General features: G+C 71.1%; 45 protein-coding genes (1 of these 45 cut by a window edge). 24 read left to right on the plus strand and 21 right to left on the minus strand.

The features are described 5' to 3' along the window. Positions 1–34: 34 nt before the first annotated feature. Positions 35–463, plus strand: a complete 429-nt coding sequence (locus tag ACZ5WE_RS31525; RefSeq protein ID WP_467688033.1) for an NUDIX hydrolase — start codon at positions 35–37, stop codon at positions 461–463. A 16-nt stretch (positions 464–479) separates the two neighbouring features. On the opposite strand, the gene ACZ5WE_RS31530 is transcribed toward ACZ5WE_RS31525, so the two are convergent. From ACZ5WE_RS31530 to ACZ5WE_RS31540, 3 genes are all read right to left on the minus strand, one after another. After that, positions 480–1,253 (minus strand): hypothetical protein, encoded by a 774-nt coding sequence (locus tag ACZ5WE_RS31530; protein WP_467688031.1) that lies wholly within the window; start codon positions 1,251–1,253, stop codon positions 480–482. Positions 1,254–1,295: 42 nt separating this feature from the next. Continuing rightward, entirely contained in the window at positions 1,296–2,675 is a 1,380-nt protein-coding gene (locus ACZ5WE_RS31535; RefSeq protein ID WP_467688029.1) for a hypothetical protein, read from the minus strand. A 79-nt stretch (positions 2,676–2,754) separates the two neighbouring features. Next, the gene (locus ACZ5WE_RS31540) at positions 2,755–5,697 is read right to left on the minus strand and encodes a glycoside hydrolase family 2 TIM barrel-domain containing protein (RefSeq protein ID WP_467688027.1); all 2,943 of its coding nucleotides are present in this window, start codon (positions 5,695–5,697) and stop codon (positions 2,755–2,757) included. Positions 5,698–5,940: 243 nt separating this feature from the next. Here ACZ5WE_RS31540 and ACZ5WE_RS31545 point away from each other — a divergent pair, with 243 nt between their 5' ends. Then, complete coding sequence (locus ACZ5WE_RS31545) at positions 5,941–6,612, plus strand: pyridoxamine 5'-phosphate oxidase family protein (RefSeq protein ID WP_467688559.1); 672 nt, start codon at positions 5,941–5,943, stop codon at positions 6,610–6,612. A 193-nt stretch (positions 6,613–6,805) separates the two neighbouring features. Here ACZ5WE_RS31545 and ACZ5WE_RS31550 read toward each other — a convergent pair whose 3' ends face one another. The 3 genes from ACZ5WE_RS31550 to ACZ5WE_RS31560 are packed head-to-tail and all read right to left on the minus strand — an operon-like array spanning position 6,806 to position 10,269. Next, positions 6,806–7,672: a GAF and ANTAR domain-containing protein gene (locus tag ACZ5WE_RS31550; RefSeq protein ID WP_467688026.1), complete on the minus strand. Its 867-nt coding sequence runs from the start codon at positions 7,670–7,672 to the stop codon at positions 6,806–6,808. A gap of 24 nt (positions 7,673–7,696) precedes the next feature. Then, positions 7,697–9,670 (minus strand): CheR family methyltransferase, encoded by a 1,974-nt coding sequence (locus ACZ5WE_RS31555; RefSeq protein WP_467688024.1) that lies wholly within the window; start codon positions 9,668–9,670, stop codon positions 7,697–7,699. Next, complete coding sequence (locus ACZ5WE_RS31560) at positions 9,670–10,269, minus strand: chemotaxis protein CheB (RefSeq protein ID WP_467688022.1); 600 nt, start codon at positions 10,267–10,269, stop codon at positions 9,670–9,672. Before ACZ5WE_RS31560 ends, ACZ5WE_RS31555 begins: the two co-directional genes overlap by 1 nt. A gap of 157 nt (positions 10,270–10,426) precedes the next feature. Between ACZ5WE_RS31560 and ACZ5WE_RS31565 the strand changes: the two genes are divergently transcribed. Together ACZ5WE_RS31565 and ACZ5WE_RS31570 are read left to right on the plus strand one after the other, a co-directional pair. After that, the gene (locus ACZ5WE_RS31565; protein ID WP_467688020.1) at positions 10,427–12,970 is read left to right on the plus strand and encodes a polysaccharide lyase family 8 super-sandwich domain-containing protein; all 2,544 of its coding nucleotides are present in this window, start codon (positions 10,427–10,429) and stop codon (positions 12,968–12,970) included. A gap of 61 nt (positions 12,971–13,031) precedes the next feature. After that, positions 13,032–13,616 carry an RDD family protein gene (locus tag ACZ5WE_RS31570; RefSeq protein WP_467688018.1) on the plus strand — a complete coding sequence of 195 codons (585 nt, stop codon included), beginning with the start codon at positions 13,032–13,034 and terminating at the stop codon, positions 13,614–13,616. Between the two features lie 60 nt (positions 13,617–13,676). Here ACZ5WE_RS31570 and ACZ5WE_RS31575 read toward each other — a convergent pair whose 3' ends face one another. The 3 genes from ACZ5WE_RS31575 to ACZ5WE_RS31585 form a co-directional block, all read right to left on the minus strand. Next, entirely contained in the window at positions 13,677–13,877 is a 201-nt protein-coding gene (locus ACZ5WE_RS31575; protein ID WP_467688016.1) for a ferredoxin, read from the minus strand. A 39-nt stretch (positions 13,878–13,916) separates the two neighbouring features. Further along, positions 13,917–15,134: a cytochrome P450 gene (locus ACZ5WE_RS31580; RefSeq protein ID WP_467688015.1), complete on the minus strand. Its 1,218-nt coding sequence runs from the start codon at positions 15,132–15,134 to the stop codon at positions 13,917–13,919. A gap of 122 nt (positions 15,135–15,256) precedes the next feature. Then, complete coding sequence (locus ACZ5WE_RS31585) at positions 15,257–16,279, minus strand: AraC family transcriptional regulator (protein ID WP_467688013.1); 1,023 nt, start codon at positions 16,277–16,279, stop codon at positions 15,257–15,259. Between the two features lie 69 nt (positions 16,280–16,348). On the opposite strand from ACZ5WE_RS31585, the gene ACZ5WE_RS31590 reads away from it, so the two are divergent. The 3 genes from ACZ5WE_RS31590 to ACZ5WE_RS31600 all read left to right on the plus strand — a co-directional run bounded on the left by ACZ5WE_RS31590 (position 16,349) and on the right by ACZ5WE_RS31600 (position 21,047). Beyond that, on the plus strand, positions 16,349–17,977 hold the full coding sequence (locus ACZ5WE_RS31590) for a flavin-containing monooxygenase (protein WP_467688011.1): 1,629 nt from the start codon (positions 16,349–16,351) through the stop codon (positions 17,975–17,977). Between the two features lie 252 nt (positions 17,978–18,229). Continuing rightward, a complete protein-coding gene (gene rsgA / locus ACZ5WE_RS31595) occupies positions 18,230–19,348 on the plus strand; it encodes a ribosome small subunit-dependent GTPase A (RefSeq protein WP_467688557.1) in 1,119 nt (372 codons plus the stop codon). Between the two features lie 346 nt (positions 19,349–19,694). After that, positions 19,695–21,047 (plus strand): AlkA N-terminal domain-containing protein, encoded by a 1,353-nt coding sequence (locus ACZ5WE_RS31600; protein WP_467688555.1) that lies wholly within the window; start codon positions 19,695–19,697, stop codon positions 21,045–21,047. 150 nt (positions 21,048–21,197) lie between these two features. On the opposite strand, the gene ACZ5WE_RS31605 is transcribed toward ACZ5WE_RS31600, so the two are convergent. From ACZ5WE_RS31605 to ACZ5WE_RS31620, 4 genes are all read right to left on the minus strand, one after another. After that, positions 21,198–21,566, minus strand: coding sequence for a PPOX class F420-dependent oxidoreductase (locus ACZ5WE_RS31605; protein WP_467688009.1), 369 nt, complete (start codon positions 21,564–21,566; stop codon positions 21,198–21,200). 9 nt (positions 21,567–21,575) lie between these two features. Then, entirely contained in the window at positions 21,576–21,701 is a 126-nt protein-coding gene (locus ACZ5WE_RS31610) for a hypothetical protein (protein ID WP_467688007.1), read from the minus strand. Between the two features lie 89 nt (positions 21,702–21,790). Continuing rightward, positions 21,791–22,273 carry a DUF456 domain-containing protein gene (locus tag ACZ5WE_RS31615; RefSeq protein ID WP_467688006.1) on the minus strand — a complete coding sequence of 161 codons (483 nt, stop codon included), beginning with the start codon at positions 22,271–22,273 and terminating at the stop codon, positions 21,791–21,793. An 80-nt stretch (positions 22,274–22,353) separates the two neighbouring features. Next, positions 22,354–23,337: a helix-turn-helix transcriptional regulator gene (locus ACZ5WE_RS31620; protein ID WP_467688004.1), complete on the minus strand. Its 984-nt coding sequence runs from the start codon at positions 23,335–23,337 to the stop codon at positions 22,354–22,356. A 234-nt stretch (positions 23,338–23,571) separates the two neighbouring features. On the opposite strand from ACZ5WE_RS31620, the gene ACZ5WE_RS31625 reads away from it, so the two are divergent. The 3 genes from ACZ5WE_RS31625 to ACZ5WE_RS31635 all read left to right on the plus strand — a co-directional run bounded on the left by ACZ5WE_RS31625 (position 23,572) and on the right by ACZ5WE_RS31635 (position 30,719). Next, positions 23,572–27,324, plus strand: coding sequence for a S8 family peptidase (locus tag ACZ5WE_RS31625; protein ID WP_467688002.1), 3,753 nt, complete (start codon positions 23,572–23,574; stop codon positions 27,322–27,324). A 132-nt stretch (positions 27,325–27,456) separates the two neighbouring features. Further along, positions 27,457–28,890, plus strand: coding sequence for a protein phosphatase 2C domain-containing protein (locus ACZ5WE_RS31630; RefSeq protein WP_467688001.1), 1,434 nt, complete (start codon positions 27,457–27,459; stop codon positions 28,888–28,890). Between the two features lie 86 nt (positions 28,891–28,976). Then, the gene (locus tag ACZ5WE_RS31635) at positions 28,977–30,719 is read left to right on the plus strand and encodes a pyruvate dehydrogenase (protein WP_467687999.1); all 1,743 of its coding nucleotides are present in this window, start codon (positions 28,977–28,979) and stop codon (positions 30,717–30,719) included. A 7-nt stretch (positions 30,720–30,726) separates the two neighbouring features. Here ACZ5WE_RS31635 and ACZ5WE_RS31640 read toward each other — a convergent pair whose 3' ends face one another. Next, positions 30,727–33,783 carry an alpha-mannosidase gene (locus tag ACZ5WE_RS31640; RefSeq protein ID WP_467687997.1) on the minus strand — a complete coding sequence of 1,019 codons (3,057 nt, stop codon included), beginning with the start codon at positions 33,781–33,783 and terminating at the stop codon, positions 30,727–30,729. Positions 33,784–34,000: 217 nt separating this feature from the next. On the opposite strand from ACZ5WE_RS31640, the gene ACZ5WE_RS31645 reads away from it, so the two are divergent. Then, positions 34,001–34,483 carry an ATP-binding protein gene (locus ACZ5WE_RS31645; RefSeq protein ID WP_467687995.1) on the plus strand — a complete coding sequence of 161 codons (483 nt, stop codon included), beginning with the start codon at positions 34,001–34,003 and terminating at the stop codon, positions 34,481–34,483. Positions 34,484–34,522: 39 nt separating this feature from the next. Here the strand turns inward: ACZ5WE_RS31645 and ACZ5WE_RS31650 are convergent, their stop codons facing one another. Both ACZ5WE_RS31650 and ACZ5WE_RS31655 read right to left on the minus strand, forming a co-directional pair. After that, complete coding sequence (locus ACZ5WE_RS31650) at positions 34,523–35,599, minus strand: DUF2637 domain-containing protein (RefSeq protein ID WP_467687993.1); 1,077 nt, start codon at positions 35,597–35,599, stop codon at positions 34,523–34,525. Between the two features lie 232 nt (positions 35,600–35,831). After that, positions 35,832–36,683 (minus strand): (2Fe-2S)-binding protein, encoded by an 852-nt coding sequence (locus tag ACZ5WE_RS31655; protein ID WP_467687991.1) that lies wholly within the window; start codon positions 36,681–36,683, stop codon positions 35,832–35,834. Positions 36,684–36,818: 135 nt separating this feature from the next. Between ACZ5WE_RS31655 and ACZ5WE_RS31660 the strand changes: the two genes are divergently transcribed. Continuing rightward, complete coding sequence (locus ACZ5WE_RS31660) at positions 36,819–37,595, plus strand: GntR family transcriptional regulator (protein ID WP_467687989.1); 777 nt, start codon at positions 36,819–36,821, stop codon at positions 37,593–37,595. A 194-nt stretch (positions 37,596–37,789) separates the two neighbouring features. Here the strand turns inward: ACZ5WE_RS31660 and ACZ5WE_RS31665 are convergent, their stop codons facing one another. Further along, positions 37,790–38,551 (minus strand): hypothetical protein, encoded by a 762-nt coding sequence (locus tag ACZ5WE_RS31665; RefSeq protein ID WP_467687988.1) that lies wholly within the window; start codon positions 38,549–38,551, stop codon positions 37,790–37,792. A 154-nt stretch (positions 38,552–38,705) separates the two neighbouring features. Continuing rightward, the gene (locus ACZ5WE_RS31670) at positions 38,706–40,424 is read right to left on the minus strand and encodes a PucR family transcriptional regulator (protein ID WP_467687986.1); all 1,719 of its coding nucleotides are present in this window, start codon (positions 40,422–40,424) and stop codon (positions 38,706–38,708) included. Between the two features lie 350 nt (positions 40,425–40,774). On the opposite strand from ACZ5WE_RS31670, the gene ACZ5WE_RS31675 reads away from it, so the two are divergent. The 7 genes from ACZ5WE_RS31675 (at position 40,775) to ACZ5WE_RS31705 (ending at position 50,287) form a co-directional block, all read left to right on the plus strand. After that, the gene (locus ACZ5WE_RS31675; protein ID WP_467687985.1) at positions 40,775–41,665 is read left to right on the plus strand and encodes an FAD binding domain-containing protein; all 891 of its coding nucleotides are present in this window, start codon (positions 40,775–40,777) and stop codon (positions 41,663–41,665) included. After that, positions 41,665–42,258, plus strand: a complete 594-nt coding sequence (locus ACZ5WE_RS31680; protein ID WP_367045984.1) for a (2Fe-2S)-binding protein — start codon at positions 41,665–41,667, stop codon at positions 42,256–42,258. The genes ACZ5WE_RS31675 and ACZ5WE_RS31680 overlap by 1 nt, the downstream gene beginning before the upstream one ends. Positions 42,259–42,260: 2 nt before the next feature. Continuing rightward, positions 42,261–44,651: a xanthine dehydrogenase family protein molybdopterin-binding subunit gene (locus tag ACZ5WE_RS31685; RefSeq protein WP_467687982.1), complete on the plus strand. Its 2,391-nt coding sequence runs from the start codon at positions 42,261–42,263 to the stop codon at positions 44,649–44,651. Between the two features lie 345 nt (positions 44,652–44,996). Further along, positions 44,997–46,475, plus strand: a complete 1,479-nt coding sequence (locus tag ACZ5WE_RS31690) for an NCS2 family permease (protein WP_467687981.1) — start codon at positions 44,997–44,999, stop codon at positions 46,473–46,475. 36 nt (positions 46,476–46,511) lie between these two features. Continuing rightward, positions 46,512–47,669, plus strand: a complete 1,158-nt coding sequence (locus tag ACZ5WE_RS31695) for an XdhC family protein (protein ID WP_467687979.1) — start codon at positions 46,512–46,514, stop codon at positions 47,667–47,669. Between the two features lie 91 nt (positions 47,670–47,760). Beyond that, positions 47,761–48,975, plus strand: a complete 1,215-nt coding sequence (locus tag ACZ5WE_RS31700) for an FAD-dependent monooxygenase (RefSeq protein WP_467687977.1) — start codon at positions 47,761–47,763, stop codon at positions 48,973–48,975. An 82-nt stretch (positions 48,976–49,057) separates the two neighbouring features. Then, on the plus strand, positions 49,058–50,287 hold the full coding sequence (locus ACZ5WE_RS31705; RefSeq protein WP_467687975.1) for a cytochrome P450 family protein: 1,230 nt from the start codon (positions 49,058–49,060) through the stop codon (positions 50,285–50,287). Between the two features lie 67 nt (positions 50,288–50,354). Here the strand turns inward: ACZ5WE_RS31705 and ACZ5WE_RS31710 are convergent, their stop codons facing one another. The 3 genes from ACZ5WE_RS31710 to ACZ5WE_RS31720 form a co-directional block, all read right to left on the minus strand. Continuing rightward, complete coding sequence (locus tag ACZ5WE_RS31710; protein WP_467687973.1) at positions 50,355–50,813, minus strand: SRPBCC family protein; 459 nt, start codon at positions 50,811–50,813, stop codon at positions 50,355–50,357. A 52-nt stretch (positions 50,814–50,865) separates the two neighbouring features. Next, positions 50,866–51,609, minus strand: coding sequence for a polysaccharide deacetylase family protein (locus ACZ5WE_RS31715; protein ID WP_467688553.1), 744 nt, complete (start codon positions 51,607–51,609; stop codon positions 50,866–50,868). 148 nt (positions 51,610–51,757) lie between these two features. Next, positions 51,758–53,230, minus strand: a complete 1,473-nt coding sequence (locus ACZ5WE_RS31720; protein ID WP_467687971.1) for an aminopeptidase P family protein — start codon at positions 53,228–53,230, stop codon at positions 51,758–51,760. 82 nt (positions 53,231–53,312) lie between these two features. Here ACZ5WE_RS31720 and ACZ5WE_RS31725 point away from each other — a divergent pair, with 82 nt between their 5' ends. The 5 genes from ACZ5WE_RS31725 to ACZ5WE_RS31745 form a co-directional block, all read left to right on the plus strand. Then, positions 53,313–54,494, plus strand: a complete 1,182-nt coding sequence (locus ACZ5WE_RS31725; protein WP_467687970.1) for an NAD(P)/FAD-dependent oxidoreductase — start codon at positions 53,313–53,315, stop codon at positions 54,492–54,494. Continuing rightward, positions 54,491–54,793 carry a (2Fe-2S)-binding protein gene (locus ACZ5WE_RS31730; protein ID WP_467687968.1) on the plus strand — a complete coding sequence of 101 codons (303 nt, stop codon included), beginning with the start codon at positions 54,491–54,493 and terminating at the stop codon, positions 54,791–54,793. Before ACZ5WE_RS31725 ends, ACZ5WE_RS31730 begins: the two co-directional genes overlap by 4 nt. A gap of 237 nt (positions 54,794–55,030) precedes the next feature. Further along, entirely contained in the window at positions 55,031–56,458 is a 1,428-nt protein-coding gene (locus ACZ5WE_RS31735; protein ID WP_467687966.1) for an FAD-dependent oxidoreductase, read from the plus strand. A 97-nt stretch (positions 56,459–56,555) separates the two neighbouring features. After that, on the plus strand, positions 56,556–57,461 hold the full coding sequence (locus ACZ5WE_RS31740) for a dihydrodipicolinate synthase family protein (protein WP_467687964.1): 906 nt from the start codon (positions 56,556–56,558) through the stop codon (positions 57,459–57,461). Positions 57,462–57,523: 62 nt separating this feature from the next. Beyond that, positions 57,524–57,671, plus strand: partial view of a proline racemase family protein gene (locus tag ACZ5WE_RS31745; protein ID WP_467687963.1) — the 5' end (the start) only. The gene runs 854 nt beyond the window's last position; 148 of the gene's 1,002 nt are visible here — the first part of the coding sequence; the start codon lies at positions 57,524–57,526; its stop codon lies beyond the right edge, outside the window.

Genomic DNA, 57,671 nt, shown 5'->3' on the forward strand with positions numbered 1-57,671 from the left:
TCCCGTGCCGCGAATCCTCGCTACGGTGGATGCCATGGACTTGCCGAGCGACAACCGACTGGCGGCTGCCGTCGTGGCGTATCGCGGGCGTGTGCTGCTCGTGCGGCGCAGTGAGACCGAGCGGTTCCTGCCGCGGGTGTGGGGCGTCCCCTGCGGGAAGCTGGAGCCCGGCGAGAGTCCGCTGGACGGTGTGCTGCGGGAACTGAAGGAGGAGACCGGCCTGCTCGGGGAGGTGCTCGGGAAGGTCGGCGAGTCGTCCTTCGTCAGCCAGTACCACGGGCACGAGGTCAAGAACTGGCAGGACAACTTCCTGGTGCGGCCGCTGAGCTTCGAGGTGTCGCTGCCCCAACCCGACCAGGACCACCGGTGGCTCGCCCCGGCCGACCTCGGCACGGTCGAGATCGACGCCTACAACCGGGAGATCGTGCGGCAGGCGTCCACGTCGTCCGTGTTCGGCAGGTAGCCCTCCCGGCGCCCGGTCACGGGGCGATCAGTTTCGCCAGTGTCTCCAGCTCGGCCAGATACTCCTCCACCTCCATCGGCCGCTTGACGACCGCCTCCGCGCGGCCACCCGCGTGCGCGTCGGGCGAGCCGGTCGCGTCGGCGAACACGTCCGTGTACCGCCGTCGCCCCGCCCCCGTCTCCAGGAACAGGGTCACCGCCGTCCCCGACGAAGCGCACCACGCGCGGTGCAGGGCGTACGACGGCAGGCCGTATCCGCTGCCCGCGGCGTACTCCGCGGTCTGCGTGAGCCGCAGCCGCGCCGGGCCCGCGGGCTCCAGGAGCCAGTGGCCCTCCACCTCCGACAGGGACTCCCGGTACCAGGACGCCGCGATGCCGCTGTCGCCGGAGTCCGCGGTGGTGCGCAGGGGCTCGTACAGCTCCATGCCGAGCGTGCCCCGCACCACGTAAGAGGCAAGCGGCGAGCGGTGGTTGTGGATGTCCTCGCGGCCGGCCGGGCGCGTGCCGGGGTGCCAGACGTGGGCGCGCAGCATGTGCCGGGGCCCGCCGTCGATCAGGAGCAGCTTGTCGAAGCCGAGGACGTGGCGGTACGAGAGGCGTGCGCATCCCGAAGTGGCACCGGCGCCCGTGGCCAGCTCGCGCACCAGGTCAAAGAGGCGTTCGGGGGAGCCGAGTTCGGCGACGACGGCACGCGCGGCCCGCACGAGACGCTCCTCCGGCAGCGCGGCGTCCAGGGTCTCCTCGAGGAGACGCCGGGCTCTGTGCGCGTGCCGACCGTGCCGACCACCCATGCGGTCACTTCCCCCTCGGTCGCGAGCGCGCCGCGGGGATCATCACCCGCCCGGCTGATACATCCATACGGCATGGGCCCGCAGCGCCGAAAGCCCTTGATAGGTCATCCACATCGGGCGGCCGAGATCGTACCCGTCCCAGTTCCAGATCCCGTCGTCCTGCTGGCGCCACACCGCGCCGACCGCGCCGTTGACCAGCGCGTGCCACGCGTCCTCGCGCCCCTCTTCCGTCGCGATCTCCCAGGCGCTCGGCGTGAGCAGCGCCCGCATCATCCAGGCGGCGGTGAAGTGCCGTACGGACAGCACCTCTTGGCGCCACGAGTCGACGGGGTGCGGGCGGCGCACCTCCTCCTGGGTGTTGCGCAGGTCGGCGCAGTCCTCGTGCTCGGGAGCGGGGCAGGCGAGCAGCCAGCGGATGCCGTCCTCGCGGGCGGCACGGGTGTTGCTGTCCTCGCCGAGCACCGGGGCCGCACGGCCGAGCGCCACCACCGCCTGTGCGGTGTGCACCGCGGATGGGCGCGTGACCGGGGCGCGCAGGGCAGGGCCCCAGCAGCGGCGGTGCTCGCGCAGCGGATCGGTGACCGTCCGGTCGACGAGCTCGGCCCGCAGCCGTGCCAGGTCGGGGGAGTCCGGCGCCGCGCGCAGCAGACCGCGCAGCATCGTGGTCACGACGTGGGTCCTGCCGAGCCCGGACGGTTCGATCTCCTCGGTGAAGCACGCCGCGCACTGCGCCGCTTCCTCCGCGAGCCGCACGGGATCAGCGCCCGCCCGCGCGAGCGCCCCGAGCACCAGGGCGGTCACCTCCGGGCGAGCGGTCGACCCCTGCGAGCGTGCGGCCCAGCCGCCGCTCGCGAGGCGCAGCCGCCACAGCGTCTCCACCAGTTCGGAGGCCCTCAACCTGCCGTCGGGCACGCCGAGTTCGAGCACGATGTGCAGTCCGTACGCGGTGCCGGTCGGCGTGGGGCGCACCGGTCGCGTCTGCTCGTCCAGTGCGTGCGCCCAGCCCGTGAGGCGGCCGCTCTCCGGGGCGTCGACGGTGGCGAGCTCCGCGGCGAGCGTGGCGTACGTGGCGGAGGCGAGCCGCGGGAAAGGGCCGGGGGCGGGAGCGGCCCGCGGCGCCGCCGGGGCGGGCTGCCGTGTGGTGTCGTCCGCGTCCGCCCTGGCCCGGATCAGCGCGGCGGCCAGCCAGGCGGCGGCCCCCGTGCCGATGCCGCTGACCGCCGCGATTCCGTAGCGGGCGGTGTCGGCCGGGATCGTGTCCGGCAACACGCCCACCAGGGACTGGAACACCGCGTACCCCGCCGCGGCGCAGCCGAAGCCGCCGAGCCAGCCCACGAACCGCCCGGGGCGTGAGTCGCCGGGCGGGGGAGGAGGGCTGGACGGTGGCCTCAACGGGCTGCGGCCGAGCCGCGGTTGTGACAAGGGGTGCTCCCTCCCCCCAAGGCGGCGCGTGGGTCGACGATGACTTCCAGTCTAGTGCTGAGTCACCGGAAAACCCCGGTCAGAGCGAGGTTCGCCGGAGGAGAGGGGGTGGTAGCGGCGGTTCCTCCTCGGGAGTTGCCTCCCGGTGCGAGAAGGTGAACGCGAACTCGGCGGGCGCGGCGTGGAGTTCGTAGCGGGGCAGAACCCCGGGACCGCACGACTGCGAGCCGATGCCGTGCTGCCCGTGGTCGAGGTGGACCCACACCGTGTCGCCGGGGGTGAGATCGGTGCGGTGTGCGGCCGCGTCGAGCTGCTCGGTGGTCCAGCGCCGGGCCGTGAACCAGAAGGCGGGCTCGCCGACCACCCGTACCCCCTCGCCGGTGAAGCCCGCCCGCAACTCGGCCCAACGGACGTCCGCACGGGCGCCGTTCTCCTGGGGGTGGACGTACGGGGTCTGCATCCGGTCCACCGGCGAGAAGTGCCGGCTGGTGACGGATGCCGCTGCCGTGTCCGGATAGGCCTCATCGATACCGCCGAACCAGTGCGCGTACCCGTACGCGGCAGGCAGCCCGAGCCGGATACCGAGCCGGGGCAGCGGCGCCGTCCACTCGCCTTCGGGCGTGACGCGGACCGTGAGCCTCAACCGGGTGCCGTCGGATGTCCAGCGGTATACGGTGCGCAGCCCGATGTCACGCGCGGCAGGCGCCACACGGGTGCGGACCGTGAGTGCGCCTTCCGTCGACTCGACCGCGTCGAGCCGGTGTTGCATGCGGTGCAGTCCCAGCTCGCGCCAGACGAGGCCGTTGCGCTGACCTCCCTGCCAGGAGGCGCCGTTGTCGTTGTCGGTGGGGGCACGCCAGATGTCCAGGCGCGGGGCGTTGGACAAGGTGATGTCGTTCAGGGTGAGCAGCTGGCCGGTGCGGGCGTCGAAGGTGCCGGGTCCGAGTGTGACGAAGTCACCGCCACGCGAGGGCCGTTCACCGGTGGCGGGGGAGACGGTCGGCCGTGGCGTGATGGGGAACTCGGCCCGCGCGACGACGTGGTCGAGCTTCGCCCAGTTCGTCTTGACGCCCACCATCGCCGTGAGATGCAGGAGGGTCTCGGCGCCCCGGCTCGCGGGCGGCGCGTCCGGCAGCTTCAGGTCGACGGATTCACCGGGGCCGAGGTCCGGCGGCACGGCCAGCTCTCCGGCTGTGGAGGCCGCGTCGTCATCGCTGATGTAGGACCACTCGAAGGACAGATGGGACAGGTCCGCGAAGTCGTGCAGATTGGTGATCCGAGCTGTCCCCGCGTCCTCGGCACAGGCGAAACGCACCGGCTGGATGACCCGCTTGTACACGTCGAGGCCCGGCGACGGCAGTCGGTCGGGGAAGACCAGGCCGTCGCAGACGAAGTTCCCGTCGTGCAGCTCCTCGCCGAAGTCGCCGCCGTAGGCATAGCCGAACTCCGGGTGCCTGAGGCCGTGGTCGATCCACTCCCAGACGAAGCCGCCCTGATTGCGCTCATGGGCGTCGAACAGCTCCTGGTACTCGCTCAGGCCGCCGGGGCCGTTGCCCATCGCGTGCCCGTACTCGCAGAGGACGAAGGGGAGTTGGCGCCGGGACTCCGGCCCGTCGGTGTCCGCCCGGTGGCCGATGCGCTCGACCTCCGCGTGGTCGGCGTACATGCGCGAGTACATGTCGGTGTCCTCGCAGGACCGGTCGCCCTCGTAGTGGATGAGGCGTCCCGAGTCCCGCGCACGGATCCAGCGGGCCATGGCGGTCAGGCCGCGGCCCGTCCCGCATTCGTTGCCGAGGGACCAGATGATCACCGAGGCGTGGTTCTTGTCGCGCTCGACCATGCGGGCCGCTCGGTCGAGGAGGGCGGGCGTCCAGCGGTCGTCGTCGACGGGGTTGTCGCGCCAGCCCTGCTCGGTGAAGCCGTGGGTCTCCAGGTCGCACTCGTCGATGACCCACAGGCCAAGGTCGTCGCACAGGTCGAGGAACGCGGGGTGCGGCGGATAGTGGCTGGTGCGGACCGCGTTGATGTTGTGCTGCTTCATCAGCACGACATCGGTGCGCATGGTGTCGAGATCGAGCGCACGGCCCGTCTCCGGGTGGAACTCGTGCCGGTTCACGCCGCGGAACAGGATCCGGCGGCCGTTGACCTTGATGACCCCGTCCTCGACGACGACCGTGCGGAAGCCGATCCGCAGCGGGACGCGCTCACCCGCCGTGGCGAGGACGCCGTCGTAGAGGCGTGGCGTCTCGGCGGTCCAGGGCTCGACGGCCACCGCCACCGATTCGCCCGTGGCGACATCGATGCCCAGCTCGGGCACGGTGACCCGGCCGTCCACGTCCGAGTCGACCCGCAGCGTCCCCGTCCCCGCGCGATGGTCGTACGAGGCGTGCGTGAAGAAGTCGAGCACGCAGCCTTCGGGGCGGTGCAGCAGGGTTACGTCCCGGAAGATGCCCGGCAGCCACCACTGGTCCTGGTCCTCCAGATAGGAACCGGACGACCACTGGTGGACGCGGGCCGCGAGGACGTTGCCCGACGGCTTCAGAAGGTGGCCGACCGTGAACTCGTGCGGCAGCCGGGAGCCCTTGAACTCGCCGAGCTCGGTGCCGTTCAGCCAGACGCGGGCGCAGGACTCGACGCCGTCGAAGCGGAGTGTGCAGCCGCCGGTTGCCGGCCAGTCGTCCGGCAGGTCGAAGGTGCGCAGGTGGTCGCCGGTGGGATTCTCCGTGGGCACGCGGGGCGGGTCGACCGGGAAGGGGTAGAGCACGTTGGTGTAGATGGGTGTGCCGTGGCCCTGCAGCACCCAGTGGCCGGGCACAGCCACGGTGTCCCAGGCGCCGGCGTCGTGACCGTCCGATGCGACGTCCGATGCGAAGGAGTCGTCGGCGGCGTCCGCGGTCGGGGAGAGGCGGAAAAGCCAACTGCCGTTCAGGGAGAGGGAAACGGCATCCGACCGCGCGTACCACGCGCGGGGCGGGAGGCTGCCGGTGCCGGGGGACACGTCCTCAAGGTAGGGGAGCTCCATGACCTCCATCAGACAGCGGGGAGGCGGGACGTCACAACACTCCCGCGGCGGGGGTTGTTGGATTCTCGGCGGCGTAGTTGGACGAATGGCGCATGGGGTGCGGATTTCGTCGCAGGTCGCCGGTCGTGCGGATGTAAATCGTTGAGGTATGGCATTCGGGGCGCGATATCGGTAGCTTGCGGAGGCGTGACCACCAGCCAGCAGCAGAGCGACCAGCGCACGCCCTCGTCCCCGTCCCTCTCCGTGCCCCTGCCCGGCACGCTCCCGCAGACCGACCGCACCCGCCACAACCGGCTGCGTGAACAGGGCAGCCAGGACCGCGCCGACCTCGAAGCGATCCTCGACGCGGGGTTCATCTGCCATCTGGGCGTCGTCGTGGACGGGCACCCCATGGTGGTGCCGACCGTCTACGGCCGCGACGAGAGCAGGCTGTATCTGCACGGCTCGGTCGCGAGCCGCAGTCTGGCCGCCGACCCCGACGCCGCGGTCTGCGTCACCGTCACCCACGTGGACGGCCTGATCCTGGCCCGCTCGGTCTTCGAGCACGGCGTCAACTACCGCAGCGCGATGATCTACGGAGTCCCGCGCAAGGTCACCGACCCGGACGAGAAGCTGACGGGCCTGCGCCTGCTCACCGAGCACGCGACCCCCGGCCAGTGGGACTACGCCCGGCGCCCCAGCCGCAAGGAACTCGCCGCGACGACACTGCTCGCCCTTTCCCTGGAGGAGGCCTCGGTCAAGACGAGCGTGGGACCTCCGGACGACGGCGAAGGGCCGGACGCGGAGCTCGGGATATGGGCCGGAAACCTTCCTCTGACGTCCAGTTGGGGCACCCCGGTCGCCGACCCGCTGCTCCCACCGGGCATCGCGGTCCCGCAGCACATCGCCGAACGGGGCGGGACGCGGCACGGCTGAACCGGCGTCAGGACCGGACCGGCCTGGACCGGACCGGGTCAGGGCTTCACGCAGGTGGGCGTCCCGCAGCCGTGCGCCATCGCCAGGCCTTGGTGGGCAGCGTGGCCCTCACCGCCCGGCTCTGCTGCCGCGGCGTGAGCAGGGTTGCGCAGTGCGTGGCTGTCAACCGTGACCCGGCCCCCCGAGGCGAGGACTACCGGAGCTGGAGTTCCCCGGAGAGGACGCTCCGGGCCACCGACTCGAGGGGCACGCCCATGGCGAAGGCCCGCGCCTTGATGAGTGCCAGGGCGTCACCGACCGTACGGCCCGTCTGCTGGGACAGCGTGCCCGCGGCCTGGTGGACCACGGCACGCAGATCCGCGCCGCCGTAGAGATCGGGGTCCGAGTCCGGGCCGAGCAGTACGCCGTCCGCGAGGGCGTCGGCGACGTTGCGGAGCATCCCCGCCCTCGCGAGCGCCGCCGGGGGATCGAAGACGGAGAGCGCTCCTATGCAGTCGGACGACACCTTCAGCGGCAGGGCGGCGACCGAACTCAGGCCGAGGGCGGCGAGGCCCGAGCCGTAACCGGGCCAGCGGCTCTCCAGCGCCGCGCCCGACGCGTACACCGCGCGGCGGTCGCGGACCGCGTCGCGGCCGGGGCCCGCGGTCAGCACGTACTCCAGATCCTGGGCGCCGCGCGAGGGCCGGTCCGATGCGGCGACAGCGAGTTGGTTGAGGTCCGCCCCGACGAGCGTGATCGCGGCACTGCGCGTCCCGCAGGCCTCCGCGACCCCGGCCATGAAAAGAGTTTGGCTTCCGCTCCCGGCCTCCGCCTCCGCTTCGGTCAACCGGCGGCCGAACGCCTGGTGGAGGCGGGCCGTGGTGCGATGGCGCTCGGCGAGCGCGTGGTGCCGCGTCGCCATCGCCGCGTGGAGTTCACGGCCGTTCTCCGCGAAGAGCCGCTCGTGCCGTTCGGCGACCGCCACTTCACGCGCGGCGCGTTCCATGGCCTGCGCCGCTCTCTGCCGGGCGAGCGCCGCCTGTCCGCCCGGCAGCTCGGAACTGCCTTGCATGGAGCTCATGTCCACAGAATACGACGCGCCGATTCAGTTGCCGCCGTCATTGGCGAGCTCCTCCATCAGCAGGACGACACCGCCGTTGTGGCCGTCGAACGGAGAGCAGATGACCGAACAGCCGATGTGACGCCCGAGGCGGTTCACGGCCGGGATGACCACAGGACCGCACCGCTTGCCCGACGCGACGCACTGCTGGATGACGTCGCGCAGACGGTCGGTCGGCAGCCCGAAGTCCAGGGTGAAGAAGTGCTTGCCCAGCACCTCGTCCGCGCGCAGCCCCCACATGTCGACCGCGCCGCGGTTCCAGCTCCTGGCCTGCAGGTCGGCGGAGAGGACCACCACACCCGCCGCGATGCTGCTCACCACGCCTTCCAGGAACGCCCTGGCCTCGTCCAGGTCCGTGGTGCGCAGGCGCATCTCGTCGTTCATCGTCTCGAGCTCTTCATTACCGGACTGGAGCTCTTCGTTGGTGGTCTCCAGTTCCTCGTTCGTGGACTGGAGCTCCTCGTTGGTCGTCTCCAGCTCCTCGATGCTCGACTGGAGCTCTTCGTTGGTGGTCTCCAGTTCCTCGTTCGTCGACTGGAGCTCCTCGTATGCCGTCTCCAGGTCCTCGCGGACGCGCTTGATCTCGGCCCGGAGCTTGGTGGCCTGAGTGACGTCCGTGAAGGTGACGTTGATGGCGACCGGCAGCCCCGGACCGCCCATGATCGGCTGGATCTCGATGTCGAAGTACTGCAGCTCGTTGCCGAGGCGCCGCTCGCTGCCGTGCACCCGCAGCGTCCGGCGCTCGTGCTTCGCCTGCTCGATCAGGGAGCGGAGCTCGGTGGGCCGGTAGGAGAGCTCCAGGTCCTGGAACGGGCGGCCCATGTCGTTGGAGGTCAGACCGAACTGGGCACGGGCCCCGTTGTTGATCATCAGGACGACGCCGTTGCCGTCGAGGGCGACGCTCGCGCCCGGCGAGGCGTCGAGGATTAGATCGAGCAACTTCCGTGTGCGCGTCGCCTGTTGCTCCTCCTCCGCACTGATGGCCCGGACCGTCGCGGGATGCGCGAGGTAGGGCGGCGTGCTGGTCCCCGGGCGGCGCCGGAAGACGCGCTGACGGATGCTGACCGCCTCGAACCGCTCCCCGTCGTTCAGGAGCATCTCGGCCTTGCCGAGGAAGAGATGGCCGCCCTCCCGCAGGGCGAAGTGGAAGCGGTCCAGGATGCGGGTCTGTGCCTCGACGTTGAAGTACATCAGCGTGTTGCGGCAGACGAGCAGGTCGAGGCGGGAGATCGGGGCGTCACAGGTGATGTCGTGCCGCCCGAAGATGACGCGGCGCCGCAGATCGGCCCGGAAGACGCACTGCGTGCCACGACGCTCGAAGTACTTGTCGCGCATCTCCCTGGAGAGAGCCGCGAGGGCCTTCGCCGGGTACTGGCCCTGACGGGCCTCGCGCAGCGCCTCCTCGTCGACGTCCGTGGCGTAGATCTTCACGCGGCGCACGCTCTCGTCGATGCCGAGCTCCTCCGCGAAGAGCATGGAGAGCGAGTAGGCCTCCTCGCCGCTGGAACAGCCCGCGCTCCACACCCGGATCTCCTCGTCGGGCCCGGCGCCCCTGATCAGCGAGGGCAGTACGTCGTGCTTGAGGAGCCCCCAGGCGGCCGGGTCACGGAACACCGCCGTGACGTTGATCAGGATCGTGTTGAAAAGGACGCGGAACTCCTCCGCGTCGGTTTCCAGGAGATCGCGGTAGTCGCCGTATCCCGACAGACCCACGTCCCCCATCCGCTTGCGGATGCGGCGGCCGAGCGTGGACCGCTTGTATCCGGTGAAGTCGAACCCGCGCGCGTCACGGATGAACCGGAGGAGTTCCTCCAGCCCGTGATCGACGACGTGGTCAGGCCCGGCCTCCTGAACCGGCTCCGTCTCCTGCCCCTTCGCCGGCTCACCGGCCCGGTCCGGACGTGGCCCCGCTCCCGGGTCGGCGTCCTGCTCTTCCCCGGCGCCGGGCGACTCGTTCATCACTGCCTCTTGTCCTCGACCAGTCCGCGGATAGCCGCTGCGATTTCCTCGATACGGAGCACGAAGTCCACGGCTCCGGTGTCGACCGCCGCCTTGGGCATCCCCGCGAACTGCGCGGTCCCGGGGTCCTCGGCGAGCACCGTACCGCCGCGCGACGTGACCGCTTCCACGCCCATCGCCCCGTCCACGCCGGTGCCCGTGATCACACAGGCGATGGCCCGCGGGCCGTACGCGCCGGCGACCGACTCGAAGAGCAGGTCGGCCGACGGACGTACGAAGTGCACGAGCTCGCTGTCCGACAGGGTGACCACACCCTGCGGCCCCACAAGGAGGTGCCGGTCGGGAGGCGCCAGATACACCGTCCCGGGCTCGACGCTCTCCCGGTCCTCCGCCAGTTTCACGTGCAGTTCCGTGCGCCGGGCGAGGACCTCCGCGAGGAGTGTCCGATGCCGCGGATCGAGGTGCTGGACCACCAGCACCGGCACGGGCAGCGTGGGGCCGAGTTCGCCCAGGAGGGTGCAGAGGCCCTGAACGCCTCCGGCGGACGATGCGACAGCCACGATGGCGTACGGCCCGGATGTGCGCTGTTGCGACGTCACACAGTCGAGCCTAGCCGCTGCCGGTCGGAACGGAGCTGCGGCGGCCGGGCGGTGGAACACTCACCCTTGTCGTCGCCCGGGGCATCTGCTTGACTCCGCCCGCCAGAACGCGAGTACGCCAGAACGCCAGTACGCCATCTCACCGGCGGAGGTCGCCATGGACATCACCCGCAGACGTCTGCTGTCCGCCCTGTCGGCCGCCGGCCTCCTGGCGGTGGTCCCCGCGCTGCCCGTGAGCGCCGCCGAGTCCGCGGCCGGCGCCGAACGCCTCCTGGCCAACACCGTCGGGATCTTCGCGGGGACCGCCGAGTCCAACGCACGCCCCGAGACGGCCGCCAAGCTCACCGCGATCGACAGGGCCGCCAGGACGAACCTGAAGGCGATGGACGACGCGGGCGAGGGCGAGCTCTTCGCCGGTCTGGCGCTCGGCACCGACGACGCCAACCTCAACACGGCCTTCAAGCGCCTGTACGAGATCGCCCTCGCCACCCGCACGCCGGGCTCCCTCTCCGACCTCCATGGGAACACCGCCGTGCAGCGCCGCGTGATCGACGGCCTCGGATGGCTGTACGAGCGCTACTACGGCGACCAGTCCAAGGGCTACTACGGCAACTGGTTCAACTGGGAGATCGGCATCTCCCAGTCCGTCAGCAAGACACTCGTACTCCTCGTCGACGAAGTGCGCGCCTACAAGCCCGACCTCATCACCACGTACGTCGCCTCGATGGACGCCTACCTGCGCAACGGCGCCGACGGTGACGTGAACCTGGACTCGCGCTTCCACACCGGCGCCAACCTCGCCGACATCACCACCAACCGGATCCTTCAGGGCGCGCTCCTCGGCGCGGGCGGCGAGGCCCGCATCCGCAAGGCCCTCACCGACCAGCTGACGGTCTTCGTCACGATCGACCCCTACCGCCTCAACCACGGGGTGACGGACGGCCATTACGCCGACGGCTCCTTCATCCAGCACGCCTCCGTCGCGTACACGGGCTCGTACGGCAAAGGTCTGCTCACCCGGGTCGTGCAGACCCTCAAGATCCTCGATGGCACGGGCTTCGCGCACGGCGAGGAGCTGGTGCCGACCATTCAGGGATGGGTGCGCGACGGCTTCGCGCCGCTCATCTTCGAGGGCTGGATGATGGAGATCGTCAAGGGGCGCGCGGTGTCGCGGCCGGACGGCGGCTACACGGACGTCGCGGTGGTCGTGGAGGCGGTCGTGGACCTGTCCTCGCTCTCCACCGGCGCCGACGCCACCGCCCTGAAGAGCTATGTGAAGCACATCCGGTCCACCTCGCGCGCCGCGCTCAACCCGACCGGCTTCGTATCGCCGGTCAGCATCGTGCGCCACGCCGACATCATCGGCGACGCGTCGGTGCCGCCCGCCGACCTGAACCCCGCCTCGCGCAGCGTCGCCTTCAACGCCATGGACAAGACCGTCCACCGCAGACCGGGCTACGCCTTTGCCCTCGCGCGCAGCTCCGACCGGATCAGCAAGTACGAGTACATGAGCGGCGAGAACCTCATGCCGTGGTTCCAGGGTGACGGCGCGTACTACCTCTACCTCTCGGGGCAGGACCAGACGCAGGCGTACGGAGTCGACTACTTCACCACGGTCTCGCCGTACGGCCTGGCGGGAGTCACCGCGCCCGTCGAGCAGCGCCGGACGGTCCCGGACCTCTACGGAAAGCCGTACTACGACAACCCCGGCCACCCGCTGAACTTCACTTCGTCGTCCGAGTCGCAGAACCGTTACGTCTACTTCCCGCGCGGCACCAACCAGTACTCGGGGGGCGCCGTCCTCGGGACGTACGGCGCGGCCGGGGCGGTGCAGTCCAATGACGCCGCCTTCCACGACCGGGAGTTGCTGCCGGACGACTTCGTCGTCTACCGGAACGCCACGGCGACGAAGTCGTGGTTCCTGCTGGACGAGGAGATCGTCGTGCTCGCTGCGGGGGTGGGCGACGGCGCGGGGCGGGCCGTGACGACGACGGTCGACGCGCGGACCGCGGCCCCGGACGACCAGGTATCCGTCACGGGGGCGCAGCGTGACGGCCGCCCATGGACCGGCGCGGGCACGGGTGACCTCCGGTGGCTGCGCTACGCCAACGCCACGCAGGGCACCTCCGTCGGCTACGTCTTCCTGGACACCCCGAAGGTGCGGGTGGCCCTGGACAGGGTGACCCGAAGCCGCCGGGTCGTCCGCACCGCGAACCCGGACACCGCGGTGACGCGCACGGTCCTCGGCGTGACGGTGGACCGGGCTGCCGGGGCCCGGCCCGTCTCCCTGGCCTACGCGCTGGTGCCGAACGCGGCCGAGGCGGGGCTGAGGTCCTACCGGGGCGGACAGCCGCTGAGGGTCCTCGCGAACACGGTGCGGCTGCAGGCCGTCAGCCACGCGGGCCTCGGCCTGACCGCCGCGAACAGCTTCACGGCGGGCCGCCATGAGGCCGCGGGGCTACGTATCGAGGGGCCCGCCTCGGTGCTGGTGCGGCGCGAGCGGCGCGGCACGACCACCGTGGCGGTGTCCGACCCGACGATGGACCGCGCCGGGATCAGCGTGCTGCTCCGCGGCCGTCCCCTGCGGAAGGTGACGGCCGACGAGGGGGTGCGCGTGAGCCGGGCCCACGGCGGAACCCGGATAGACGTGAACACCCACCACGCGTACGGCCGGAGCTTCACGGTGACGCTGCGGGGGTGACAACTGCGGTGCGGGGGGAGGGGCTTGGTCCGTTGTCGCTGGTGTGCGGCATGATGCCGGGATGACAGATCAACGGGGGCAGTACCAGCGGGCGCCGTACCAGCAACATCCCCAGCCGACGGGGCCGTACCACCAACATGCCCAGCCACAGGCGCCGTACGGCGTGCAGATACCACCCACGCGAGACCCCGGCCGGCTGCCGCGACTGGCCGGGGACGCGCGCCGCTTTCTCGCGGTGATCGTCGACCTGGTCGTCGCCCTGTACGGCGCGGTGGGCATCGCCGACCTGGCCCCGGAGGCCGCCCCGTGGTGGACTCTGTACGCCCTCGTACCGGTGGTGTCCTTCACCAACCAGTGCGTCCTGACGCTGCTGTTCCGCGGCAGCTTCGGGAAGCTGCTGTTCGGCGTCCGGGTGATGCGTGCCGCCGACGCGGGCCGGCCGGGACCGGTCCGCGTCGTGCACCGCTGGCTCGCCGGTCTGTGCTGGCTGCCGCTGCAGCCCTGGTACTGGCTGCGGGAGAACTTCGGCGGCAGCACGGAGAACTCGGTGCGCAAGAGTTGGACGGGCGAGCTCTACGACACGGACATCGCCGGACTCCGCTCCGTACGCCGCAAGGACCTCGCCGCCTGGCAGCAGGGTCACTGAGCCCATCTGGCGGCTGAGCCCGCCCGGCCGCTGAGCCCGCCCGGCCGCTGAGCCCGCCGGTCAGGGGCTGTCGACAGTGACGGCCCGCACCGGGCAGGCCCGCACCGCCTCGCGCACCAGCGGATCGCCGCCGCCGTCCTCGCGGCCGGGAAGCACCTCGCTGAAGCCGTCGTCGTCCTGGGTGAAAACGCTCGGGGCGGTGAGCGCGCACATTCCCGCACCCACGCACCGCTCCTTGTCCACATGGACCCGCACGCTCATCTCTGCCCTCTCTTCCTTCCCTCTCCCCTCCTCCATCTCCTACCAAGTGACGGGGAGTTCGAGCAGTCCCTGGATCGTGTCACCCGGCTTGAACGGAATCTCCCGTGCCGGCACCGCGAGGCGAAGCTCCGGCATCCGATCGAAGAGCGTCCGCAGGGAGATCTCGATCTCGGCGCGGGCGAGGTTCTGGCCGAGGCACTGGTGAACGCCGAACCCGAAGGCGAGGTGGTGGCGGTCGGCACGGTGGAAGTCCAGTTCCTCCGGCATCTCGTAGGCCGTGCCGTCACGGTTGATGAGGGAGGTGGAGAAGACGACGCCGTCGTCCGCGCGGATGGTGCTGCCCGCGATGTCGATGTCCTCCTTCGCCACCCGCAGCATGCCTTCCGCGATGGAGAGGAAGCGCAGCAACTCCTCGACCACGGCGGGCATCAGCGTCCGTTCGGTGCGCAGTTCGGCGAGCTGCGCGGGGTGCTGAAGGAGAGTGAACGTCCCCAGGGAGATCATGTTCGCCGTGGTCTCGTGCCCGGCGACCAGCAGGACCGTCGCCAGGCTGACCAGTTCATCGCGGTCGAGCGCGCCCTCCGAGAGCTGCCGGTGGATCAGCTCGTCGAGCAGGCCGTCTCCCGGCTCCCGCCGCTTGCGGTCGATCAACGCGTGGAAATACGCGTCCATTTCGCCCCGCGCCCGCTCCGTGTCCTCGGCGCGGGGGCCGCGCAGGAGCCCGCGCGACTGCTCCTCGAAGAACTCGTGGTCGGCGTAGGGCACGCCGAGGAGGGCGCAGATCACCATGGACGGAACCGGCAGCGCGAACGCCTCGACCAGCTCGGCCGATGACCCCTGCGCCTCCATGGCGTCGAGGAGCCGGTCGACCGTCTCCTGGATCCGGGGGCGCAGCGCGGCGATCCGCTTGACCGAGAAGCTGGGGATCAGCATGCGCCGCTGGGTGTTGTGCACGGGGTCGTCGGCGCCGAGCAGGGCGATCCGGCGGTCGCGTACCTGCGCGAAGCGTTCGGTCGGCGCCGGGAAGGCCTCGTTCTCGCGGTCGGCGGAAAGGCGCGGGTCGACGAGCAGGTCACGGGCGGTTCCCTGTCCGGTGACCACCCAGACGGAACGCCCGTCGAACAAGCGAACACGGGAGAGCGGCCGGGCCTCACGGAGCGGCTCGTACGACTCCGGTGGGTGGTAGGGGCAGGTGCGGTCCTGCGGGAAGGTGACTGGTTCGGAAGCGACTGGTTCGAACGCGACTGATTCGGTCATGGACTTACCTCACAAGCGGAGGGGTTCCCCTTACCTGTTCCATTGGATGCCTGGGGCATCTACTTGGTCCACGGCAAGACAAGCCAGATCGGGCCCGTTCCGGCGCGCGAGCCTGGCCGGAATCACCCCCTCCGCTCAACCCCCCTGCGTCCGCGGGCCCGTACCGCTCGGGGTGTCGTGTTCCACCAGCGGCGGCAGCAGCGGTTCAGGGCCGACTGTTCGGAGAGGCCGAGGAGCAGTGCTACCTGGCCCAGGGGGAGGTCGGTGTCCGTGAGGTAGCGGCGTGCCGCGGTGCGTCGTTCCTCGTCGACGACCTCGGCGAACGTCGTGCCCGCGGCGCGCAGCCGGCGCTGCAGGGTCCGTGGGTGGACGTTCAGCAGGCGGGCGACAGTCGCGATCTCCGGCGGCGAGGTGCCTAGCGAACGGCCCACCACGGCGCGGACACCGCTGACGATGTCCGTCCGCTCCGCGGGCAGTTGTTCGTCCAGGTACGCGAGCGCGAGGCGGCGCAGATGCGCGTTGCCGCCACCGAGCGGCCGGTCGGCCAGGCTGAGCGGGACACGCAGTAGCGCCGCGGGGCGGTCCGCCTTCACGGGTACGCCGAAGAAGTCCTCGTACTCCGAGAGGGGGGCAAGGAGCGGATGCGGCAGTTCGACGGAGCCGAGGCCGTACGGACCGACCAGGTAGACGATGGCCCGATGCATGAATCCCAGGGACAGGTCGATGCCCTGCGGTGGCGCCGCCACCCCCTCGCGCACGCCGTAGCGCAGGGCGGCCACCCCCGGAGTGCCGTACGGGTCAGGCTCCAGGCTCAGGCTGAGTGAGCGCGCGTGGACGAACAGATAGCGCGTGGTGCACTCCAGGGCGTCCCCGAGCGTGGCGGAGTTCTGGATGGCGAGGGCCAGGGCGCCGAGCATGCCCAGGTCCTGCCGGGCCGCGATGCGCAGGCCCAGATCAGGACAGCCGAGATCCCCAGCGGCCAGCTCCAGTACCGTGGCCATGGCCTCCTCGGGCACCAGCAGGTCGTCCCCGTCGAGAGCGGCCGTGGGAACACCCGCCTGCCGGGCGTACGCCTCGGCGTCGCCGCCGAGCTCCGCCACCGTGGCGCGGAAACCACGCAGCCCCGCCGATCTGATCACGGACATGTCGTCCAGGGTCAAAGAACTGTCGTCCCGGGTCAATTCCTGCCGGGTGTGCTTCCGGACACTGGAGGAATGACGTACTCCGCAGACGCAAGGGCCGCGAACTGTGACACCGGCACCCCCGCCGAGCACACCGACGCCGAGCACACCCCCGCCGAGCACACCGACGCCGAGCACATCGACGTCGTGATCGTGGGTGCCGGGCTCTCCGGTGTCGGTGCCGCCTACCGGCTGCAGACCGAGTGCCCCGAGCGTACGTACGCGATCATCGAGGCGCGGCAGTCCATGGGCGGGACGTGGGACCTGTTCCGCTACCCGGGCGTCCGCTCGGACTCCGACATGTTCACCCTCGGCTACGCCTTCAAGCCCTGGCGCGACGCGAAGGTCCTCGCCGACGGCCGTTCTATCCTGAGCTACATCAAGGAGACGGCAGCGGAGTTCGGCATCGACCGCCGGATCCGCTACGGCACCAAGGTCGTCGGCGCCGACTGGGCCACCGCGACGGCACGCTGGGCCCTGACGCTGGAGCGCACCGAGGAGGACGGCAGCCGCACTCTGTCCACCGTCACCTGCGACTTCCTGTATTCCTGCGCGGGTTACTACAACTACGACCAGGGCCACGCCCCCGAGTTCCCGGGAGCCGACTCCTTCACCGGCACGGTCGTGCACCCGCAGTTCTGGCCCGAGGAGCTGGACCACGCGGGAAAGCGGGTGGTCGTCATCGGCAGCGGCGCCACCGCCGTCACGCTGGTGCCCGCGATGGCGCAGAGCGCCGCGCACGTCACCATGCTGCAGCGCAGCCCCACCTGGATCGGCTCGCTGCCCTCGCGGGACAGGCTCGCCGACGGCATCCGCGCGGTACTGCCCGCGGGCGCCGCGCACCGGGTCGTGCGGACGAAGAACATCCTCTTCACCATCGGCCTCTACCAGTTCTGCCGCCGCAGCCCGAAGGCCGCGCGGAAGCTGCTCACCGGTCTGAACAAGCGCATCGTCAAGGACGACCAGCTGGTCGCCGACCACCTGACGCCCTCCTACGGCCCGTGGGACCAGCGGCTGTGCGCGGTGCCCGACGCCGACCTGTTCGAGGCACTGAAGACGGGCGATGCCGAGATCGTCACCGACCACATCGACCGCTTCGTCCCCGAGGGGATCCGGCTGAAGTCCGGCCGCGTCCTGGAGGCCGACGTGGTCGTGACCGCCACCGGACTCCAACTCCTCGCCTTCGGCGGCATCGCGCCGCGCGTCGACGGCCAACAGGTCGAGCTGAACCGGCAGTTCGTGTGGCGCGGCGCCATGATGACGGGCGTACCCAACTTCGCCGTGTGCATCGGCTACACCAACGCCTCCTGGACGCTGCGCGCCGACCTCACGTCCCGGCTCGTCTGCAAGGTGCTCAACCACATGCGCGCCAACGACTACGCGGCGGTGGAACCGAAGCCGGCCGGCACGCTCGACGAACGCCCGCTGCTCGACCTCGCCTCCGGATACGTCCAGCGCTCCATCGACGCCTTCCCCCGGCAGGGCGACCGCGGCCCCTGGAAGGTCCGGCAGAACTACGTGCTCGACGCCGCGTCGACGATGCGCACCAACCTGCGCAGGACGCTCGCGCCCACCCCGGTGTCCGCCGTGCGCCGGGCCCGGGCGGCGGCGGCCGCAGCCCCCGTCACGGCCGGGCGCGAAAAAGGTTGGCGCTCCGCCTGAGGCCGGGGCTAGGGTTGGTTCCGTTCGTCCGGCGGCCTGTTGGCCGCCGGCATCGGCTGAGTGTGTGATCCAGGAGGTGTGACCGATGGCTGTCGTTGAGATGGGCGCTGCCCGCATCGAGAAGTCCGTTCATTCCACCTCCGTGGCTACCGGCTGACCTTCCTCTTTCCGCGCGCCGCTGTGCGCGTGTGCCGGGGCCACCCTGTGAAGGGTCACCCCTTGTCTTCCTCTTCTCCATCTCAGGCTCCATTCCTGGCTCCGTCTCAGGCTTCATCCCAGGCTTCTTCCTCGTCCTCGCACCCCCTCGCGCCCTACGGCTGGGACGAGAACTGGGAAGCCGAGTTCACCCCGTACGCGGCGCAGGGTCTGCTGCCCGGCCGTGTCCTGCGCGTCGACCGAGGCCAGTGCGACGTCGTCACGCCGGACGGCACGGTCCGTGCCGACACCGAGTTCGTCGTGCCCCGCGACCCGATGAAGGCCGTGTGCACGGGGGACTGGGTCGCAGTCGACCCTCAGGGCGGTGATCCGCGGTACGTCCGTACGCTGCTGCCGCGCCGCACCGCCTTCGTGCGCTCGACCTCCTCCAAGCGGTCCGAGGGGCAGATCCTCGCGGCCAACGTCGACCACGTGATCATCGCGGTCTCGCTCGCCGTCGAGCTCGACCTCGGCAGGATCGAACGGTTCCTCGCCCTGGCCTGGGAGTCCGGGGCCCAGCCGCTCGTCGTCCTCACCAAGGCCGACCTGGTCCCGGACGCCACGGGCCTGTCCTACCTGGTCGAGGACGTCGAGACCACGGCCCCCGGCGTCCAGGTGCTCCCGGTCAGCGCGACGACCGGGGAAGGCGTCGACATCCTGTGCGCCGTCGTCGCCGGCGGTACGTCCGTCCTGCTCGGCCAGTCAGGTGCGGGCAAGTCGACGCTGGCCAACGCGCTGGTGGGCGAGGACGTCATGGACGTCAACGCCGCCCGTGACGTGGATGGCAAGGGCCGCCACACCACGACCACCCGCAACCTCCTCGTGCTCCCCGCGGGCGGCGTACTCATCGATACGCCGGGACTGCGCGGCGTCGGCCTGTTCGACGCCGGGGCGGGCGTCGGCCAGGTCTTCGCCGAGATCGAGGAGCTGGCGGCCGACTGCCGCTTCCACGACTGCGCCCACGCCGCCGAGCCCGGCTGCGCGGTGCTCGCCGCCGTGGAGGACGGCACGCTCCCCGACCGCCGCCTCGACAGCTACCGCAAGCTGATCCGCGAGAACCAGCGCATCGTCGCCAAGACGGACGCGAAGCTCCGTGCGGACATGCGACGCCTGTGGAAGCTGCGGGGCGCGGAGGGCAAGGCGGCCATCGAGGCCAAGCGGGGTCGCGTCCGCTAGGGGAGCGCGGCTGAGGGAGGGATGCGCGGCGCGGGAAGCTTCGGCCACCCCGCACTGCGCGCCCCGCCCCGCCCCACCCGCCCCGCCCCACGCGCCCCGCCCCACGCGTCCCGCCCCGAGCGAGGTCCGAGGTCCTCAGAGGACGGCGGGGGGGGGCGGGACGCGGGGGCTCCGCACGGCAGCACCGCGGGCCCCTGGGCCCTCCCGCACTCGGGCCGGTGCGCGGCCCACCGCGGCGTTGACGCGAGCTTCATGCCCGTACTCCGGGCGATGCACTGCCCCCCCCAACGCGGTGTCCGAATTCCGCCAGCCACAGTGCGCTCGACGGCGCACACTGGAAGACGTGATCGATGAAGAGACCAGGTACGAGGCGGTGCGCAGCCGCGACGCACGCTTCGACGGGGAGTTCTTCTTCGCCGTCGAGACCACCGGTATCTACTGCCGGCCCAGCTGCCCCGCCGTCACCCCGAAGCGGCAGAACGTCCGCTACTACACCACCGCGGCCGCCGCACAGGGCTCCGGATTCCGCGCCTGCCGACGCTGCCGCCCGGACGCCGTGCCGGGGTCCGCGGAGTGGAACGTACGCGCGGACGTCGTAGGACGGGCCATGCGCATGATCGGTGACGGAGTCGTCGACCGTGAGGGGGTCCCCGGTCTCGCCGTGCGGCTCGGGTACAGCTCCCGGCAGGTGCAGCGGCAGCTCACCGCCGAGCTGGGCGCCGGGCCCGTCGCCCTCGCGCGGGCCCAACGGGCGCACACCGCCCGGGTGTTGCTGCAGACCACGGGCCTGCCGATCACGGAGATCGCGTTCGCCGCGGGGTTCGCCAGCGTGCGCCAGTTCAACGACACGATCCGGGTGGTGTACGCCCTGACACCCACCGCGCTGCGGGCCGCCGCGCCGCGTGGCGGAGGTGCGGGGCGGGCGACACCGGCCGCGGGGGTGCCGCTGCGGCTCGCCTACCGCGGGGCCTACCGGGCAGGCGCCGTCTTCGACCTGCTCGCCGAGGAGGCCGTGTGCGGGATCGAGGAGGTCAGCGGGGAGCCGGGCGGGCGGACCTACCGCCGTACGCTGCGGCTGCCGTACGGCACCGGGATCGTGGCCGTCGAGGAGAGCGATCACGGAGTCGGCGGGTGGCTGGACGCCCGGCTCCACCTGACCGATCTGCGGGATCTCACGACCGCCGTGCAGCGGTTGCGGCGGCTCTTCGACCTCGACGCGGATCCGTACGCCGTGGACGAGCGGCTCGGCGCGGACGCGCGGCTGGCTCCGCTGGTCGCGGCGCGGCCCGGCCTCCGGTCGCCCGGGGCCGCGGCCCCGGAGGAGTTCGCGGTGCGGGCCCTCGTGGGGCGCGAGGCGGCTTCGCTCCTGGTGGAGCGGTACGGGAAGGCGCTGGACGCGCCGTGCGGAACCCTCACCCATGTCTTTCCCGAGCCGGGGGCGCTTGCCGGGGAGCCGGGGCCGCTGGGGGAGCTGGCTGCTGCGCTGGCCGATGGGCGGATTCGGCTCGATGCGGGGGCGGATCGGGAGGATGCGGAGGCCGGCCTCGCGGCCTTGGCGGGGGTGAGTGCGGGGGTGGTGGCGGCTGTTCGGATGCGGGCGCTGGGGGATCCGGATGTGGGGTTGCCGGAGGAGGCGGTGCCGGATGCGTGGCGGCCGTGGCGGTCTTATGGGGTGCGGCATTTGCTGGCGGCGGGGTAGGGATTTTTCCCCAACCCCGCCCCTTCCCGAAAACCCGCCGGAAACAGCCCGGCCGGCGTTTGAGGCCATCTTGTCGGGGTCTGGGGCGGAGCCCCGGATAGGCCCCCCGCGCCGAGCGGGTTTTCGGGAAGGGGCGGGGTTGGGGACTATCTACTGTTCCAGCCCCCAGCTATGGATCCGCCGAGGGTGAATCCGGATGAGCTCCTCGCTGAAGTGAGGGCCCAACTCATGTGGGCCCGTGAGAAGTTCCGCATCGCCACGGATGTCCACGCCCCGCACCTTCCACGGCCGCTCACTCACGATGTCGTCGACCACCAGCGACACCTTCGGGTTCTGCTGGAGGTTCCGCCACTTCTTGGTGGTGCCCAGCGCGTACCCGCCGATCAGGATCGTCCCGTCGTCCTGCGGGAAGAACCCGACAGGATTCGCCTGTGGCTGCCCCCTCGCGTCGACGCTGGCCATCCGTCCCAGACGCTGGGACTTGAGGTACGCCCGCTCGGCCTCGCTGAATTCGGTCATGGCGCGAGCCTAAGCCGCAGGCAGGCCCCACCGCGGCGCCTCCTCGTTCGGCTCGACCGGAGTGATCCGCAGATCCGGCCGGTCGCCGTCGGCGGTGATCAGCGCCGACCCGCCCCGCCGCAACGCGCGTGACACGGCGTCCAGTTCGATGTGGTTGGAGCCGTGGATCGGACGGTGCGCCAGGGGTCGAGGTGTGTCTACGTGAACACGTGCTGCGTATGTGCTCAGCCCCAGATCAGCGCCCCGAGCCACGCCCCCGCTATCAGCAGGCACGCGAACAACTCGGTCAGCACGCTCCAGCCGCCCGCCCGCATGGCCGTCCGCGTCGCCGTCGCCGCCTCCCCGTGCCCTCCGAGCCGGAGCCGTTCCCCCAGGTAGATCCCTCCGATGAACCCCGGCAGCGACCCGATCACCGGCACCACGCAGAACCCGACGAGGGCCCCGGCGCCGGCGTAGACAGCCGTCCGGCGCGTGGCGCCGCTCTGCCGGAAGCGCCGCGGCGGCAGCAGCCATCGGATGCCCTGCGCGATGAGGAGCACCACGGTCGCGCCGACCAGGATCCACCAGGCGACCGGGTCCGGGTCCTTCAGGGCCCACCACAGAACGGCGGCCCACACCAGCCACGGCCCCGGCACGCCGGGTACGAGCACTCCGCCGATCCCGAGCAGCAGCACCACTGCGACCAGCAGGAGTTCCCAGGCTCCCATCTGTCAAGCGTGCCGGAAACGGAACAAAACCGCAGGTCGCGCTAGGCCCCGCAAGGGTCCTGGCCAGGCATGGCGAGGCCTCAGCGCGCCACCCAGCCCCGCTCGTACGCATGCCAGCCCAGCTGCAGCCGCGTCGCCACGCCCGTCAGCTCCATCAGGCGCTTGACCCTGCGCTGCACCGTCCGAAGGCCCAGGTCGAGCTGTTTGGCGACGCTCGCGTCCGTAAGGCCCGCGAGCAGCAGCGAGAGGATCTCCAGGTCCGCGCCGTCGGGGCCGTCGGGGGCGTCCTCGGTGACCGCGTGGCCGCCCTCGCCGAGCCGCAGCGGCAGCGCGTCGCGCCACACCGCCTCGAAGAGCCCCGTCAGGGATTCGAGCAGGCCGCTCGCGTGCACCACGAGCGCGGCGGGCTCCGCCCTGCGAGAGGTCAGCGGCACCATCGCGAGCGAGCCGTCGGCGATCACCAGCTTCGTCGGGACGCGGTCCACGACGCGCACCTGTTCGTCGCGGCCGATCGCCGTCGCCAGCTCCAGGAGGCCGGTGGGCAGGGCCAGGACCGAGCGTTCGACCACCACGCGGTAGGTGACGCCGCGGCCCGCGGCCTGCTCCTCCGCGTCGTTCTCCATGCCGGTGACCGCCACCGGGTTGCCGGTCACCAGGGCGCACACCTCGTGGCTCGCGCCCAACTGGAGCTGCAGGAAGCGCTGCGAGACCGCGCCCGCACCGGTGACCACCTCGACCAGGTCGTGGACCGTGGGCTCGGCGGCCTGCGCGCGGTACTCCTCGGCAAGGAGCTTCGCCGCGAGCTCCGCCTTCTCCAGTTCGTGGCGCTGCTGGGTCAGGAGCGCGCCGAGCGCGACGCCGGGCGGGGCCGCGACCCACCGGCCCGCCTTGCCGGAGGCCTGGGCGGCGAGGCCGTGCAGTTCGAGGCGGCGCAGCGCGGTCACCGTGTCCGGCTCGCCCAGCGAGAGCCGCCGCGCGAGATCGGGCACGTCGGCGGCGCCCACCGCCACCAGCGCGCGGTACGCCGATTCGTGCAGCTCGTCCAGACCTATCGCAGCCAGCATGCGGCGACGCCCCTCCCCAAGGATCCGTTCCGACGGCGCCCTGGCGGAAAACAGCCACGGCGTAAACCCGCCCCGGGACATCATCCCCGTACCCCCCGGCTCTCTGCCAAGGTGACGCCACCGCAGCACCAACGGCGGCCGCGATTAGGGCCTTTGGTCCCCTTTCGGCTGTGGTTCCGCATGCCCACAAGAGCACGACCGTCAACCGCATGCCCATCAACCCTGGGGAGAGCGATGCGCCCGATATCGCGCACGGCCTTAGGGGCGGCGTCCGCCGTCGTCCTCGCCGTCACCGCGGCCGTCCCGTCCGTGGCCGAGCCGCGTACCGCGGCGGCCACGAGTCCGCTGGTCGGCAGCGTCCCGCAGGGGGAGGGGAGCTCCGTCGTCACCCTCGTCACCGGTGACCGCGTCCTCGTCACCACCGACGGCAAGAACCGCGCGGGCGCGAGCGCGCTGCCCGGCGCCGACGGCACAGTGCCCCTCGTCCAGACCAGACAGTCGGGCAAGGACCTGTACGTCTACCCCGAGGGCGCCGTCCACGCGATCGCCGCAGGCAAGGTCGACGAGGAACTCTTCAACGTCACCGGCCTCGTCCGGCAGGGCTACGACGACGCGCACGCCAAGCACCTCCCGCTGATCGCCGTGTACGACAACTCCGTCGACGTCACGCGCTCGGTGCCCGCCACCCCGCGCGGCGCCGAACGGGGGCGCGTCCTCGAACCCGTCGACGGCGTCGCGCTGAAGGCCGACAAGAAGAAGGCCGCCGACTTCTGGGCGGACATCACGTCGCCCAAGTCCCGCTCCGCGTCCGACCTGACGAAGCTCTGGCTCGACGCCAAGGTCAAGGCCACCCTCGACCGGTCGACGAAGCAGGTGCACGCCCCCGAAGCCTGGGCCGCGGGTTACGACGGCAAGGGCACCAAGGTCGCCGTGCTCGACACCGGCGCCGACGCCGAACACCCAGACCTCAAGGGCCGGATCGGCGCCGCCAAGAACTTCACCGACTCCCCGGACGGCGAGGACCGCCAGGGCCACGGCACCCACACCACCTCCACCGTCGGCGGCACCGGCGCGGCGAGCGGCGGCAAGAAGAAGGGCGTCGCGCCCGGCACCGAGCTGCTGCACGGCAAAGTCCTCAACGACAGTGGTTCGGGCGCCACTTCGTGGATCATCGCGGGCATGCAGTGGGCCGTCGACGAGAAGGCCGACGTCGTCTCCATGAGCCTCGGCAACCCGGCGAGAACCGACTGCACCGACCCGATGAGCACGGCCACGGAGGAGCTCGCGCAGTCGAGCAAGGACACCCTCTTCGTCCTCGCCGCGGGCAACACCGGGCCGAGCCTCAACTCCGTGTCCTCGCCCGGCTGCGCGCCGAGCGTCCTGACCGTCGGCGCCGTCGACCGCGACGACTCGACGGCCTCGTTCTCCAGCCGCGGGCCCGCGTACGGCTCGCACACCCTCAAGCCGGAGATCGCCGCGCCGGGCGTCGACATCTCCGCCGCCGCGGCGGGCGGCCGTGGCGTCTACGCGTACCAGTCCATGAGCGGTACGTCGATGGCGACGCCGCACGTCGCGGGCGCCGCCGCCCTGGTCAGGCAGCGCCACCCGGACTGGAGCGCCCAGCAGATCAAGTCGGCCCTCGTCTCGTCGGCGGACAGCGCCATCCCCGGTGACGTGACCGAGACGGGCGGTGGCCGCCTCGATGTGAAGGCCGCCATCGACCAGAAGGTGCTCGGCTCGCCCGCCGTGCAGGGCGGCAGCTTCGGCTGGCCCCAGGACCACTCGGACCGCACCACGATCGACGTCCCGTACACCAACACCACGGACAGAGCAGTGGAGTTGAAGCTGTCACTGCAGGGCGTCACCGGCCAAGACGGTTCGGCCGTGCGGTCGGACATCGCCGAGCTCGGCGCGCGCTCCGTGAAGGTCGCCGCCGGGGCCACGGTCGAGGTCCCGCTGAAGCTGGACCCCGACGCGTACCTCAAGAAGTCCCAGTACGGTGACGTGACCGGCCGCGTCCTGGCGAAGGCCGGCGGGGGCGTCGCGGTCTCCACGCCCTTCTCCCTCTACGTACAGCCGGAGACCGTCAGCCTGCGCGTGAAGCTCGTCGACCGTGGCGGAAAGCCCGCCGACGGACCGTCTTCCGTCGACCTCATCGGCACGGACGACGCCACCGGTGAGCGCCGCTTCAACGAGGGCGCCAACGACCAGACGTACCAAGTCCGCCCGGGCGCCTACTTCCTGACCGGATTCATCGCGACACCGGATGAGGGCGGCGGCACACTGACCGACTCGCTCACGCACATCGCCCGGCCCCAGGTCGAGGTGAAGAAGGACATGACCGTCACACTCGACGCCCGCAAGGCACACCGCCTCACCGTCAAGACGGACAAGAAGTCCGAAGTACGCGGCGCCACCCTCGGGTTCGCCCGCACCTGGGGCTCCGACAACTGGCTGCACGCGGGCACCGCGGCCGGACCGCGCTCCATCCGCGGCTTCTACCAGTCCGTCGAGGGCAAGGCGACCGACGGCACCTTCGAGTCGAGCACCTACTGGCGTGCGGCGGCGCCCCTGCTCTCCGAACTCGCCGTGGTGGGCGGCGAGTCGCTGCACCCCACGCCCGCTTCCACCGGATCGGCCAACCTCGACGGCACGGGCAGGGCGACTCTCGTGGACGCCGGGCCCGGCACACCCGCGGAGCTGGAAGCCGCAGGGGTGAAGGGCAAGATCGCCCTCGTCAAGGTCCCGGACGGCGGCGGCGCGAACACCGTCGCGACGAACGCGAAGGCGGCGGGAGCGATCGCGGTCATCGCCCATCGCACGGCCCCGGGCCGCTGGTACCCCTCGGTCGGCCTCAGCGGCTCCCCGCTGCCGGTACTCGGCATCCAGACGGCCGAGGCGAACGCGCTGCTCGCCGAATTGGCCCATGGCGACGTCGAGTTGAAGTGGAAGGGAACGGCGAAGAGCCCCTACGTCTACAACCTCGCCTTCCCCGAGACCGGCCAGATCCGCGATGACCGCACCTACCGGGTGCGGGACAAGGACCTCGCGGCGAACGAGGCGACGTACCGCGCGATGGGCACGGCGACGGACTATGTGGACCTGCCGTCCGCCGTCCGCCCCTCGGGTCTCGAGGTGTACTTCGCCGACATCGAGTCGGTCCCGGCCCCCGGCAAGCGCACCGAGTACTACTCGGCCGGCACGACCGGCTGGGGCCACCAGGTCTCCAGCAGCTTCCCGTTCGGCGAGTTCATGATCGACCCGGTGCGCACGTACAAGAAGGGGGAGCGGCGCAGCGAGAAGTGGTACGAGGGCGTGCTCACCCCCGCCGCGCCACGCGACGCCGACGGCGACCTCGGACTCGCCGGAGAGCGGCAGGGCAACCTGATCGGTGTCGCACCCGGATTCTGGGGCGACGGTGAACACGCCGGGATCCAGGGCAGTTTCGGCGACATCGGTGGCCTGGAGCTGAAGCGGGACGGCGAGGTCGTGGGTGAAACAGGCTGGCCGTACGGCGTGTTCTCGGTCCCGGCCGACGACTCGGCGTACGAACTCACCCTCCACACGCACAAGATCGGCTCGAAGGTCTGGAACCGTTCCCTGAGCACGCAGACCACGTGGGCGTTCCGCTCGCACCTCGACGAGGAGGTCTACTCGCAGGGCATCCCGATGCTGTTCCCGCGCTACGAGCTGCCGGAGGACGGCATGAAGACGCTGGCCGCCGAGGACGGCCAGAAGATCGGGATGACGGCGACGGGGCACTCGGGCTACAAGCCCGGCGCGCTCAAGTCGGCGGCCCTGTCCTACTCGTACGACGAGGGCAGGACCTGGACCGAGGCCAAGACGTCCGTGTCCGGCGGCAGGTGGACCGCGACCGTGAACCACGCGGGCGCCACGGGCAAGCAGGTCTGGCTCAGGACCGAACTGACGGATGCGAACGGAAGTTCCGTCACGCAGACGGTGGCCCGCGCCTACGACGTGCGATAAACACACAGACACCGCCGGGCGGTCCTCCCGTGGGGGGTGGGCCCGCCCGGCGGCCCTCATCGTCACTCTTCCGGTGGCCGGAATTTCCGGATGCACCGTTTTCGTACGGCCTCTGCGGTGGACAATAGGGGCATGAGCCAGCAGGGGGAGAGGCACGACGGAGCCTCCGGCCAGGAGGACGACTGGTGGGGTCAGCTCTACGACGACTCCGCTCATGACACGGGTCCGGCCGATATGGCCGACACCCTCGACGACAGGTTCGCGTCGGCGGCTTCCGCGGCGGCGGGCGAGGACGTGCCTGCTTCAGCGGCACCGTCGTACGACCCCCCGCCCCCACCAGACGTTCGCGTGCGCCCGGACGTCGCCCCCTGGGAGCCCTCCGCCGCGCCCACGGGGCCGGTCACCTTCCCGACGGGGCCGCTGAAGCAGCCCGGCGACCCGAGCCGTACCACCGCCGTCCCCGCGCCCCGCGCGCCCGAGGAGTCCGCCGTTCCGGAACCGCAGGCTCCCGCCCCGGTGGAACCGCAGGCACCGCAGGCACCCGCCCCGGTGGATGTGGAGCCGTCCGTGGTGGCGTCGGCGCCTGTGGACGCCGTCCCGTACGTCGGCGACGGCCCGCCCACCTACGACGCCGACCCCACCGTCCTGCCCGCCGCCGACCCCGACGACCTGGGCGATCTGGTCGCCGACACCGTGCTCGACGGCGCCCGCTACGGCAACTCCACCCTGCGCGCCGTCTCCGTGCGCGGGGACTCCGCGCGCTATCGGGGCGAGCCCCGCCGCGACTCGCTGCTCACCGCGCGGTTCGGGACAGGCGAGAGCGCCCTGGTCCTGGTGGCCATGGCCACCGGCGCGCGCGCCACACCGGGCGCCCATCGCGCCGCCGCCGAGGCCTGCGCGTGGATCGGGCGGGCCGTGGGCCGCAGCCATCAACGCCTCTCCGAGGACATCCGGGCCGCCCGGCGCGGGGACCTCAAGAGCGGCCTCCATCGGCTCACGGACCGCAGCCTCGGCAAGCTCCGCGCGCACGCCGCCGACCTCGGCGTCGAGCCCGAGGAGTACGCGGCGTCCCTGCGCTGCCTCCTCCTGCCGGCCGACCCTGAATGCCGCACCCGCGTCTTCTTCGGCGTCGGCGGCGGCGGACTCTTCCGGCTCAGGGACGGCGCCTGGCAGGACATCGAGCCGCACGTCAGCGACTCCGCCGGTGACGCAGGGCCGCCCGTGGTCGGGTTCGGTTCCGTACCGCCTCAGACGCCCGACGGCGATCGGCTCACCATGGACATGGGGATCATCACGCCCCCGAGTCCCTACGAGCCCGCACCCGAGCCGCCGCCCCGCGAACCCTTCCGCTTCCGGGCCTCCGTAGCCCGCCCGGGTGATGCCCTGATGCTCTGCAGCGGCGGCCTCGCCGAGCCCCTGCGCGGCGAGCCCGAACTCGCCGCCCATCTCACCCAGCGGTGGACGAAGAGCGGTCCTCCGGGCCTCGCGACCTTCCTCGCGGACATCCAGGTCAGGGTCAAGGGGTACGCGGACGACCGGACGGCGGCCGCCGTCTGGGAGGCGTGAGCGCCCTCGTTTGGGAGGCGTGAGCGCCCGCCCTGTGAATTCATGGACCCCAAGAGAGTCAAGGGGACTGAAGGGTTCGTGAAGCCATGGCCAAGCAGAACGTCGCCGAACAGTTCGTCGACATCCTCCACCGCGCCGGTGTGCGCCGCATGTACGGAGTCGTGGGCGACAGCCTCAACCCGGTCGTGGACGCGATCAGGCGCACCAAGGGCATCGACTGGGTGCAGGTGCGGCACGAGGAGACCGCGGCCTTCGCCGCCGGTGCCGAGGCCCAGATCACCGGCAGCCTCGCCGTCTGCGCCGGCTCCTGCGGCCCCGGCAACCTCCACCTGATCAACGGCCTCTACGACGCCCACCGCTCCATGGCACCGGTCCTCGCCCTCGCGTCGCACATCCCGTCGAGCGAGATCGGCCTCAGCTTCTTCCAGGAGACCCACCCCGACCGGCTCTTCCAGGAGTGCAGTCACTACAGCGAGATGATCTCCAGCCCGCAGCAGATGCCGCGGCTGCTCCAGACCGCCATCCAGCACGCGATCGGACAGTCCGGCGTCAGCGTCGTCACCCTGCCCGGAGACATCGCCGACCAGGAGGCGCCGGACAAGTCCCCCGAGAGCGCCCTGGTCACCTCGCGCCCCACCGTGCGCCCCGGCGACACGGAGATCGACAAGCTCGCCGCGATGATCGACAAGGCCGACAAGGTCACCCTCTTCTGCGGCAGCGGCACGGCGGGCGCGCACGCCGAGGTCATGGAGTTCGCCGAGAAGATCAAGTCCCCGGTGGGCCACGCCCTGCGCGGCAAGGAATGGATTCAGTACGACAACCCGTACGACGTCGGCATGAGCGGGCTGCTCGGCTACGGCGCCGCCTACGAGGCCACCCACGAGTGCGACCTCCTGATCCTCCTCGGCACCGACTTCCCGTACAACGCCTTCCTGCCCGACGACGTCAAGATCGCCCAGGTCGACGTGCGGCCCGAACGCCTCGGCCGCCGCTCGAAGCTGGACCTCGCCGTCTGGGGCGACGTACGCGAGACCCTGCGCTGTCTCACCCCGCGCGTCAGGCCGAAGAGCAACCGCAAGTTCCTCGACAAGATGCTGAAGAAGCACGCGGACGCCCTCGAAGGCGTCATCAAGGCCTACACGCGCAAGGTCGACAAGCACGTACCGATCCATCCCGAGTACGTCGCGTCCGTGGTGGACGAACTCGCCTCGGACGACGCGGTGTTCACCGTCGACACGGGGATGTGCAACGTCTGGGCGGCCCGCTACCTCTCCCCGAACGGCAAGCGCCGCATCATCGGCTCCTTCAGCCACGGCTCGATGGCCAACGCCCTGCCGCAGGCGATCGGCGCCCAGTTCACCGACCGCAAGCGCCAGGTCATCTCGATGTCCGGCGACGGCGGATTCTCCATGCTGATGGGCGACTTCCTCACCCTCGTCCAGCACGACCTGCCGGTGAAGGTCGTCCTCTTCAACAACTCCTCCCTGGGCATGGTCGAGTTGGAGATGCTGGTGGCCGGGCTGCCTTCGTTCGGCACGGCCAACCACAACCCCGACTTCGCCGCCGTGGCCCGCGCCGCCGGTGCCTACGGGGTACGCGTCGAGAAGCCCAAGCAGCTCGTGGGCGCCCTGAAGGACGCCTTCTCGCACAAGGGGCCCGCGCTCGTCGACATCGTCACGGACCCCAACGCCCTCTCCATCCCGCCCAAGATCAGCTCCGAGATGGTGACCGGCTTCGCACTCTCCGCCAGCAAGATCGTCCTGGACGGCGGCGTCGGCCGCATGGTCCAGATGGCACGCTCCAACCTGCGGAACGTGCCACGCCCCTGACGCCCAATCAGGCAGGCCGCAGGCGCAGCGTCACGATCTGGAACGGACGCAGCGCGAGCACGAGCCCCGCGTCGTCGGTGTGGGCCGCTTCGAGCGGACGCTCCAGGAGATCGGTCACCTCGGCCGCGCTCACCGCGAACGACGTGGTGAGCGCGGCCGCCGCGCGCCCACCCCGCGACTCGTAGAGACGCACCACGACATCGCCGCTCCCGTCGTCCGCGAGCTTCACCGACTCCACGGTCACCGCCGGATTGTCGACACTCACCAGCGAGGGCAGCGCGGGCGCCGCGGCGACCCGCAGCGGCAGGTTGAGCGCGAGCCCCTCCGCGACCGCGTCGCCCGTCGTCGCGCCCGGCAGCAGGGCGTAGGTGAACCGGTGCACGCCCAGATCCGTCTCCGGGTCAGGGCTGTGCGGGGCGCGCAGAAGCGTGAGCCGCACGGTGGTGCCGATCCCCTCACCGTGCGGAGCGCGCGTCACGTCATGGCCGTACGTCGAGTCGTTGAGCACCGCCACGCCGTACGCCTCCTCGGCGACCCGCAGCCACCGGTGCGCGCAGATCTCGAAACGGGCCGCGTCCCAGCCGGTGTTGGCGTGTGTGGAGCGGTGCACGTGCCCGAACTGGATCTCGGCGGCGGATCGTTCGGCGTGCACGTCCAGCGGGAAGGCGGCCTTGAGGACCTTCTCCGACTCCCGCCAGTCGACCTCGGTGACGACGTCGATGCGACGGCTGCCCGCCGCGAGCCGGATCTCCTGGGTGATCCGCGACTCCCCGAAGGCCCGCACCACACGGACGGCGACCCGCAGCGGCCCGTCCTCGACCAGCTCCACGGACTCGGCCCCGGTGAGGTCGGTGTGCGTGTTGCGGTAGTGCTTGTCCAGGTCCCAGGCGTCGTAGTGCGTGGGGTGGTCGGGGTGCAGTTGAAGCAGATTGCCGCGCGTGCCGGGGGACAGGACCTCGCGGTGCGCGTCGATGTCGTGCACGGAGGTCAGCAGCCCGTCCGCGTCGATGGCGACGCGCAGGTGCTCGTTCAGCAACTGGATCTCGCCGTCGGCCAGGAGCGCTGTCGTACCGGTCTCCCGCGTGTACGAAGCGGCCTCCTCGAGGCTCGTGCTCCCCAGCGCCGGGACATGGACGTGCACCAGGTCGCCCTCGTCGGTCCTGACGACCTCGCTGCGGGCGTACGGCGACGCGTTGAGCGCGACGGGCCCTCCCGGGCCGAGGGAGCGGACCGCCGACGCGGTGATCTCATCGAGCTCGGACAGCACGCGCGCGTACGTGTCGCGCGCTTCCCGGTGCACCCACGCGATCGACGAGCCCGGCAGGATGTCGTGGAACTGGTGCAGCAGCACCGTCTTCCAGAGCCGGTCGAGAGTCGAGTAGGGGTAGACGTACGAAGGGTCGCGCACCGCGGCAGCCGTGCACCACAACTCGGCCTCGCGCAGGGAGTGTTCGGTGCGGCGATTGCCGCGCTTGGTGGCGGCCTGCGTCGTGTACGTCGCGCGGTGCAGCTCCAGATAGAGCTCGCCGGACCAGACCGGCGCCTTGGCGCCGTACTCCTCCTCGGCGGCGGCGAAGAACGCCGAAGGCCTCTCGATCTCGACGCGCGGTGACCCCTCAAGGGACCGCAACCGCCGTGCCTTCTCCAGCATTTCGCGCGTCGGGCCTCCACCGCCGTCGCCCCAGCCGAACGGCACGAGGGAGCGGGACGCGCGGCCCTTCTCGGTGAAGTTCCGTTCCGCGTGGGCGAGTTCGGCGCCATGGATCTGGGAGTTGTAGGTGTCGACCGGAGGGAAGTGCGTGAAGACCCGGGTGCCGTCGATGCCCTCCCACCAGAAGGTGTGGTGCGGCATCTTGTTGGACTGGTTCCAGCTCAGCTTCTGGGTGAGGAACCAGCGGACGCCCGCGAGCTTCGCCAGTTGCGGGAAGGCCGCCGTGTAGCCGAAGGAGTCCGGCAGCCAGATCTCCTCGGTCTCCACTCCCAGCTCCTCGCGGAAGAAGCGCATGCCGTGCGTGATCTGCCGGGCCAGCGCCTCGCCGCCCGGCATGTTGGCGTCCGACTCGACCCACATGGAGCCCACCGGCGCCCAGTTGCCGTCCGCGACGGCCTTCTTGATGCGCTCCCAGATGTGCGGCTGGTGCTCCTTGACCCAGGCGTACTGCTGGGCCTGCGAGCAGGCGAAGACCAGCTCGGGGTAGTCCTTGGCCAGAGCCGTCACATTGGCAAAGGTGCGGGACGCCTTGCGCACCGTCTCGCGCAGCGGCCACAGCCAGGCCGAGTCGATGTGGGCGTGCCCGGTGGCCGAGACCCGGTGCGCGCTGGCGTGGGCCGGACTCGCGAGGACCTCCGTCAGCTCGGTGCGCGCCGCTGCCGCCGTGCCCGACACGTCGTGCAGGTCGAGGGCGTCGAGCGCACGCTCCAGAGCGCGCAAGATCTCGTGGCGGCGCGGACGGGCGGCGTCCAGTTCGTACATGAGCTCGGACAGGACTTCCATGTCCAGGGTCAACTGCCAAACGTCCTCGTCCAGTACGGCGAGATCGGCAGACGCGAATCGGTAGATGAGGCCATCGCCCGCGGTCAGTACGTCGCCCAGGGGCGTCGGTTCGAAGTCGTGCAGAACGGTGGGGTTGGCCGCCGCCTCCAGGAGGAGGTGCACCGGCTCGCCGCCCTGGGCGGAGGCGGCCACGGGGATGTGCCGGTTGCGGGGGTGAATGCCCTTGAGGGGGATGCCCGAGGCGTCGTACACCAGGCCCTCCGCCTGGAAGCCGGGGCCCTCACCGGTGAAGCCGGGGTCGACGACCACCTCGACATGGCGCCCGCGCCAGGCCTCCGGCACCTGACCACGCAGCCGGAACCAACTGGTCGACCAGGGCTTTCCCCAGGCGGTGCCCGTCACGAAGGGCTCGTACGAGGCCTCGATGGCCTCGGCGACAGGGACTGGTTCGCCCGGCGCGTGCCAGACGGAGAGGGAGAGCGGCACACGGTCCGCGTACTGGGCGGGGCGGATGAACTGCCGCAGGGCGCGCTCAAGGCGTCCCTCCACCAGCAGTCGGTCGTCGTGCACGGCGGCTCCTCGTAATGCTCGGGCGGGCCCGAAGTGGCGCGATCGGGCCCGGTCAGGATCATGCGGAAACGGTCCACCGCTTCACTTCCCCGCCGGGCCCGGGCGCACCCACTCCAATGGTTGACGAATGGACATGAGTGCCGCCAAGCGAGTGGGGCATGAATTCCGTGAGCGTGTTCGAGCAGGGAGGAATGGACTCAGTTTGTGGGCGGGGGTCATGACGAGGCAGTTAAGAGGGGGCGGTCCCATTCATCTGGGGACCTCTTCGCCGAAAGCAAGGGACGAGCCGATCGACGACAAGCCGGTGGAGCTCCATCGGGCTCAACTCCGGCGCAGATTGGGGCGATCCGATCTGCGAGCGGTCCCTGAGGTCAGGGGCGCGCTGCGCGAACTGCTCCGGACCTGGGGGAGGCCCGGACGATCCGAGATAGCCGAGCTGCTGACCAGCGAACTGGTCACGAACGCACTGGTGCACACCGATCGCGATGCCATTGTGACGGCGACCGTGCGGCCCGGCAGGCTGCGCGTCGAGGTCAGGGACTTCGTGGGGCGCCGACCGAAGCTCTGCGCGGCGAACGCCGACGACAGCACGCACGGCAGGGGCCTGATGCTCGTGCAGTCCCTCGCCGACGCGTGGGGCGTGCGGGCGCACGGGGTCGGGAAGGTGGTGTGGTTCGAGCTGGACGGCGGCCCGGCATGAACCGGGCCGCCGGCCAACTCCCGTCCTGCGCTGCTGACATCAGCCGAACTGCTGCTCCAGATCCTTGAGCTTCTGCTCAAGGGAGTCGAGCCGCGGCAGCGTCTGGGTGTCGTCCTCGGCGGTGAGGTCGACGGTGACGGGTTCCGTGCCGTTCTTCACGGCCTGGAGGGAGGGACGGGAGCGCAGCGGCAGCTGGTCCTGTTCCTGCGGCGCCGGGGGCGGTGCTATCGCAGGGTCCGCGCCGACCTGCGCGGACCCTGCGGCCGGAGCGACGGCCGGCAGATCGACCTGCCGCCCGCCGCCGCGGCTCGGGAGGCTGCGATGGCCCCTGCTGATGGCCTTGAGCTGCGCCCGCTCCAGCTTCTCGCGGCCCCGCCTGGTGATCCGGGTGCGCTCCTTCTCGCGTCGGTCCTCGCGGACCTCCTCGACCGCCTCGTCCAGGGTGCGTACGCCTTCGAGGAGCATCAGCGACCAGGCGCCGAAGGTCTCCCGGGGCGCGCGCAGCCACCGTACGATCCGGATCTGCGGCAACGGCCGCGGCACCAGGCCCTGCTCGCGCAGTGCCGCACGGCGGGTCTGCTTCAGCGCGCGGTCGAAGAGCACCGCCGCCGACAGCGACATTCCGGCGAAGAACTGCGGAGCGCCCGCGTGGCCGAGTCCCCTGGGCGCGTGCACCCAGTTGAACCATGCTGCGGCGCCCGCGAACGTCCACACCAGGAGTCGCGAGCCGAGGGCCGCGTCACCGTGGCTCGCCTCGCGCACGGCGAGCACGGAGCAGAACATCGCCGCGCCGTCGAGCCCGAACGGGACCAGGTACTCCCAGCCGCCGGTCAGGTTGAGGTTCTGCCGGCCGAAGCCGACCAGGCCGTGGAAGGAGAGTGCGGCGGCGACCGCCGCACAGCAGAACAGCAGAACGTACGAGGCCGTTCCATAGACGGCCTCCTTGCGCCTGCGGCGCTCCTCGCTGCGTTCCCAGGAGTCGTCGCCTGAGATACCGGCTGCCGACTTCTGCCCGGCGCGCTTGCCGCGTGCGAGTACCGCCACCGCCACCAGCATGCCCAGGAGCAGGACGCCACCCGGAAGCAGCCAGTCCAGCGATATGTCGGTCAGTCTCATCTGGGGTCCCTTGCGTCGCGGTAGGGCGTTCGGGCGCCATAGTGGCCCAATCCCGATGGCCCCCAGAGGGGTTTTCGGGCAAGAGAACGCCAAGGGGGGTGCAAAGGGGTGCGGCGCGCGCCGTTTTGCTCGAACTCAGGCCTCAGTGAGGGGAGTTGAGTTCGATTAAACGAACACGAAAGGGTGGTTCAAGGAGTAGGGGTCGTGGTTTCGGCCCGGTTCGGGGCTCCGGTCACGCCGCGGCGGCGGCGCTCAGCCGTGCGACGCGCTCCGCGTCACAGGTGCGCGGGCAGGTCACACAGGTGTCCTCGGGGCGCAGCGTGTAGAACATGCAGCAGCTCGCGCGGTCGCGCGTCGGCAGGGACTCGCCGTTCGGCCCCCGCAGCTCACGGAACCCCGCCGTCCCCACGTACGGCTTGGTGGCGCCCGGAAGCAGCCGCTCGAGCTCGGTGGTGGCGCGCTGCTCCTCGCCGAGGAGATGGGCGATGTACCACAGGCCCTCGACGATCTCGTCCGTGGCGACACTCCACAGGGCGCGCGATCGGCGCCGCATCCGGGGCCCGAAGGCATCCAGAAGCGGTCCCAGATGCTCGGCGACGGCGGCCCGCACCTCCGCGCGCAACGCCTCCTCGTCCGGCACGACGCGGGCACCGGGGAGCGAGGCCGCCGGATCGCCGGGCAGGCAGGCGAAGCCCGAGCTGCGTACGGCCAGGCGGCCGAGGGTGCGCTGGAAGGACACGTTCTGTACGGGGTAACGGGGGACCCGGCGGTGCAGGAACCACGGCACGGTGATGAGGAGCGTGGCCGGCCAGGCGTAGCGGTGCAGCGCGAAACTGGCGATGACGTCCGGCCGCCCGGCCTGTCCGTAGTCCTTCAGTACCTGCGCCTCGTCCCACGCCATGAAAGCGTCGAGGTCGGCCCCGCCCTCCGCGAGCAGGGAGGCGGTGACCCAACCGCCGCCCCGGGGGGCCTGCTCCTCGTCGCCGAGCTCGCTCACGCGCAGTCCGGGAAACACCTCGGTGAGGCGGGCGTAGGCGTCCGCGAGGGCGCTCGGGGCGCGCTTCGCCAAGGTGGGTACGGACATGCGAGGACCGCCGCATCACGATCGATTACAGGTAAGCCTAACCTTACCCAGAATGATCGAGGTTTCAACTGCGGGGCTGTCCGCCTATGGTGCCTCTCGTACCTTTCGGACCGAGCGGACTTTGGGGTGGACCTCGTGGAGCAGGCCAGAGCGCATGACGCGTACCGCCTCGCCGTCCGTGTGCCGGAGCAGGTGCGCGCCTCATCGGTCCCGGCCCCGGCGTCGCCCCCGGCAGCCCGCGGTGAGCACACACACGGGGAAACGGCGGTACCCGCGCCCCGTAGGGCGGTGCAGCGGAACTCGGTCCGCGGACAGATCCTGGACGCCCTGCGGGACGCGCTCGTCGGGGGAGACCTCGCGCCCGGCGAGGTCTACTCGGCGCCCGTGCTCGGCGAGCGCTTCGGGGTCTCGGCGACTCCCGTGCGCGAGGCGATGCAGCAGCTGGCGATCGAGGGAGCGGTGGAGGTCGTGCCGAACCGCGGCTTCCGGGTCACCGAGCGGAGCGCGCGCGAGCTGGGGGATCTCGCGGAGGTGCGGGCGCTGATCGAGGTGCCGGTGATGCTGCGGCTCGCCCGCACGGTGCCCGCGGCGCGGTGGTGCGAGCTGCGGCCCCTTGCCGAGGCGAGTGCGGTGGCGGCGGCGGGCGGTGATCTTGCGCGGTACGCCGAGGCGGACCGGGCCTTTCACGGCGCGGTCCTCGCCCTCTCCGGGAACCAGCAGCTGGTGCAGGTGGCGGACGATCTGCACCGCCGGTCGCAGTGGCCCCTGGTGAGCGGCCCCGTCCACGCCCGCCGCGCGGATCTTGTCGCTGACGCGGCGGAGCACATGGCTCTGCTGGAGGCGTTGGTGGCGCAGGACTTGGGGGTGGTGCAGGCCCTGGTGAGGGAGCACTTTGCGGGGGCGGGGGGCTGAGGTCCGGGCGGCCCCTGCGGGGCGCTCCCCCATCCCACCCCTTCCCGAAACCGGGGCTCCGCCCCGGACCCCGCTCGTCGAACTCCCCCAGACTTCGTCCGGGGGACCCCCAGGGGCTGAAACCACTCAGCCCGTCCGGCGTTTGAGGACGAACTCGGCGGAGCCGGTGATGACGGTGTGCCCAGGCCGGAGGCTCACGCCGCCGGCGCCGGCGGCGACAACTGCTGCGCCAGCCACGACGGCACCCCGCCCATCAACCGGAACAGCCGCGCCGCCTCGGCCCGAAGGCGCCCCGCTTCAGGCTCCGGCTCCGCATCAGCAAGAGCCGCAAGCGCGGGCGCAGTACCCACCAAGTACCCCAGCTCCTCCCGGATCCGCAGCGACTCCGCGAAGCCGTGCCGCGCCTCCGCCAACTCGCCCTCCCGCAGGGCAAGTCCGGCCAGGTGCCGCCAGGTGAAGGAGAGCAGCAAGGGATGGTCGTGCGCCGTCGCCCCCGCATGCGCCCGCCGGTAGGCGGCCCGCGCCGCCTGCGGCGAGTCCGAGATGTGCTCGGCGATGAGACCCCGGCGGAAGTCGAGCAGCGGCCGCCCCGAAGCGTTCGGGGCGAGCAGCGCCGCCGCCCGCCCCAGCGCCGTACGCGCCTCGTCCGCCCGGTCCCGCACGGCGAGCACCGTGGAGGCGTACGCCAGCTGGCCGCGCTCGCACGCCGCCGCCCCGCGGTCGTCGTCCTTCACGGCCAGCGCCTCGGCCGTCCGCAGTCCGTCCTCCGCCTCGGCCCAGCCCTCTCCCGTGAACAGGCACCGCTCCACCAGGAGCGAGGTTCTCTGCAGCGCGGCCCCCGGCCCCTCCCGCGAGGACAGCAGTGCGGCCGCGTCGGTCCAACAGCCGCGCGAGCGCAGCCGCCATACCGCGGTCTGGAGTGGATCGTCCCCTGCAGTCGTTCCGGAACCAGACATGGCGGTATGCGCCACGTTGCCCTCCCCGAGCACGCCATTGAGCTGTTGAGTAGTGGGCGCATCTCAGCATGGATCGGCGCACCCGGCCAAGGGGCTGGGTGAAAGAATTCACAAAGGGCGTGCCATGAAAGGTGTTTGACCGGGGTCGCTCGCGTCAGCTCATTCGCAGTGCCAGGAAGAAATCGAGCTTGTCCTCGAGGCGTGAAAGGTCACGACTCGTCAACTGCTCGATACGGCCCACTCGGTAGCGCAACGTGTTGACGTGCAGGTGCAGCCGCGCCGCGCATCGCGTCCAGGAACCGTCGCAGTCCAAGAACGCCTCCAGGGTCGGAACGAGCTCCGCCCGGTGGCGCCGGTCGTAGTCCCGCAGCGGGTCCAGGAGGCGGGCCGTGAACGCCCGGCGCACGTCGTCGGGGACGAAGGGCAGCAGCAGGACGTGCGAGGCCAGCTCCTGGTGGCCGGCCGCGCACACTCGCCCCGGACGCGCCGCCGCGACCCGGCGGGCGTGCCGGGCCTCCTCCAGGGCGCCGCGCAGGCCCTCCGCCGAGTGCACGGACGCGCTGACGCCGAGCGTGAGGCGGCCGTCGCCGTCGAGGCCGGCCGACAGGGGGTCCCGTACCGACTCCAGAAGGGAATCGGCCAGCAGGCCCGTCTCGGAGCCGTCGTGCTCCGCGGAGACCGCAGGCAGCGGTACGAGTGCGATCGCCTCGTCACCCGTATGGGCCACCGCGATGCGATCGGATGGTTCGGGGCCCGCGGACAGCGGGTCCACGAGGATCTCTTCCAGGAGGGACTGGGCCACCGGACCGCCCTCGATCTCGCAACCGTCCCACTCGACGCGGGCCACCACGACCTGCCAGTGCGGTGCCGCGCCCAGGCCGGGAAGCAGCACGGGGGCGGCGACCCGCAGGCGCGCGGCGATCTCCGCCGGGGCCGCGCCCGTCTGGACCAGTTCGAGGACCTCCTGGGCCAGCCTGCGCCGCACCGTGCGGGCGGCGTCACGCCGGTCGCGCTCCACCGCGATCAGCTGGGTGACGCCCTGGAGCAGGTCGAGCCGCTCCTCGGGCCAGTCGCCCGCGTCGGCCTCGACCGCCAGGAACCAGTCGGACAGGACCGTCTCGCGTACGTCACGCAGGGCGGCCGTGCTCGCCGCGGCCGCCGCCGATGTCGATGCCGTGGGGGAAGCCGCACCGCGCCCACTGCTCCGAACGGGGAACAGGGAGTACGTCGTGCCGTCCACCTGGACCCGGTGCGGGCCCCGCCGCCCCGTGCGGGCAGCGGCCAGGTGCTCGCCCGCCAGACGCCCGCACACGGCCCCGGGGAGGGCGGGGCCCGCCGCGCTCGACCCGGCGATGGGGCGGCCCGCGGGGGACAGGACCCAGGCCCGCAGATCCAGGTCGGAGCCGAGCAGGTCCAGGACGACGTCGGGGCCGCCGCCGGTGGGGCCCGAGGTCATCAGGCGGCGGTGCCGGTCCACGACGGCGGCCAGGTCACCGGCCCGCTCGCCGGAGACCTGGCGGACGACGTGCTCGGTGATGGTCGCGAAGGCGACCGACTCGTTCACGGCGAACAGCGGCAGGCGGTGCCGCGCGCAGGCCTCGACGATGTCGTCCGGGACGTCGCCGAGCTCGGCCTCGCCCGCGGCCAGGGCCGCCACTCCGGCGCTCGCGAGGATGCGTACGAAGGGTTCCGTGTCCGAGGCGTCGCGGCGCCACGCGAGGCCGGTCAGGACCAGCTCGCCACCGGCGAGATACCGGCTGGGGTCGCGCAGGTCCGTGGTCATCACACCGCGCACGGTGCGGTCGAGCTCGTCATCGCCGCCGAGCAGCCGCAGGCCCAGCGCGTCGGTGTCAAGGAGTGCGCGCAGCCGCATGGTGGTCGCCGCCGATCTTGTCTCGAATGGGATGTACAGACAGTTCGGATCTGTCGACTCTGTGTCGCTGAAAGTCGACCCTGACCCTCGTGTCCTGGGGCGCCTCCGGCTTCCAGGGGGAATCCGCGAGGTTACTGAGGCTCGTTCTTCATACGAATCTACAAGACGCGCGCCTTGGCCAGCCAACTCCTTCATGGTTTCGGTGACTGACCGCATCGGACGGCTGAGCGGTGTACTTGCCCCAATCCGCGTTAACAGCACATGAACAAGCAGTCGAGGGACGAACGGCCCGAGTGGCTGGAACGAAGTCCCCCGAAGCGAACGACCCACGATACGAAGAAGAGAGCCTCATGGACTTCCTTCGCCCCGCCAGCTGGGAGGAGGCGCTCGCCGCCAAGGCCGAGCACCCGACAGCTGTGCCGATTGCGGGTGGCACCGATGTGATGGTCGAGATCAACTTCGACCACCGTCGTCCCGAGTACCTGCTTGACCTCAACCGCGTCGCCGAGCTGAGCGAGTGGTCGGTGGGCGAGGAGACGGTCCAGCTGGGCGCCTCGGTTCCCTACAGCACGATCATGGAGGAGCTGCGCACCGAGCTCCCCGGCCTCGCGCTCGCCTCGCACACCGTCGCGTCCCCGCAGATCCGCAACCGCGGCGGCGTGGGCGGCAACCTCGGCACGGCGTCCCCGGCCGGTGACGCCCACCCGGCGCTGCTCGCCGCCGACTGCGAGGTCGAGGTGGAGTCCGTACGCGGCTCGCGTCTCATCCCGATCGACGACTTCTACACCGGCGTGAAGCGCAACGCCCTCGCCCAGGACGAGCTGATCAAGTCCGTCCACATCAAGAAGGCGGACGGCCCCCAGCAGTACTCGAAGGTCGGCACCCGCAACGCGATGGTCATCGCCGTGTGCGCCTTCGGTATCGCCCTGCACCCCGAGACCCGGACCGTGCGGACCGGCATCGGCTCCGCGGCCCCGACCCCCATTCGGGCCAAGGCCGCCGAGGAATTCCTGAACGCGGCTCTCGAAGAGGGCGGCTTCTGGGACAGCAAGAAGATCATCACCCCCTCGATCGCCAAGCAGTTCGCGGAGCTCGCCTCCGGTGCCGCCAACCCGATCGACGACGTCCGCGGCACGGCGAACTACCGCCGGCACGCCGTCGGCATCATGGCCCGCCGCACGCTCGGCTGGACCTGGGAGTCGTACCGCGGCAACGGCCGCAGCACTGAGGGAGTCGCATAATGCGCGTGAACTTCACGGTCAACGGCCGTCAGCAGGAAGCCGACGACGTCTGGGAGGGCGAGTCCCTTCTCTACGTCCTGCGTGAGCGCATGGGGCTCCCCGGTTCGAAGAACGCCTGTGAGCAGGGCGAGTGCGGGTCCTGCACCGTCCGCCTCGACGGCGTGCCGGTCTGTTCGTGTCTGGTCGCCGCCGGACAGGTCCAGGACCGTGAGGTCGTCACTGTCGAGGGCCTCGCGGACTACGCGAAACACCGCGACGACGCCCACCCGGGCGGCGCCTGCGGCTCCGTCTGCGGCGGCACCTCGCTGCAGGAGGCCCGCCAGTGGCAGGCCAAGGGCACCGACGGCCAGACCGGTGAGGGCGGCGAACTCTCCTCGATCCAGCAGGCGTTCATCGACGCCGGCGCCGTCCAGTGCGGCTTCTGCACCCCCGGTCTCCTCGTCGCGGCCGACGAACTCCTGGAGCGCAACGCCTCCCCGTCGGACGCCGACATCCGTGAGGCGCTCTCCGGCAACCTCTGCCGCTGCACCGGTTACGAGAAGATCCTGGACGCGGTCCGCCTGGCGGCCGCCCGTCAGGAAGAGACGGTCTGATCATGGCTGGAACCAAGACCACCACGGGTGCGCCCACCGAGGTCACCCAGAAGCACAACAAGGGCGGCATCGGTGAGTCCACGCTCCGCCCGGACGGCACCCTGAAGGTCACCGGCGAGTTCGCCTACTCCTCGGACATGTGGCACGAGGACATGCTCTGGGGCCAGACGCTCCGCAGCACCGTCGCGCACGCCGAGATCGTCTCCATCGACACCGTCGAGGCGCTCAAGACGCCCGGCGTCTACGCCGTCCTGACGTACGACGACCTGCCGGCCGAGATGAAGAACTACGGCCTCGAGCTCCAGGACACTCCGGTCCTCGCCCACGGCAAGGTCCGTCACCACGGTGAACCGGTCGCCCTTGTGGCCGCCGACCACCCGGAGACGGCCCGCCGTGCCGCCGCGAAGATCGTGGTCGAGTACAAGGAACTGCCCCTCATCACCGACGAGGCGTCGGCGACCGCTCCGGACGCCGTCCTCGTGCACGAGGGCCGCAGCGACGAGTACATCAAGCACGTCCCGCACCCGAACATCGTGCACAACCAGCCGATCATCCGGGGCAACGCCGAAGAGGCCGCCAAGAAGGCCGACTTCATCGTCAAGGGCGAGTACACCTTCGGCATGCAGGACCAGGCCTTCCTCGGCCCGGAGTCCGGCCTCGCCGTGCCGTCCGAGGACGGTGGCGTCGAACTGTACGTAGCCACCCAGTGGCTGCACTCGGACCTCGAACAGATCGCCCCCGTCCTCGGCCTGCCCGAGGACAAGGTGCGCATGACGCTCTCCGGCGTCGGCGGCGCGTTCGGTGGCCGCGAGGACATCTCGATGCAGATCCACGCCTGCCTCCTGGCGCTGCGCACCGGCAAGCCGGTCAAGATCGTCTACAACCGCTTCGAGTCCTTCTTCGGCCATGTGCACCGCCACCCGGCGAAGCTTTACTACGAGCACGGCGCCACCAAGGACGGCAAGCTCACGCACATGAAGTGCAAGATCGTCCTGGACGGCGGCGCCTACGCGTCGGCCTCCCCGGCGGTCGTCGGCAACGCCTCGTCCCTCTCGGTCGGTCCGTACGTGATCGAGGACGTCGACATCGAGGCGATCGCCCTCTACTCGAACAACCCGCCCTGCGGCGCGATGCGCGGCTTCGGCGCCGTCCAGGCCTGCTTCGCCTACGAGGCCCAGATGGACAAGCTCGCCGACAAGGTGGGCATGGACCGGGTCGAGTTCCGCCAGCTCAACGCCATGTCGCAGGGCACGCTCCTGCCGACGGGCCAGCCGGTCGACTCGCCGGCCCCGGTCGCCGAGATCCTGCGCCGCGTCAAGGCCCGCCCGCTGCCGCCCGAGCGCCAGTGGGAGTCCAGCGAGGGCGCCGACGTCCGCGCGCTGCCCGGCGGTCTCTCCAACACCACGCACGGCGAAGGCGTCGTCCGCGGCGTCGGCTACGCGGTCGGCATCAAGAACGTCGGCTTCTCCGAGGGCTTCGACGACTACTCCACCGCCAAGGTGCGCATGGAGGTCATCAACGGCGAGCCGGTCGCGACCGTGCACACCGCGATGGCGGAGGTCGGCCAGGGCGGCATCACCGTCCACGCGCAGATCGCCCGCACCGAGCTCGGCGTCCAGCAGGTGACCATCCACCCCGCCGACACCCAGGTGGGCAGCGCCGGTTCGACGTCCGCGTCCCGTCAGACGTACGTCACCGGTGGTGCGGTCAAGAACTCCTGCGAGCTCGTCCGCGAGAAGGTCCTGGAGATCGGCCGCCGCAAGTTCGGCTCCTACCACCCCGCGTGGGCCACCGCCGAGCTCGTGCTCGAAGGCGGCAAGGTCCTCACCGACGGCGGCGAGGCCCTCGCCGACCTGGCCGAGCTGCTCGAAGGCGAGACCGTGGAGGTCGAGGCCGAGTGGCGGCACCGTCCGACCGTGGCCTTCGACAAGAAGACCGGTCAGGGCAACGGCCACGTCCAGTACTCGTTCGCCGCGCACCGCGCGGTCGTCGAGGTGGACACCGAGCTCGGCCTGGTCAAGGTCGTCGAGCTGGCCACCGCCCAGGACGTCGGCAAGGCGCTCAACCCGCTCTCCGTGGTCGGCCAGATCCAGGGTGGTACCACCCAGGGCCTGGGCGTCGCGGTGATGGAGGAGATCATCGTCGACCCGAAGACCGCGAAGGTGCGCAACCCCTCCTTCACGGACTACCTCATCCCGACCATCCTCGACACGCCGACCATCCCCGTCGACGTGCTCGAACTGGCCGACCCGAACGCGCCCTACGGCCTTCGCGGCATGGGCGAGGCCCCGACTCTCTCGTCGACCCCGGCCGTCCTCGCGGCGATCCGGAACGCGACGGGTCTGGAGCTGAACAGGACGCCGGTACGTCCCGAACACCTCACCGGCACCTGATCCCTCCCGGGAGGGGGAGCAGAAAAAGAACAAGAATGGGGGGCTTCGTCCCCCAAAACCCCCTCCTCCAAAAGCTCTCCGGGCGGCGCGTGCCTCCCACGGAACGTCACACTTCCCGTCGCCCGTGCCGCCCGGAGAACCCCAGTACCGCACCGCTCGCGGTCATCGCAGTACCTGAGCAGCACCCACGCACCACCCACGCTCTTCGGAGCCCCAGTTCGTCTCGGGCCGTCCCCCGGGTCGTGCAGCCAAACGCACCATCCCAAATCTCGCAGTCTCCACAGGCCCAACCCTTAGCGAACAGCCTGTTGCGGGTGCCCCTATGAACCTTGGGAGTTAGGCACCATGACCCAGCAGTCAACGGAGCCGAAGACCACGGCAGAGGACGCGGGCAACGGCTCACGCGTCCCCGCCGGCAGGTCCTGGCTCGACCGGTATTTCCACATAACCCAGAGAGGGTCGACGGTCGGTCGGGAGGTGCGTGGCGGCGTCACCACCTTCATGGCGATGGCCTACATCATCCTTCTGAACCCCGTGATCCTCTCGGTCCCCGACGCCACGGGACACCGGCTCGACGGTGATCAGCTGACCACCGCCACCGTCTTCGCGGCGGCCGCCACCACCATCGTCATGGGCATCCTCGGCAATGTGCCGCTCGCCCTCGCGGCGGGACTCAGTGTCTCCGCCGTCATGGCCTTCCAGGTCGCCCCGGAGATGACCTGGGGCAACGCGATGGCGATGTGCATCATCTACGGCGCCATCATCATCCTGCTGGTCCTCACCGGCCTGCGGACCCTGATCATGGACGCGATCCCCCTGGCGCTGAAGCACGCCATCACCATGGGCATCGGCATGTTCGTCACGCTGATCGGTCTGGTCCAGGCGGGCTTCGTCACCTCCATGCCGTCCGAACACGGCGACATGTACGCGAAGCCGATCCAGCTGGGCGTCGACGACAAGCTCATGGGCTGGCCCGTCCTCTGCTTCGCCGTCACCGTCCTGCTGATCTTCCTGCTGCAGGTCCGCAAGGTCCCCGGCGCGATCCTCATCGGCATCGTCGGCGGCACCGTCTTCGCGGCGATCGTCCACCAGCTCGCGGGCATGAGCCCCAAGGAGTGGGGTCTGAACGCCCCGGAGCTCGACGGCTCCGTCGCCTCGTCGCCCGACTTCGGCCTCTTCGGCGAGGTGTCCTTCAGCGGCATCGGCGACATCGGCGCCATCACCGTGGGTGTCATCGTCTTCACCCTGGTCCTCGCCGGCTTCTTCGACGCCATGGGCACCATCATCGGCATCGGCCAGCAGGCCAACCTCGCCGACAAGGACGGCAAGATGCCGGGTCTGAACAAGGCCCTGGCGATCGACGGCGCCGGTGGCGTCGTCGGTGGTTTCGCCGGTGCGTCCGGCCAGACCGTCTTCGTCGAGTCCACCGCGGGCGTCGGCGACGGCGCGCGCACCGGCTTCGCGAGCGTCGTCACCGGTCTCGCGTTCACGCTCTGCCTCTTCTTCACCCCGCTCGCCCAGCTCATCCCGACCCAGGTCGCGTCCGCCGCCCTCGTCGTGATCGGCGCGATGATGCTGAGCAACGCCCGGCACATCGACTGGACCGACCAGGCCACCGCCATTCCGGTGTTCCTGACCACGGTCCTGATGCCGTTCACGTACTCCATCACGGTGGGTATCGCGGCCGGTGTCATCGCCCACGTCCTGATCAAGGCCGTCCAGGGCAGGGCCCGCGAGATCGGCTGGCTGATGTGGGCGCTCGCGCTCGTGTTCCTCGCCTTCTTCGCGCTCCATCCGATCGAGAACTGGATGGGCGTCAAGTAGCCCATCCTGGAATCACACACCCGTTAGGAGACGGACATGCTGGACATCGCCGAGGAGCTGAACCGGTGGGTCGAGCAGGGACGCGACTTCGCCGTCGCCACCGTGGTGGCGGTCGGCGGCAGCGCGCCCCGGCAGCCCGGTGCGGCCCTGGCCGTCGACTCCGACGGCACGGCGATCGGCTCCGTCTCCGGCGGGTGTGTGGAAGGCGCCGTCTACGACCTGTGCCAGCAGGCACTGGAAGACGGGACGAGCGTTCTTGAACGCTTCGGATACAGCGACGAGGACGCCTTCGCCGTGGGCCTGACCTGCGGCGGCATCATCGACATCCTCGTCACCCCGGTCCGCGCGGACTCCTCCGTGCGGCCGGTCATCGCGTCCGCCCTCGCGGCTGCCGCGTCGGGCGAGGCCTCGGCCGTCGCCCGCATCACTTCCGGACCCGCGGACCTCGTGGGCCGGGCTCTTCTCGTACGCTCCGACGCCGACGCCCCTCATGAGGGCGGCCTCGGCGGACATCCCGAACTGGACCGCACCGCGGCGGGCGAGGCCCGCGCGATGCTGGACGCGGGGCGCACCGGCACGGTGGAGATCGGTGAGGACGGCTCGCGCTGCGGGCAGCCGCTCACGCTCCTCGTCGAGTCGAGCGTCCCGCCGCCCCGCATGATCGTGTTCGGCGCGATCGACTTCGCGTCGGCGCTCGTCAGGATCGGCAAGTTCCTCGGCTACCGCGTGAGCGTCTGCGACGCGCGGCCCGTCTTCGCCACGGCGGCCCGCTTTCCGGACGCGGACGAGATCGTCGTCGAGTGGCCGCACAAGTACCTGGAGCGGACGGAGGTCGACGGCCGCACCGTCCTGTGCGTCCTGACGCACGACGCCAAGTTCGATGTGCCGCTGCTCGAACTCGCCCTGCGTCTTCCGGTCGCCTACGTGGGCGCGATGGGATCGCGCCGCACACATGAGGACCGCAACAAGCGGCTGCGCGAAGTCGGCGTGAGCGAGCTGGAGTTGACCCGGCTCCGCTCGCCCATCGGCCTCGACCTGGGGGCGCGTACCCCGGAGGAGACGGCCCTCTCGATCGCCGCGGAGATCGTCGCGAACCGGCGGGGCGGCAGCGGGGTCTCGCTGACGGGCGCGCACACGCCGATCCACCACGAAGGCGGGCGGCGTCCGGCCGGGCGCATCGGATCGGTGGCCTGACGCCTCGGGTCGGATAGATCCACGGGTTCATGACATGCGCCTGCTACGTTGCGTCACATAATGCCCATTATGTGACGTAACGGGAGCGTTTGTGAAAGTCGCCTGCGTCGGTGGCGGGCCCGCCGCCCTGTATCTCTCGGTCCTGCTCAAGCGGCAGGACCCGTCCCACGACATCACCGTCCACGAGCGCAACCCCGCCGGATCCACATACGGCTGGGGGGTCACCTACTGGGGCGGTCTGCTCGACAAGCTCCGCGCCGGTGACCCCGAGTCCGCGCGTGCCATCAGCGAGCACTCGGTCCGCTGGAGCGACGGTGTCGCGCACGTCGGTGACCGCAGAGCCGTCCACCACGGCGACGAGGGCCACGGCATCGGTCGCCACCGGCTCCTGGACATCCTCACGAGCCGGGCCCGATCGCTCGGCGTACGCGTCGAGTTCGAGAGCGAGATCACCGACGCGGCCCAGCTGCCCCACGCCGATCTGATCGTCGCGGGCGACGGCGTCAGGAGCGCGCTGCGCGAGCGCCACACGGACCACCACGGCGCTGAGGTCGCGCTCGGCCGGAACAAGTACATCTGGCTCGGCACCACCAAGGTCTTCGACTCCTTCACCTTCGCCTTCGTGGAGACCGCGCACGGCTGGATCTGGTGCTACGGCTACCGCTTCGGCGACGAGCGGAGCACCTGCGTCATCGAGTGCTCCCCGGAGACCTGGACGGGCCTCGGCCTGCACGCGGCGGGCGAGGCCGAGGGCCTTGCCCGCCTGGAGCGGCTCTTCGCGGGGCCGCTGGAGGGGCACCGCCTGATCGGCCGCGCGCAGGCCGACGGCAGCGCGCAGTGGCTCAACTTCCGGACGCTGACCAACCGGACGTGGCACCGCGGCAACGTGGTCCTGCTCGGCGACGCCGCGCACACCACGCACTACTCGATCGGCGCGGGCACGACGCTCGCCCTGGAGGACGCGATCGCCCTGGCCGACGCGTTGCGGGGGAGCCCGGAGCTCACTCCCGCCCTCGCGCGCTACGAGCGGGAGCGGCAGTCCGCCCTCCTCTCCGTCCAGAGCGCGGCCCGCTACAGCGCCCAGTGGTACGAGAACCTGCCGCGCTACATCGGCCTCGACCCGGCCCAGATGTTCGCGCTCCTCGGCCAGCGCCACTCCCCGCTGCTTCCGCACGTTCCGCCGCAGCTGTACTACCGAATCGACCGCGCTGCCGAGCAGTTGGAGCCGCTGCGCAGGATGAAGCGATGGCTGGGGCCGCGGGTGGCGCGTACGTTGCACGGACGGTCGCGGGTCTCGCGGGGCTGAGCCGTGAGGAGGGGACGCGGGACGCCTAGGATGATCTTGATCTACGACGTCCCCTCCCCCCCCACCATGACAGGAGCCCCCCATGTCGCCGTCACCCGCGCAGCAGCAACCCATAGCCGTCGATCCCGCAGGCCGTGATCTTCACGGGGAGGCGGACCGGCTGCGACAGCACGGTTGCGCCGCCCTGGTCGAACTCCCCGACGGCATAAGGGCCTGGGCCCCCACGCGGTACGACGTACTGAAACAACTCCTGGCCGACGAGCGGGTGTCGAAGGACCCGAACCAGCACTGGCCCGCCTGGATCGACGGGGAGTTCCGCGAGACCTGGGTCAACTCCTGGGTGGGCGTGACGAATATGTTCACCGCGTACGGCTCGAATCACCGGCGGCTGCGGAAGCTGGTGTCACCCGCCTTCACCAAGCGGCGCACCGACGCGCTGCGTCCGCGTGTCGAGGAGCTGACGGCCGGGCTGCTCGACGCCATGGCGAAGACCGCGGACGGAGTGGTGGACCTGCGGGCGGCCTACGCCCATCCGCTGCCGATGCAGGTCATCTGCGAACTGTTCGGTCTTCCCGAGGAGCACCAGGCGGACACCGCCCGCCTGGTCGAGTCGATCATGGACACCACCGCGACACCCGAACAGGCCGCGGCCACGTGGCAGGAAGTGCACCTGCTGCTCGCCGGTCTCGTGGCCCACAAACGGGCCGAGCCCGGCGACGACATGACGAGCGTCCTGATCGCGACCCGTGACGAGGAGGGCTCGGCGCTCACCGAGACCGAGCTGATCGACACGCTGCTCCTGGTCATCGGCGCGGGGCACGAGACGACGGTCAACCTCATCGGCAACGCGGTGCACGCCCTGCTGAGCCACCCCGAGCAGTTGGCACGGGTGCGGGCGGGTGAGGTGCCGTGGAGCGATGTCATCGAGGAGACGCTGCGCTATGCCCCGTCGATCGCCAACCTGCCCCTGCGCTACGCCGTTTCGGACATAGAGCTGCCGGACGGGACCGTCATCGCGCGAGGCGACGCGATCCTCGCCGCCTACGGGGCCGCGGGCCGCGATCCGCTGCGGCACGGAGCCACCGCCGGGCAGTTCGACGTCGGCCGCATCGACAAGGAGCATCTCGCCTTCGGCCACGGGGTGCACTACTGCATGGGGGCGCCGCTGGCCCGCCTGGAGGCGGGAGTGGCACTGCCCGCGCTGTTCGAGCGGTTCCCGGAACTGCGCCTGGACGCGGACGCGGCGAGCGCCGCCCCGGTCGGGTCGTTCATCGCGGACGGCTTCGCTTCGATTCCGGTGCGCCTGACGTGAGTCGTGCGTCGGTGGGGGCCCGCGACCTCGAAGGTCTGCGCCCGCGAGTCCGGACGCGCGCCGCCGGTCACGCGTAAGGGCGGGGCGGGGGCGCGGAGAGCAAGCCGTCCACCGCCCGCCCGAACATCCACCGAGCGGCGGCCACGAGCACCCCGTCGAAGACCCGCGGCAGCCACCGCACGCGCAGATCCTCCCGCCAGGCGACCGTCGAACCGGCCGCTCCCGCCCGGGGCGACACCTCGATCTCCGCCCACCCCGTCACGAACGATCCCCGCTTCTCGAGGCGGCACAGGCCCCCGCCTGCCATGTCGGGGCGCCACGTCACGACCTCCATCACGTCGTCGAACCCGACCGGACCGAGCCCGCTGCGGGCGACGAACACCGTCCCCTCCCCGCTGGGCGGAGGCGTCCGGACGGTGACCCGCGTCAGCGGCACCACATCGGCATGCCGCTCCCACGCGGTGAGCCGGCGCCAGACCTCGCCGGCGGGCAGGGATGATTCCCGGTCGATACGGAAGAGAGCCACACGGCGATCCTGCCAGGGCTGTGGGGGAGGGGCCCGTCGGCGGGGGTACGGGCTACGGGCGGTAGACCTTCCCGGGCTCGGCCCTGCCCGGCGCGAGCAGCTGCGGAACCGTCACGAAGACGTAGCCGCGCTTCTTCAGCTCGTCGATGATGCCGGGCACCGCGGGTACCGTCCCCTTGTAGATGTCGTGCAGCAGGATGATGCCGTCCCGCTTGGTCTGATCGATGACGCGCTTTTGGATCAGGGCGGAGTCGTTGGTCGTGTAGTCCTTGGCGGTGACGCTCCACAGGACTTCCGCGAGGCCTTCCTCGCGCGAGATCTCGTTGACGTCGGGGTTGGTGCGGCCCTGCGGCGGGCGCATCAGCGTCGGCTTGTGGCCGATCAGCTTCTCTATCGCCTCATTGGGCCTGCGCAGTTCCTCGCGCGCATCGTCCGGCGTGATGTCGGTGAGGATCTTGTGCGACCAGGTGTGGCTCGCGACCTCGTGCCCCTCGGCGGCCATGCGTTTCACCAGCTCGGGGTGGTCGGCTATGTGGTTCTTGCCGAGCAGGAAGAAGGTGGCGGGCACCTTCTCCTCCTTGAGGATGTCGAGCAGCCGCGGTGAGTTCTCGCTCGGCCCCGCGTCGAACGTCAGGGCCACGCACTTCGCCTTGCGGCAGTCGACCGTACCGAGCTTCGCCTGGCTCTTGACGCTCACGGACGCCGCGTCCTTGCGGACGGAGCTGGGCGCAGTCGTGTCCACCTTGGTGCATCCCGTCAGGGCGACGGCCATGACCGCGGAGGTCATGGCCGTCATGGACGCGGCTCGATGGAACCCTGCGGCGGATCTCTTCATCTTGCTGTTCGAAGCGGGCATGCGAGCACTATACATAGCGTGTATATACGGGGTGTATAGAGGGGTCGCTGGGCCCGTGCGCCGCAGGTGAACCCGGGTGTATCCGCCCTCAGCGGCCTTCCACCAGGCCGCCCATCCAGGCCTCGACCGCCGCGGAACCGCGCGGAAGGCCCGCCGACAGGTTCTCGTTGCCGTCGGCCGTGACGAGGATGTCGTCCTCGATGCGGACCCCGATGCCCCGGTACTCCTCGGGCACGGTGAGGTCGTCCGGCTGGAAGTACAGGCCGGGCTCGACGGTGAGCACCATGCCCTCCTCCAGTACGCCGCCGACGTACTCCTCCGTGCGGGCCTGGGCGCAGTCGTGCACGTCGAGGCCCAGCATGTGGCCCGTGCCCGCCATGGTGAAGCGGCGCTGCAGGGCCAGCTCGAAGACCCGCTCCGGGTCGCCGTCGAGGAGGCCCCACTCGACGAGTCTGTGCGCGAGGTGCCGCTGTGCCGCGTCGTGGAAGTCGCGGTACGCGGCGCCCGGCTTCACGGCGGCGATGCCCGCCTCCTGGGCCTCGAACACCGCGTCGTAGACCTTGCGTTGGAGCGGGGTGAAGGTGCCGTCGACGGGGAGAGTGCGGGTGACGTCGGCGGTGTAGAGAGTGTGGGTCTCCACGCCCGCGTCCAGGAGCAGGAGTTCGCCGGGGCGTACCGGGCCGTCGTTCTCCTGCCAGTGCATGATCGTGGCGTGCTCGCCCGCCGCGCAGATCGAGCCGTAGCCGATGTGGTTGCCCTCCAGGCGGGCGCGGCGGAAGAAGGTGCCCTCGATCCAGCGCTCCGAGGTGGCGACGGCCGTCGCCAACTCCCGTACGACATCGGTGAATCCGCGCACCGTGGAGTCGACCGCCCTGCGCAGCTCGCCGATCTCCCAGTCGTCCTTGACCAGCCGCAGGCCCGATAGCGCCTCCTCGAGCTCGGCGTCGCGCTCCTCGTCGCTCGTCACGGCCGCTTCGAGCGCCGGGTCGTGGCCGCGCACGATGCGGGTCGGCACGTCGGGCGACGCGGCGAGCTCGGTCGGGGCGTCGCGGACGTCGCGGCAGGGCAGGCCGAGGAGGAGTTCGGACTCGGCGAGGCTGCGCCTGCGGCCCATCCACAGTTCGGCGGTCATGCCGGTCCAGAACTCGTCGCTGTCCCGGCTGTCGCGGGGCAGTTGATAGAGGTGCGCGTCGTGGCCGCCGCCCCCGGCGCGCGGTTCGAGTACGAGGGCGCAGTCCCGCGCCTGGTCGCCGGTCATGTGGACGTACGCGGAGTACGGGCGGAAGGGGTAATGGCTGTCGTTCGAGCGGATCTTGAGCTTCCCCGAAGGGATCACCAGGCGCTCGCCGGGGAACAACGCGGACAGGGCGGCGCGGCGGCGCGCGGCGTGCGGGGTCTGTTCGGCCGGGCGCAGGTCGCGCTGCTCGGTGTCGGCCCAGCCCGTCCTCATCAGGGCGGAGAGCTCATCGGAGACCTCGGGATAAAGCCCGTTCTTGCGCACGGTTGACGCCTTGGACGCCTTGGATGCCCTGGGCGCCTTGAACGCGTTGGAGTCGGCCATGGGGTTCACCTCTTCTTCCGGGGGCGGTTCCGCCAGCGTAGGGACCCTTGGCCCGTAAGGGAACATGTGACATAGTACTGACGTGACAAAGCGGCTGACCTGCGATGTTGTGGTAGTCGGCGCCGGGATGGTGGGCGCCGCATGTGCCCTGTACGCGGCGCGGGCCGGACTGTCGGTCGTCGTGGTGGACCGCGGCCCGGTGGCCGGCGGCACGACCGGATCCGGCGAAGGCAACCTCCTCGTCTCCGACAAGGAGCCGGGACCGGAGCTCGAACTGGCCCTTCTTTCCGGCCGGTTGTGGACGGAACTCGCCAGCGAGCCGGGCGTGCGCGAGAGCATCGAGTTCGAGGCCAAGGGCGGCGTGGTCGTAGCGTCATCCGGTGAAGGGCTCGCGGCGCTGGGGAAGTTCGCCGACGAGCAGCGCGAGGCAGGGGTCGACGCGCGGGCCGTCACGGCCGACGAGCTGTACGACCTCGAACCGCACCTCGCTCCCGGCACGGCGGGCGGCGTGTACTACCCGCAGGACGCTCAAGTGATGCCGTCCCTGGCCGCGGCCCAACTGGTGCGCATGGCGCGGCGTTCGGGTGCCGAGCTGCGCACGGGCCGGACAGTGACCGCCGTGCTGCGGACGGCGGGCGGTGCGGTACGCGGGGTCCGCACCGACCGGGGCGAGATCCACGCCCCGTACGTCGTGAACGCGGCGGGTACCTGGGGCGGTGAGATCGCCGCCCTCGCCGGAGTCGGCCTGCCCGTGCTGCCGCGGCGGGGGTTCGTCCTGGTCACGGAGCCGCTGCCCCGCATGGTCCGGCACAAGGTGTACGCCGCCGACTATGTGGCGGACGTGGCCAGCGGCTCCGCCGCGCTCCAGACGTCACCGGTGGTCGAGGGCACGGCGGCTGGGCCGGTCCTGATCGGCGCGAGCCGCGAGCGGGTCGGCTTCGACCGCTCCTTCTCCTTGCCGGTCATGCGGGCTCTGGCGGCGGGGGCGACCCGGCTCTTCCCGTTCCTGGACGGCGTCCACGCGATGCGTGCGTACGTCGGCTTCCGCCCCTACACGCCGGACCACCTCCCCGCCATCGGCCCTGACGCCCGGCTGCCGGGGCTCGTCCACGCCTGCGGCCACGAGGGCGCGGGGATCGGACTCGCCACGGGGACGGGGCACTTGATCGCCCAGGCGCTGACCGGGACGACCCCGGACCTGGACCTGGCCCCCTTCCGCCCTGACCGTTTCACCGACAGCCCCTTGGCCGAGGAGGCGCCATGAGTGGACGTACCCCCCTGACCCTGGTAAGCGCCCGTCCGGGCCCACCGCACACCGTCACGTTCGACGGGCGCGAGATTTCTGCCCTGCCGGGCCAGACGGTGGCCGCCGCGCTCTGGTCGGCGGGCATCACCGCTTGGCGCACGACGCGGGGAGAGGGTGAGCCGAGGGGGGTCTTCTGCGGGATCGGTGTCTGCTTCGACTGCCTGGTGGAGGTCAACGGGCGGGCGAATCAACGGGCTTGCCTGGTACCGGCGGAGCCCGGAGATGTGATCAGGAGTGGAGGTGAGGACGTTGTGTGACGGCGGTGGTGCTGCGGGACTGGTCCGCGTTGGGTGCGGGGCCGCGCCGGTATGTCCGTCCTCGCTGTCGTCCGGTGAGCGCGTGGCCTCTTCGGCCCCGGAGCGCCGCGAACCGTCGCTGCGGGGCAATCGGGCGGGTAGGTGGGAAAGCTTGTTCGTCCAGGGTGGGATGCGGGGTTACGGGCGGGTGGGTGGCAGAGGTCCGTTCGGCGAGGGCAGGATGCCGGGGGCCGGGCGGTGACGCCGGAGGCGGAGCCGCCCCGCACGCTGGCTGTGATCGGCGCCGGCCCCGCAGGCCTCGCCGCCGCGCTGGCCGCCGCGCGGCGGGACGTGCGGGTCACGGTGATCGACTCCGCCCCGCAGGCAGGCGGGCAGTTCTACCGCCGGCCCGCAGCCGCGCTCGGCGCACGCCGCCCGCAGGCCCTGCACCACCAGTGGCGTACCTGGGAGCGGCTGCGGGACGGACTCGCGCAACAGATCGCGGCGGGCCGCGTCACGCACCTGACGGAACATCACGTCTGGTTCGTGGAGCGCGTCGAGCCGGACGGCGGCTTCGCCGTGCACGCCCTTCTCGGGCCCGAGCAGCAGGAGTCCGTAGCCGTACGCTCCGACGCCGTGATTCTCGCGACCGGCGGGTACGAGCGGGTCTTGCCGTTCCCCGGCTGGACCCTGCCCGGCGTGATCACCGCCGGTGGTGCGCAGGCCATGCTCAAGGGAGGTCTTGTCCTTCCGGGGCGCACCGCCGTCGTGGCCGGAACCGGGCCGCTGCTCATGCCCGTCGCCGCCGGGCTCGCGGCGGCCGGGGCCGAGGTGGCCGCTCTGGTCGAGTCCGCCGGCCCCAAGGCCTTCGTGCCGCACGCGACCACCCTCGCCGCCCATCCGGACAAGCTTGCCGAAGCTGCCCGGTACGGCATCCAACTGCTGAGCCACCGAGTCCCGTTGGCGTCACGGCACACTGTCGTCGAGGCGCACGGCAAGGGCTCCCTCGAAGCCGTGACCATCGCCGCTCTCGACCCGGCGGGGCACCTCAGGCCCGGCACCGAGCGGCGCATCCCCTGCGACGCCCTCGCCGTCGGTCACGGCATGCTGCCGCACACCGACCTTGCCGAAGGGCTCGGATGCCACGTCGACGGCGTGAACGTCGCCGTCGACACCGAGCAGCGCACCGACGTCCCCGGCGTCTGGGCCGCCGGTGAGACCACCGGCATCGGCGGCGCCGCCCTCTCCCTCGCCGAGGGACACATCGCCGGGCGCTCGGCCGCAGCCCGGCTCCGGGGGAGCACGCCCGACCCTCGCGCATGGGCAGCCGCCGCCAAGTCCCGTACGAGGATGCGGGAGTTCGCCGCGGCGATCGACGCCGTGTACGTGCCGCCCGCCCACTGGGCCGAGCGGCTCCGCGACGACACCCTCGTCTGCCGCTGCGAGGAGGTCCCCGCATCGGCGGTCCGCGAGGCAGTCGAGGAACTCGGGGCCACGGACGCGCGGGCCGTGAAACTCCTGACGCGGGCCGGCATGGGCTGGTGTCAGGGCCGGATGTGCTCGGCGGCAGTCGCCGGACTCGCGGGCTGCGAGGAGCGATCCGCACGGCGGCCGTTCGCCAGGCCGGTCCCGCTCGGCGCGCTCGCACGGTCCGACGGCGAGGACGAACAGGCCCCCTCCACCTAGCCACAGGCTCCCTCCACCCAGCCACAGGCGCCCGCTCCCACCCAGCCACAGGTCCGCACCCGCACCGCCTCCGTACCCCATCGAAGGGACCACGCCCATGACCGCGCCCGCCGACCATCCCCGCCGCCCCTGGCACGGCGTCCTCGTCGCCACCGCTCTCCCGCTGAACGACGACCTCTCCGTCAACTACGGCCACTTCGCGGAGCACTGCGCCTGGCTCGTCGAGAACGGCTGCGACGGCGTCGTGCCCAACGGATCCCTCGGCGAGTACCAAGTGCTCACCCCCGAGGAGCGCGCCAAGGTCGTGGAGACCGCCGTCGCGGCCGTCGGCGGGCGGCGCGTGATGCCCGGTGTCGCCGCCTACGGCTCCGCCGAGGCCCGCCGCTGGGCCGAGCAGGCCAAGGACGCGGGCTGCGCGTCCGTGATGCTGCTCCCGCCGAACGCCTACCGCGCCGACGAACGCTCCGTCCTCGCCCACTACGCCGAGGTCGCGAAGGCGGGCCTCCCCGTCGTCGCGTACAACAACCCCGTCGACACCAAGGTCGACCTGGTGCCTGAGCTCCTCGCGACGCTGCACGCCGAGGGATACGTGCACGGCGTCAAGGAGTTCTCCGGCGACGTGCGCCGTGCCTACCGCATCGCCGAACTCGCCCCGGACCTCGATCTGCTGGTCGGCGCCGACGACGTCCTGCTCGAACTCGCCGTCGCGGGCGCCAAGGGCTGGATCGCCGGGTACCCGAACATGCTGCCCGCCGCGTCCGTCGAGCTCTACCGCGCCGCCGCGGCCGGCGACCTGGGCACGGCGACCAAGCTCTACCGGCAGCTGCATCCGCTCCTCCGCTGGGACTCCAGGCCCGAGTTCGTGCAGGCCATCAAGCTGTCCATGGACATCGCCGGGCGCCACGGCGGACCGTGTCGTCCCCCACGGGTGCCGCTGCTGCCCGAGCAGGAGAAGGCGGTACGCACCGCCACCGAGCGCGCCATCGCCGCCGGGCTCAGCTAACTGCCCCCCTCCCCGTACGCCTCCCCATACGCCTCCTCGTACGAAAGCGAAAGGCACCGCACATGCGCAGCAAACTCGTCCTGCACGCGGTCGACTCGCACACCGAAGGCATGCCGACGCGGGTGATCACCGGCGGCATCGGCACCGTCCCCGGTGCGACGATGAACGAGCGCAGGCTCCACTTCCGTGAGCACCGCGACGACATCAAGC

It is taken from the genome of Streptomyces sp. NPDC033180, assembly GCF_055577645.1.

Coding starts and splice junctions, on each gene's coding strand:
- ACZ5WE_RS31570 (WP_467688018.1), top strand. CDS start 13,032: ATGACAGATCAACGGGGGCAGTACCAGCGGGCGCCGTACCAGCAACAT.
- ACZ5WE_RS31550 (WP_467688026.1), bottom strand. CDS start 7,672: ATGAGCTCCATGCAAGGCAGTTCCGAGCTGCCGGGCGGACAGGCGGCG.
- ACZ5WE_RS31540 (WP_467688027.1), bottom strand. CDS start 5,697: ATGGAGCTCCCCTACCTTGAGGACGTGTCCCCCGGCACCGGCAGCCTC.
- ACZ5WE_RS31555 (WP_467688024.1), bottom strand. CDS start 9,670: ATGAACGAGTCGCCCGGCGCCGGGGAAGAGCAGGACGCCGACCCGGGA.
- ACZ5WE_RS31655 (WP_467687991.1), bottom strand. CDS start 36,683: ATGTCCGTACCCACCTTGGCGAAGCGCGCCCCGAGCGCCCTCGCGGAC.
- ACZ5WE_RS31685 (WP_467687982.1), top strand. CDS start 42,261: ATGGCTGGAACCAAGACCACCACGGGTGCGCCCACCGAGGTCACCCAG.
- ACZ5WE_RS31580 (WP_467688015.1), bottom strand. CDS start 15,134: ATGACCGAATCAGTCGCGTTCGAACCAGTCGCTTCCGAACCAGTCACC.
- ACZ5WE_RS31525 (WP_467688033.1), top strand. CDS start 35: ATGGACTTGCCGAGCGACAACCGACTGGCGGCTGCCGTCGTGGCGTAT.
- ACZ5WE_RS31575 (WP_467688016.1), bottom strand. CDS start 13,877: ATGAGCGTGCGGGTCCATGTGGACAAGGAGCGGTGCGTGGGTGCGGGA.
- ACZ5WE_RS31730 (WP_467687968.1), top strand. CDS start 54,491: ATGAGTGGACGTACCCCCCTGACCCTGGTAAGCGCCCGTCCGGGCCCA.
- ACZ5WE_RS31740 (WP_467687964.1), top strand. CDS start 56,556: ATGACCGCGCCCGCCGACCATCCCCGCCGCCCCTGGCACGGCGTCCTC.
- ACZ5WE_RS31675 (WP_467687985.1), top strand. CDS start 40,775: ATGGACTTCCTTCGCCCCGCCAGCTGGGAGGAGGCGCTCGCCGCCAAG.
- ACZ5WE_RS31695 (WP_467687979.1), top strand. CDS start 46,512: ATGCTGGACATCGCCGAGGAGCTGAACCGGTGGGTCGAGCAGGGACGC.
- ACZ5WE_RS31715 (WP_467688553.1), bottom strand. CDS start 51,609: ATGACGGCCATGACCTCCGCGGTCATGGCCGTCGCCCTGACGGGATGC.
- ACZ5WE_RS31720 (WP_467687971.1), bottom strand. CDS start 53,230: ATGGCCGACTCCAACGCGTTCAAGGCGCCCAGGGCATCCAAGGCGTCC.
- ACZ5WE_RS31665 (WP_467687988.1), bottom strand. CDS start 38,551: ATGTCTGGTTCCGGAACGACTGCAGGGGACGATCCACTCCAGACCGCG.
- ACZ5WE_RS31705 (WP_467687975.1), top strand. CDS start 49,058: ATGTCGCCGTCACCCGCGCAGCAGCAACCCATAGCCGTCGATCCCGCA.
- ACZ5WE_RS31590 (WP_467688011.1), top strand. CDS start 16,349: ATGACGTACTCCGCAGACGCAAGGGCCGCGAACTGTGACACCGGCACC.
- ACZ5WE_RS31670 (WP_467687986.1), bottom strand. CDS start 40,424: ATGCGGCTGCGCGCACTCCTTGACACCGACGCGCTGGGCCTGCGGCTG.
- ACZ5WE_RS31615 (WP_467688006.1), bottom strand. CDS start 22,273: ATGGGAGCCTGGGAACTCCTGCTGGTCGCAGTGGTGCTGCTGCTCGGG.
- ACZ5WE_RS31690 (WP_467687981.1), top strand. CDS start 44,997: ATGACCCAGCAGTCAACGGAGCCGAAGACCACGGCAGAGGACGCGGGC.
- ACZ5WE_RS31680 (WP_367045984.1), top strand. CDS start 41,665: ATGCGCGTGAACTTCACGGTCAACGGCCGTCAGCAGGAAGCCGACGAC.
- ACZ5WE_RS31530 (WP_467688031.1), bottom strand. CDS start 1,253: ATGGGTGGTCGGCACGGTCGGCACGCGCACAGAGCCCGGCGTCTCCTC.
- ACZ5WE_RS31650 (WP_467687993.1), bottom strand. CDS start 35,599: ATGAGACTGACCGACATATCGCTGGACTGGCTGCTTCCGGGTGGCGTC.
- ACZ5WE_RS31630 (WP_467688001.1), top strand. CDS start 27,457: ATGAGCCAGCAGGGGGAGAGGCACGACGGAGCCTCCGGCCAGGAGGAC.
- ACZ5WE_RS31625 (WP_467688002.1), top strand. CDS start 23,572: ATGCGCCCGATATCGCGCACGGCCTTAGGGGCGGCGTCCGCCGTCGTC.
- ACZ5WE_RS31620 (WP_467688004.1), bottom strand. CDS start 23,337: ATGCTGGCTGCGATAGGTCTGGACGAGCTGCACGAATCGGCGTACCGC.
- ACZ5WE_RS31605 (WP_467688009.1), bottom strand. CDS start 21,566: ATGACCGAATTCAGCGAGGCCGAGCGGGCGTACCTCAAGTCCCAGCGT.
- ACZ5WE_RS31565 (WP_467688020.1), top strand. CDS start 10,427: ATGGACATCACCCGCAGACGTCTGCTGTCCGCCCTGTCGGCCGCCGGC.
- ACZ5WE_RS31585 (WP_467688013.1), bottom strand. CDS start 16,279: ATGTCCGTGATCAGATCGGCGGGGCTGCGTGGTTTCCGCGCCACGGTG.
- ACZ5WE_RS31645 (WP_467687995.1), top strand. CDS start 34,001: ATGACGAGGCAGTTAAGAGGGGGCGGTCCCATTCATCTGGGGACCTCT.
- ACZ5WE_RS31635 (WP_467687999.1), top strand. CDS start 28,977: ATGGCCAAGCAGAACGTCGCCGAACAGTTCGTCGACATCCTCCACCGC.